The 57,671-nt window shown below is 57.8% G+C and carries 46 protein-coding genes and 5 pseudogenes (1 of these 51 running past the window's edge); 28 read left to right on the top strand and 23 right to left on the bottom strand.

Annotation, left to right across the window (positions count from 1 at the left end; genetic code table 11):
- Window positions 1-369, bottom strand: a 369-nt coding sequence (locus IB279_RS16865) for a ferrochelatase (protein WP_375292948.1), incomplete at its 3' end; no start/stop codon positions are given.
- 222 nt (window positions 370-591) lie between these two features.
- Between IB279_RS16865 and IB279_RS16870 the strand changes: the two genes are divergently transcribed.
- From IB279_RS16870 to IB279_RS16890, 5 genes are all read left to right on the top strand, one after another.
- Window positions 592-1,815 carry a putative DNA modification/repair radical SAM protein gene (locus IB279_RS16870; RefSeq protein ID WP_192339384.1) on the top strand — a complete coding sequence of 408 codons (1,224 nt, stop codon included), beginning with the start codon at window positions 592-594 and terminating at the stop codon, window positions 1,813-1,815.
- The gene (locus tag IB279_RS16875; protein WP_192339385.1) at window positions 1,812-3,323 is read left to right on the top strand and encodes a UdgX family uracil-DNA binding protein; all 1,512 of its coding nucleotides are present in this window, start codon (window positions 1,812-1,814) and stop codon (window positions 3,321-3,323) included. Before IB279_RS16870 ends, IB279_RS16875 begins: the two co-directional genes overlap by 4 nt.
- 191 nt (window positions 3,324-3,514) lie before the next feature.
- Window positions 3,515-5,050 carry a sensor histidine kinase gene (locus IB279_RS16880; RefSeq protein WP_192339386.1) on the top strand — a complete coding sequence of 512 codons (1,536 nt, stop codon included), beginning with the start codon at window positions 3,515-3,517 and terminating at the stop codon, window positions 5,048-5,050.
- 155 nt (window positions 5,051-5,205) lie between these two features.
- A complete protein-coding gene (locus IB279_RS16885) occupies window positions 5,206-6,312 on the top strand; it encodes a PAS domain-containing protein (protein WP_034799995.1) in 1,107 nt (368 codons plus the stop codon).
- Window positions 6,313-6,325: 13 nt separating this feature from the next.
- Window positions 6,326-6,724 (top strand): response regulator, encoded by a 399-nt coding sequence (locus IB279_RS16890; protein ID WP_192339387.1) that lies wholly within the window; start codon window positions 6,326-6,328, stop codon window positions 6,722-6,724.
- 1,442 nt (window positions 6,725-8,166) lie between these two features.
- Here IB279_RS16890 and IB279_RS16895 read toward each other — a convergent pair.
- The 4 genes and pseudogenes from IB279_RS16895 to IB279_RS16910 form a co-directional block, all read right to left on the bottom strand.
- Window positions 8,167-8,469 (bottom strand): DUF982 domain-containing protein, encoded by a 303-nt coding sequence (locus IB279_RS16895; protein ID WP_034800027.1) that lies wholly within the window; start codon window positions 8,467-8,469, stop codon window positions 8,167-8,169.
- A 100-nt stretch (window positions 8,470-8,569) separates the two neighbouring features.
- Window positions 8,570-8,818, bottom strand: a pseudogene (locus IB279_RS16900) (DUF982 domain-containing protein); the annotation flags it as partial.
- A gap of 65 nt (window positions 8,819-8,883) precedes the next feature.
- Window positions 8,884-9,360, bottom strand: a complete 477-nt coding sequence (locus tag IB279_RS16905; RefSeq protein ID WP_060645038.1) for an Hsp20 family protein — start codon at window positions 9,358-9,360, stop codon at window positions 8,884-8,886.
- A 204-nt stretch (window positions 9,361-9,564) separates the two neighbouring features.
- Window positions 9,565-9,837 (bottom strand): usg protein, encoded by a 273-nt coding sequence (locus IB279_RS16910; protein ID WP_034799997.1) that lies wholly within the window; start codon window positions 9,835-9,837, stop codon window positions 9,565-9,567.
- A 278-nt stretch (window positions 9,838-10,115) separates the two neighbouring features.
- Here IB279_RS16910 and IB279_RS16915 point away from each other — a divergent pair, with 278 nt between their 5' ends.
- From IB279_RS16915 to IB279_RS16925, 3 genes are all read left to right on the top strand, one after another.
- Window positions 10,116-10,430: a co-chaperone GroES gene (locus IB279_RS16915; RefSeq protein WP_034799999.1), complete on the top strand. Its 315-nt coding sequence runs from the start codon at window positions 10,116-10,118 to the stop codon at window positions 10,428-10,430.
- A 56-nt stretch (window positions 10,431-10,486) separates the two neighbouring features.
- Window positions 10,487-12,115 (top strand): chaperonin GroEL, encoded by a 1,629-nt coding sequence (gene groL / locus IB279_RS16920; protein ID WP_034800000.1) that lies wholly within the window; start codon window positions 10,487-10,489, stop codon window positions 12,113-12,115.
- A 109-nt stretch (window positions 12,116-12,224) separates the two neighbouring features.
- A complete protein-coding gene (locus IB279_RS16925; RefSeq protein ID WP_034800001.1) occupies window positions 12,225-12,527 on the top strand; it encodes a DUF982 domain-containing protein in 303 nt (100 codons plus the stop codon).
- A gap of 201 nt (window positions 12,528-12,728) precedes the next feature.
- Here the strand turns inward: IB279_RS16925 and catE are convergent, their stop codons facing one another.
- Together catE and IB279_RS16935 are read right to left on the bottom strand one after the other, a co-directional pair.
- Entirely contained in the window at window positions 12,729-14,876 is a 2,148-nt protein-coding gene (gene catE, locus IB279_RS16930) for a catalase C (protein ID WP_060529764.1), read from the bottom strand.
- A 117-nt stretch (window positions 14,877-14,993) separates the two neighbouring features.
- Window positions 14,994-15,503: a ferritin-like domain-containing protein gene (locus IB279_RS16935; protein WP_060529765.1), complete on the bottom strand. Its 510-nt coding sequence runs from the start codon at window positions 15,501-15,503 to the stop codon at window positions 14,994-14,996.
- Window positions 15,504-15,982: 479 nt separating this feature from the next.
- Here IB279_RS16935 and IB279_RS16940 point away from each other — a divergent pair, with 479 nt between their 5' ends.
- From IB279_RS16940 to IB279_RS16960, 5 genes and pseudogenes are all read left to right on the top strand, one after another.
- Window positions 15,983-17,146 (top strand): glycosyltransferase, encoded by a 1,164-nt coding sequence (locus tag IB279_RS16940; RefSeq protein ID WP_167550738.1) that lies wholly within the window; start codon window positions 15,983-15,985, stop codon window positions 17,144-17,146.
- A 39-nt stretch (window positions 17,147-17,185) separates the two neighbouring features.
- Window positions 17,186-19,528 carry a UDP-galactopyranose mutase gene (glf, locus tag IB279_RS16945; RefSeq protein WP_113189570.1) on the top strand — a complete coding sequence of 781 codons (2,343 nt, stop codon included), beginning with the start codon at window positions 17,186-17,188 and terminating at the stop codon, window positions 19,526-19,528.
- Window positions 19,529-19,536: 8 nt separating this feature from the next.
- Window positions 19,537-22,715 (top strand): annotated as a pseudogene (locus IB279_RS16950) (glycosyltransferase).
- Window positions 22,712-25,027: a glycosyltransferase family 4 protein gene (locus tag IB279_RS16955; RefSeq protein WP_192339388.1), complete on the top strand. Its 2,316-nt coding sequence runs from the start codon at window positions 22,712-22,714 to the stop codon at window positions 25,025-25,027. The pseudogene IB279_RS16950 and the gene IB279_RS16955 overlap by 4 nt, the downstream one beginning before the upstream one ends.
- A gap of 86 nt (window positions 25,028-25,113) precedes the next feature.
- Window positions 25,114-26,007: a DUF72 domain-containing protein gene (locus tag IB279_RS16960; protein ID WP_090428909.1), complete on the top strand. Its 894-nt coding sequence runs from the start codon at window positions 25,114-25,116 to the stop codon at window positions 26,005-26,007.
- Window positions 26,008-26,802: 795 nt separating this feature from the next.
- Here the strand turns inward: IB279_RS16960 and IB279_RS16965 are convergent.
- Both IB279_RS16965 and IB279_RS16970 read right to left on the bottom strand, forming a co-directional pair.
- Window positions 26,803-27,801 (bottom strand): YihY/virulence factor BrkB family protein, encoded by a 999-nt coding sequence (locus tag IB279_RS16965; protein WP_089046235.1) that lies wholly within the window; start codon window positions 27,799-27,801, stop codon window positions 26,803-26,805.
- A 47-nt stretch (window positions 27,802-27,848) separates the two neighbouring features.
- Window positions 27,849-28,139, bottom strand: coding sequence for a hypothetical protein (locus tag IB279_RS16970; protein ID WP_034800005.1), 291 nt, complete (start codon window positions 28,137-28,139; stop codon window positions 27,849-27,851).
- 609 nt (window positions 28,140-28,748) lie between these two features.
- On the opposite strand from IB279_RS16970, the gene IB279_RS16975 reads away from it, so the two are divergent.
- Both IB279_RS16975 and IB279_RS37130 read left to right on the top strand, forming a co-directional pair.
- Window positions 28,749-29,615, top strand: a complete 867-nt coding sequence (locus IB279_RS16975) for an alpha/beta fold hydrolase (RefSeq protein ID WP_113189563.1) — start codon at window positions 28,749-28,751, stop codon at window positions 29,613-29,615.
- Window positions 29,616-29,709: 94 nt separating this feature from the next.
- Window positions 29,710-29,937 (top strand): annotated as a pseudogene (locus IB279_RS37130) (CsbD family protein).
- A 321-nt stretch (window positions 29,938-30,258) separates the two neighbouring features.
- Here the strand turns inward: IB279_RS37130 and IB279_RS37135 are convergent.
- The 5 genes from IB279_RS37135 to IB279_RS17005 all read right to left on the bottom strand — a co-directional run bounded on the left by IB279_RS37135 (window position 30,259) and on the right by IB279_RS17005 (window position 39,252).
- Window positions 30,259-30,699, bottom strand: coding sequence for a hypothetical protein (locus IB279_RS37135; protein WP_246801983.1), 441 nt, complete (start codon window positions 30,697-30,699; stop codon window positions 30,259-30,261).
- Window positions 30,700-30,954: 255 nt separating this feature from the next.
- A complete protein-coding gene (locus IB279_RS16990; RefSeq protein WP_060520799.1) occupies window positions 30,955-32,628 on the bottom strand; it encodes a response regulator in 1,674 nt (557 codons plus the stop codon).
- A 10-nt stretch (window positions 32,629-32,638) separates the two neighbouring features.
- Window positions 32,639-38,068 (bottom strand): HAMP domain-containing protein, encoded by a 5,430-nt coding sequence (locus tag IB279_RS16995; RefSeq protein ID WP_375292953.1) that lies wholly within the window; start codon window positions 38,066-38,068, stop codon window positions 32,639-32,641.
- 333 nt (window positions 38,069-38,401) lie between these two features.
- The gene (locus IB279_RS17000; RefSeq protein ID WP_192339389.1) at window positions 38,402-38,848 is read right to left on the bottom strand and encodes a hypothetical protein; all 447 of its coding nucleotides are present in this window, start codon (window positions 38,846-38,848) and stop codon (window positions 38,402-38,404) included.
- A gap of 44 nt (window positions 38,849-38,892) precedes the next feature.
- Window positions 38,893-39,252 (bottom strand): hypothetical protein, encoded by a 360-nt coding sequence (locus IB279_RS17005; RefSeq protein WP_192339390.1) that lies wholly within the window; start codon window positions 39,250-39,252, stop codon window positions 38,893-38,895.
- A 462-nt stretch (window positions 39,253-39,714) separates the two neighbouring features.
- Between IB279_RS17005 and IB279_RS36960 the strand changes: the two genes are divergently transcribed.
- From IB279_RS36960 to IB279_RS17035, 6 genes are all read left to right on the top strand, one after another.
- Complete coding sequence (locus IB279_RS36960; RefSeq protein ID WP_210338673.1) at window positions 39,715-40,182, top strand: hypothetical protein; 468 nt, start codon at window positions 39,715-39,717, stop codon at window positions 40,180-40,182.
- 389 nt (window positions 40,183-40,571) lie between these two features.
- Window positions 40,572-40,877, top strand: coding sequence for a hypothetical protein (locus IB279_RS17015; protein ID WP_089046304.1), 306 nt, complete (start codon window positions 40,572-40,574; stop codon window positions 40,875-40,877).
- 1,399 nt (window positions 40,878-42,276) lie between these two features.
- On the top strand, window positions 42,277-42,717 hold the full coding sequence (locus IB279_RS17020) for a hypothetical protein (RefSeq protein WP_192339391.1): 441 nt from the start codon (window positions 42,277-42,279) through the stop codon (window positions 42,715-42,717).
- A gap of 868 nt (window positions 42,718-43,585) precedes the next feature.
- Window positions 43,586-44,017 (top strand): hypothetical protein, encoded by a 432-nt coding sequence (locus IB279_RS17025; protein WP_192339392.1) that lies wholly within the window; start codon window positions 43,586-43,588, stop codon window positions 44,015-44,017.
- Between the two features lie 112 nt (window positions 44,018-44,129).
- On the top strand, window positions 44,130-44,348 hold the full coding sequence (locus tag IB279_RS17030; RefSeq protein WP_060609062.1) for a hypothetical protein: 219 nt from the start codon (window positions 44,130-44,132) through the stop codon (window positions 44,346-44,348).
- A gap of 204 nt (window positions 44,349-44,552) precedes the next feature.
- Window positions 44,553-44,735: a hypothetical protein gene (locus tag IB279_RS17035; protein WP_113188992.1), complete on the top strand. Its 183-nt coding sequence runs from the start codon at window positions 44,553-44,555 to the stop codon at window positions 44,733-44,735.
- 268 nt (window positions 44,736-45,003) lie between these two features.
- On the opposite strand, the gene IB279_RS17040 is transcribed toward IB279_RS17035, so the two are convergent.
- The 5 genes from IB279_RS17040 to IB279_RS17060 all read right to left on the bottom strand — a co-directional run bounded on the left by IB279_RS17040 (window position 45,004) and on the right by IB279_RS17060 (window position 49,969).
- The gene (locus IB279_RS17040; protein ID WP_192339393.1) at window positions 45,004-46,179 is read right to left on the bottom strand and encodes a zinc-dependent alcohol dehydrogenase; all 1,176 of its coding nucleotides are present in this window, start codon (window positions 46,177-46,179) and stop codon (window positions 45,004-45,006) included.
- Between the two features lie 198 nt (window positions 46,180-46,377).
- A complete protein-coding gene (locus IB279_RS17045) occupies window positions 46,378-47,280 on the bottom strand; it encodes a hypothetical protein (protein ID WP_192339394.1) in 903 nt (300 codons plus the stop codon).
- A gap of 378 nt (window positions 47,281-47,658) precedes the next feature.
- On the bottom strand, window positions 47,659-48,162 hold the full coding sequence (locus tag IB279_RS17050; protein ID WP_029742835.1) for a ferritin-like domain-containing protein: 504 nt from the start codon (window positions 48,160-48,162) through the stop codon (window positions 47,659-47,661).
- Window positions 48,163-48,595: 433 nt separating this feature from the next.
- Window positions 48,596-48,883: a hypothetical protein gene (locus IB279_RS17055; protein ID WP_029742834.1), complete on the bottom strand. Its 288-nt coding sequence runs from the start codon at window positions 48,881-48,883 to the stop codon at window positions 48,596-48,598.
- Window positions 48,884-49,309: 426 nt separating this feature from the next.
- The gene (locus tag IB279_RS17060; RefSeq protein WP_029742833.1) at window positions 49,310-49,969 is read right to left on the bottom strand and encodes a DUF6766 family protein; all 660 of its coding nucleotides are present in this window, start codon (window positions 49,967-49,969) and stop codon (window positions 49,310-49,312) included.
- 514 nt (window positions 49,970-50,483) lie between these two features.
- On the opposite strand from IB279_RS17060, the gene IB279_RS17065 reads away from it, so the two are divergent.
- Together IB279_RS17065 and IB279_RS17070 are read left to right on the top strand one after the other, a co-directional pair.
- Window positions 50,484-50,735, top strand: coding sequence for a hypothetical protein (locus IB279_RS17065; protein ID WP_029742831.1), 252 nt, complete (start codon window positions 50,484-50,486; stop codon window positions 50,733-50,735).
- Between the two features lie 77 nt (window positions 50,736-50,812).
- Complete coding sequence (locus IB279_RS17070; protein WP_029742830.1) at window positions 50,813-51,073, top strand: DUF6894 family protein; 261 nt, start codon at window positions 50,813-50,815, stop codon at window positions 51,071-51,073.
- Window positions 51,074-51,098: 25 nt separating this feature from the next.
- Here the strand turns inward: IB279_RS17070 and IB279_RS17075 are convergent, their stop codons facing one another.
- Window positions 51,099-52,088 carry an NAD(P)/FAD-dependent oxidoreductase gene (locus tag IB279_RS17075; RefSeq protein ID WP_192339395.1) on the bottom strand — a complete coding sequence of 330 codons (990 nt, stop codon included), beginning with the start codon at window positions 52,086-52,088 and terminating at the stop codon, window positions 51,099-51,101.
- Window positions 52,089-52,663: 575 nt separating this feature from the next.
- Window positions 52,664-52,873: a cold-shock protein gene (locus IB279_RS17080; protein WP_029742828.1), complete on the bottom strand. Its 210-nt coding sequence runs from the start codon at window positions 52,871-52,873 to the stop codon at window positions 52,664-52,666.
- 521 nt (window positions 52,874-53,394) lie between these two features.
- Here IB279_RS17080 and IB279_RS17085 point away from each other — a divergent pair.
- From IB279_RS17085 to IB279_RS38120, 3 genes are all read left to right on the top strand, one after another.
- The gene (locus tag IB279_RS17085; protein WP_090300513.1) at window positions 53,395-53,565 is read left to right on the top strand and encodes a hypothetical protein; all 171 of its coding nucleotides are present in this window, start codon (window positions 53,395-53,397) and stop codon (window positions 53,563-53,565) included.
- A 35-nt stretch (window positions 53,566-53,600) separates the two neighbouring features.
- Window positions 53,601-53,807, top strand: coding sequence for a DUF982 domain-containing protein (locus IB279_RS37140; protein ID WP_309142286.1), 207 nt, complete (start codon window positions 53,601-53,603; stop codon window positions 53,805-53,807).
- A 368-nt stretch (window positions 53,808-54,175) separates the two neighbouring features.
- Window positions 54,176-54,433 (top strand): DUF982 domain-containing protein, encoded by a 258-nt coding sequence (locus IB279_RS38120; protein WP_371590183.1) that lies wholly within the window; start codon window positions 54,176-54,178, stop codon window positions 54,431-54,433.
- Window positions 54,434-54,686: 253 nt separating this feature from the next.
- Here IB279_RS38120 and serA read toward each other — a convergent pair whose 3' ends face one another.
- Window positions 54,687-55,925 carry a phosphoglycerate dehydrogenase gene (serA, locus tag IB279_RS17100; protein WP_113188988.1) on the bottom strand — a complete coding sequence of 413 codons (1,239 nt, stop codon included), beginning with the start codon at window positions 55,923-55,925 and terminating at the stop codon, window positions 54,687-54,689.
- A 118-nt stretch (window positions 55,926-56,043) separates the two neighbouring features.
- Here serA and IB279_RS38125 point away from each other — a divergent pair.
- Window positions 56,044-56,247: pseudogene (locus tag IB279_RS38125) on the top strand (integrase); the annotation flags it as partial.
- On the opposite strand, the pseudogene IB279_RS38130 reads toward IB279_RS38125, so the two are convergent.
- Window positions 56,201-56,590 (bottom strand): annotated as a pseudogene (locus IB279_RS38130) (hypothetical protein); the annotation flags it as partial. The pseudogenes IB279_RS38125 and IB279_RS38130 overlap by 47 nt on opposite strands.
- A gap of 932 nt (window positions 56,591-57,522) precedes the next feature.
- Here IB279_RS38130 and IB279_RS17110 point away from each other — a divergent pair.
- Window positions 57,523-57,671 carry the 5' portion of a SemiSWEET family sugar transporter gene (locus IB279_RS17110; protein ID WP_082566491.1) on the top strand. It continues 139 nt past the right edge of the window, so 149 of the gene's 288 nt are visible here — the first part of the coding sequence; the start codon lies at window positions 57,523-57,525; its stop codon lies beyond the right edge, outside the window.

Raw genomic sequence — 57,671 nt, forward strand, 5'->3', positions numbered from 1 at the left:
GGCGATCGACGGCTGGCCGTAGCGCATGCCCCAGTCGACGATGACGTTAGGCTGGTCGGCGAAGGACTTCGCCATCAGTTCGGACTGGTTGCGGGTGTAGGTCCGGAGGTAGCTTTCGTTCAAGTCCTTGTTCCAGATCATCTCATAGGCCTTGCCGACCTTGCCGGGGCGGGTGTTGAGCACGATGCCGAACAGGATCGGGTACCAGAACAGTCGCGACCACTCGATCACCCGGCGGTCGGTCAGAAACTCCTTCAGGTAGCGGCGCATCGAGGTGTAGTCGGTGCCATCAGGGGTGCCGAGATTGACCAGCAGCACTCCAATGCCGCCGTGTTTGATATTGGGGTGACTGGCAGGTTTTTTGAGCATCACATCCTTCTTCATTTATCAACCCAATCAAATACGCATGGAATGCGGGATGGATCAGCGGCGACTGAAAATTCTGAAGCGACCAGGGAAAGCGTTCTTGATTGAAAGCTCCGATACTGGAAGCGGAACACAGCGACCGTTCATCTTTCGACATTCGCCTGCGGCTCCCCGCGAAACCTTGACGAACATAACATGAACATCTAAAGTCGCGTCATGACACCTATGGCACTTGGAAAGAAGCTGGCGATCCTATCGGACGCAGCCAAGTACGACGCCTCATGCGCCTCGAGCGGTGGCGAGAAGCGAGATTCACGCAAAGGAGGAATAGGATCTTCTGGTGGGAGCGGTATTTGCCATGCCTACACGCCAGATGGGCGATGCATATCGCTATTAAAGATCCTGATGACGAACTTCTGCATCTTCGACTGTGCCTATTGCATCAATCGCGTCAGTTCCAATGTCGAGCGCGCGCGGTTTAGCGTCGAAGAAGTGGTATCATTGACGCTCGAGTTTTACCGACGCAACTACATTGAAGGCTTGTTTCTCTCCTCCGGTATCATCCGCTCGCCTGACCAGACCATGGCCGATATGGTCCGCATTGCCCGAACGCTGAGAGAAGTCCACGGTTTTAAAGGCTACATTCACCTCAAGACCATCCCCGACGCACAGGCTGAGCTCATTCGTGAGGCCGGCCTTTGGGCCGACCGGTTGTCAATAAATGTCGAACTGCCAGAGGATTCGAGCGTAAGGAAGTTCGCGCCGGAGAAGCGGCCGGAAACCATTCGTGCCGCCATGGCACAGGTTCGGCTGGAAGGTGAAGCCGCGCAAGACAAGACCCACACCGGCCGCAAGCCGCAACGCTTTGCCCCTGCCGGCCAGAGCACGCAGATGATTGTCGGCGCTGATGGCGCCGACGATACCGCCATCCTGTCCTGCGCAACCCGGCTTTATAGCGGCTACAAGCTGCGGCGCGTTTACTATTCGGCGTTCTCACCGATCCCGGACGCTTCCTCTGCGCTTCCCCTGGTTCAGCCACCGCTTGTTCGGGAGCACCGGCTCTATCAGGCCGACTGGCTTCTGCGATTTTATGGCTTTACGACCGACGAGATCGCGACCGGCACGCAAGGAGGCTTTCTGGATCTGGAGCTCGATCCGAAGACGGCATGGGCGCTGCAGAACCGGCAATTCTTTCCGGTCGACGTCAACCTCGCCTCCCGCGATACGCTTCTGCGCGTGCCGGGATTTGGGACGCGCGTGGTCGATCGCATCATCACCGCGCGACGCAACCGCCGCCTCCGTGTCGAGGATCTTGCTCGAATGGGAGCGCTGACACGCAAGGCCCGCCCCTTCGTTGCCCTGCCCGGCTGGAGCCCCGGCGGTTTGACGGACAGCGGCGATCTGCGCGCGCGCCTGGCGCCCCCGCCAAAGCAACTTCAGCTTCTATGACTTACGGGGTCTCACTTCCGGACAAGGGAACTTTTGATGCCTGGCGAAATGCCGCCAGGCGCGCTATCAGCCACCGGATCGCCCCCGACCAAATTGACTGGAATAGCGCGGGCGGCCTATTCGACAGGGCCTTTCTCCCGGAGACTACAGGCGAGCACGCAGCACGCGTTCCTCAAGCCTTCATGACTTTGGCGCAGTCCGTGATCTGGCATTCAGCACCAGAACGCTTGGCGCTCCTTTATCGCGCGCTTTGGCGCCTCGACAGGCGCGAGGGCGAGCCGCTCTCGCCCGCCGATCCGCTCGGTCGCAAACTGTCGCTTATGCAGAAATCCGTCGCACGGGACATTCACAAGATGCATGCATTCGTTCGCTTCCGCGAAATCTCAGCAGAGGGTCCGCGTCGACGCTTTGCCGCCTGGTTTGAGCCGACGCACAATACGCTGGAGCCGGGAAGCGCTTTCTTTGCCCGCCGGTTCGGCGACATGGATTGGATGATTGCGACGCCGCGCTTGACCGCCCTTTTTGTTGACGGCGCGTTGACCTTTGATCAGGGTGGCACGAAACCAGACCTGCCGGAGGATGCGGCCGAGAAACTTTGGGCAGCCTATTTCGTCAACATCTTCAATCCGGCCCGCATCAAGCTCGACGCCATGCAGTCGGAGATGCCGAAGAAATACTGGCACAACCTGCCGGAAACGCGCCTGATCCCCGAGATGCTCGCCGCAGCGGAAGCACGGGTGCAAAAGATGCGCGAGGCAGGCATCTCCGCGCCGCGAACGGGCGCAGCCGCGGTGTCCGAGCGCTATCGGGCTTCAATGCCGCAGCCGCCCGAGCAAATTGACACCCTGGAGGAGGCATCGAAGGCCGCGGCACAATGTCGGCGTTGCGACCTGTGCGAATCCGCGACGCAGACCGTCTGGGGTGAAGGTGCCGCTGACGCGCAGCTCATGATCGTCGGCGAACAGCCTGGCGACCGGGAAGATATCGAGGGCCGCCCGTTTACGGGGCCGGCCGGGCAGTTGCTTCGGGCATTGCTTTCCGACGCCGGTATAGACGCAAGGACGCTGTGGCTGACGAACGCCGTCAAGCATTTCAAGTTCAGCCCACGTGGCAAGCGGCGTCTGCACCGCAATCCGGACCGCGGCGAAATTGCTCATTGTCGCGGGTGGCTGGGACTGGAACTGACCCTTGTCAAACCGAAGTTGACGGTGGCGCTTGGCGCCTCCGCGGCCTTCGCCCTCACAGGCGACAACCGTCCAATTGCGGAGCGGCGGGGGGAGATTGAAACCGGTCTTCACGGCGGCCCCGTCCTCGTGACATGGCATCCTTCCTATATTCTGCGTGCAGGCGACCCAGCAGCCGCCACGATCGCCCGAGATGATTTGGCGCGTGACCTGGCCAAGGCCATAGCAGTTATCTATGAAAGAGGAGTGGAGCAACTCAACCAGAGATCGTACGGAGTTACCGAATATGCACCCTCCGGCCGTACGAGGGGATGGCGAGAGTGAAAGAGAGGCACGTACTGCTTGGCCGCTTGGCGCTTCCCAGCCTACCCTACTCTTGAGGATCTATCGGCCGGAGCTTCCATGATGCCCAGGTGCTTGGTGACCAGGACTGAAAGGCGTCCGATCGAGGGGTGGAGTTTCTTGCATTGGATTAGAAGCCTTCTAATATGTACTCAGGTTTTAGGGACTGGGGCATGGTGAGAAGTCTGACGGTTACGGTGTCCAGAGCCGCGACGTTTGTCATTGCGGCAATGTTTGCGGCGCTTGTCGTGCTACTGAGCCTGTGGTTATACGAGAGCTACCATGCCGCGATACGGCGGACCGAAGAGCGCGCAATTGCCGCCTCGAAAATCGTATCCACGAACGCCTCATGGATAAACGCGCTCTCGGCACAGACACTTCAACGAATTGATGACGCTCTTGGACCGACGCTGGGCATTGCCACGGATGACGTCAAGAACATCAACGAGGCGGTTTCTAATCTTCCGGGACAAGTTCAGGCCTACGTCGTCGACCGGAATGGCCGGACACTTCTGTCCACCGATCCCGATATTAAGCCCATCGACATAAGGGACCGCGAATACTTCGCCGCCGTCGAAAAGGGAGCGAAAACTTTCGTTTCCGGTCTTCTGGTCAGCAGACTCAACGATCAGCAGATATTCGTGTTCAGCCGGCGCCTGGAACGGAACGGCGTGTTCGTCGGCGCTGCAATGGTGTCGTTCCAAGGGAGCGACCTGCTGAAGGATGTTTGGGAGGCCGTCTCTCTCGGCACGAATTCGACTATCAGCATGATCCGCAAGGACGGAGAACTCGTCGCACGCTACCCCGCCCCCGACGGTCCGTTGAACATGAGCAAGTACGTATTGTTTACCGACTATCTTCCCTCCTCGCCCAACGGGACTTACGAGGCAATATCTCCAGCGGACGGCGAGCACCGTATGGTCGCCTATCGGGTTGTTGAGGGAACGGAAATCGTTGCGCTCGCGTCGGCTGACTACCGTGTCGGGCTGGTCCCCTTCCGCAATGACGTCTTCATCGCGATCGCCGTTATGGCACTTGCTGCCGCTTCATCGCTTGCCGCAGGAGGATGGGTCAGGCACCTCGTTAAGCGCGATGTGAAGAAATCCGCCGAACTTGAGGCCGCACTTGAGGACAATCGCCTTCTGCTGCGCGAAATCCATCATCGGGTCAAAAACAACTTTCAGGCTGTGCAGGGCGTCATCCGCATGCAGCTACTGCCGCCCGAGGCACAGAAGTCGCTCTTTGACCGGATCGGCGCCATGATCGCGGTCCATGAGCAAATTTATGATCGCGACCAGTTCAACGCCCTGTCCGCCCGTGATCTTATCCCGTCGATCGTGGACAAACTCGTCAGCGCCTATTCTGACAACGTATCCGTACGGTACGATATCGGTGCGTTTGACCTGACACCCGAACAGGCCACGGCCGTCGCGCTCCTGGTGAACGAGGTCGTGACAAACAGTCTTAAATACGCGTTTCCGGACGGCCGCCCAGGGAAGCTCGAAATAGCGTTCCACAAAGTGTCTTCGCGCCGCTCCCTGCTTACCATCTGCGACAACGGCGTGGGCTTCGACACATCGACTGTGCGCAAAGGCATGGGCAGCCGTATCATTCGCGGGGTCGTAAGTCAGTTGCGCGGTTCATTCGAATACAAGTCAACAGAAGGCACGCACTTTATCGCGCAAGTCGAGCTCGGTCTAACAGACTGAGGAGCACCCTCGTTAAGACTGTTTGCGTGACCTCATAAGATGCCGTGTGCGCCCCCATTTCGGAAAACCTTGAAAACACAAAACGCGCGGATAGATACCTATCATCTGCAATCCGTTGTTTGGGTGGCCCGCAACAGCCGACCTGGATGAGCAAAATGGCCGACGAAAACCACCTTCGTGACGCCCGTGATGCGGGCGACCGCCTCTTAGCTTCACACCCATCTGAAGATCCATTCGCGGCTGCGTTCAAGGCCACACGCATGCCGATGCTAATTACCGATCCAAGGCAGGACGATAATCCCATCATCTTCGCGAACCGAGCCTTCACCGAGTTGACGGGCTACAGTCAGAATGAGTTGGTCGGCCGGAACTGTCGCATTCTCCAAGGGCCGGACACGGACAAAGCGGCGATCGCTAAGATCAGGGATGCCATTTCAGAAGCGCGCGATGTCTCGGTCGACATCCTCAATTACCGTAAGGACGGTGGCAGCTTCTGGAACGCGCTGTTTGTCAGTCCCGTCCGCGATCAGGCCGGCGCAGTGATCTACTTCTTCGCGTCACAACTCGACTTCACGAGCACCAAAAGCAAAGAAGCCGAGCTGGCCAAGGCGCGCCAGCTTGCAGAAGAGGAAGTCTCAAGTCGCACTGCGGAGCTCATGGAAGCGCTGCGCGTGAAAACTGCCCTTGTCCACGAGGTCGATCACAGGGTTAAAAACAACCTTCTGACAATCGCCTCGATCATCAGATTGCAAATGCGGATGACCAGCAACGCTACGGTCGCACAGACACTTAAATCAATACTCGACCGCGTCGAGGCTCTGAGTGCCGCCCAAAGGAAGCTTCTCAATGATAACCGCGTTGGTCAGTTCGATGTGGCCGATTTCGGTCGAGACCTGATTACCGAAATCGTGGGTTCTCTGAAAAGGCCAGACATCATCTTAACTACGGACCTTCATTCTGTGACAGTCTCGGCGTCGAAAGCTTCGGCCCTCGCCCTTATCGTTAACGAACTCGTTGGTGATGCAGTCCGACGCGGCCTCAGTGATGGCGGGGGCGAAATACACCTCGAAATCCGAAGGCTCAACGGACACTTGCTCATACGAGTCCTGGACACGGTTACACCCGTCGAGGTCGACAAAGAACAAGAGTCCTTCAGCCGCGCCATGCTTGACGCCTCGATCAGGCAGCTAAGGGCAACCAGCGAGCGAGAGGTTTCCGGTCACCGCACGGAAGTTCGTGTAACGCTGCCGGTAGGAGATTAGGAAGGGCCGATATTTGCGAACCCTTATTGTCGAAGACGAAATGCTCCTGGCCCTGGAACTTGAACATGAGGTCGAGTCCAGCGGTTATAGGGTTATCGGCCTGGCAAGCGACGCAAGCGAAGCGATTGCGCTCGTCGAGCGAGAACAACCAGAGTTCGCTTTCGTCGATATCCACCTGCGCGATGGTCCGACTGGTATTGATATCGGTCGATACTTGGCCTCGAGGGGCATCCCCTTCGTTTTTGTCTCAGGCAACCTTAAACGAATTCCGGCGGACTTCGCGGGTGCACTCGGCGCTATCGAGAAACCTTACTCGGCCAGCGGCCTACAAAACGCTCTGTTGTATCTCCGGGCGGTGTTATCTGGAGAGGATCTGCCACCACCTCCCTCAAGCCTGACAATCTTTCAATAAAAGCATCTCCGGAGTAGCGCCGGCGCCGTCGATTATCTCACACCACTTGCTCTGATCGCATGCCTTTGCCCATCTCAAGTGCCGAGCAGCTGGTGTGTTTCGGCGACAGCGCCGCTCGCCCGCTCAGACCCTTACTGCACCGCCGGAACGTTCTGCCGGCCGAACTGGCTCTTATGCAGTCTTATCCGAGCCGCGGAACGCGGGCCTGCGCTTCGCTTGGACGCAGTCTGGTACGAGCCGCAAACGTCAGGCCAGCTTGAACGCGCCACTCGCCCCGCAGATGCTTACGGGGCGAGACATTCCTCGCATATGCCACAACCATCGACGTCCATACGTGAGGCTGGGAACTGCTTTTGACAACACTGACACGTCAAAGTGCTCCGCGCGTCCCGCTTTACGGGCGCAGGCGGGATGATTTCGATCACGCGATCGGTAGGGAGTTTTCGTGCCATCTGGTCCATCTCGAGGCTCCATGTCGAGGGTGGAATCTGAGATAGGAAGTGCTGAGGCTTGTACAAGATAATCCTCTCAAAGAGTCTTCGCTGACGCTTTCATCGGTCGTCCCTCGTTGAAAGGCCGATGGCTTCGACAACCAATTGCTTGTCTAACACCCGGCCGCTTCCGTTGCTCGGTCCGTCGAACCATCCATCGCGGCAGATTCAGCATGGTTCATTTCATCAAATGTCACGCGGTCAGATCAATTGAGAGAGTACATTTTGGACGGCCACACAGCTGGTCACGGAAGCGAGCCCGGGAGGTATACAGATCCGCTCTGGGGCGTGACGTCTTGTTCCCCATCGCAAGCACCACGTCCGGATGATTACCGTATTGCAGTTCAGCGACGAGGACCTTCTGATATGCCCACAACTCCCGCATCTCGTGGACGTCGGTCGACGTTCCGAGCCACTCGACGATCCAGCCAGTTTCATTTCGAACCGGCGCGGCTCGGGAACCAGCGGTACTCGTCGAACCGTGCACGACAGATGGGTGGCTCAAACTCAAGAGGTCCCTTGCTTGGGACTGACCTATCGATCAAGCAGAGCCGTCAATCGATGTGAGACGGGTGCAGCCACCCACTCTCGCCGGCCCTCTCTGCTCGAACGACCTGTCGCTTGCTGAGGGCTGGAACCAGTTATTCCCCAACGCGGTTTGACAAGCGGCGACGGATACAGCTCCGCGCTGCAACCGAAGTCGCCCCGTCCAGCTGCTGTAGGGGCGAGGTAAGGAATCGTGCAGAGGTGCCCAAAAGCCACTCCGCTCGTACGAGGGTTCTGACTGGTTTCTACGGAGGTTGATTTCTCGTCTCCTACCCGGTCGCGTCGGCGACCGGGTCGATGACCCTCGTCTCTCACATGCCACTCCTGCGGCTAAAGCAGTCTGGCGCACGAGCGGCCTCGAGAAGTGGGGAGTCGGGCGCTTCGGGTTGCCCGGATTATCACATTCTAAATTGGGGAATGGTGGCCACCAGCATCGGGTTTGGCGCCGAACGGCCGCTCGGCATCTGTCGACATTCCAGCGTCTCGGCAGGCCTCAACGAACGCTTCGCGGGCGATGGCAACCGGCGTCATTCGGTTAAGCGCCCGACGACATGTCTGAACCGCCCTATTGTGCTTGCGGCCTCTATAAATAGTCCATTCGCCTTCCAGGAAATCGAGAACGTCGTTGACAGACGCAAATACCTGCCGCGTGCCGTCCTTCATCTGAACCGAGATGGGTGCCATGAGCAGTAGTTCGGGATTAAGCATGGTGATCTCCCTTCGCCTTGATGCCATACAAAGACTTTTCAACGGCCGTGCCAGGCACGGTGCCGATCTCAAAAGCCGGCGGCGCAGATGGGATGCTCGCATCCATCGCTGGCGCTAGAAGATGGTGCCTTTCGGCGAAGGCGACGAAAAGGCCGCGCACAGTCTCTGCTTCAACCTCTCCCCGTAATGCAGCCAGACAGGCCTTGATCGCCACCGAATGCACCGCATCCCCCGACGGGGCTGGCCAATCGACGAGGAGACGATAAGCGTCCATCACGGAGCGGATTTCGCCGGGGAAACCAAGGCCAACAAGGATGCTAACCGGCCGCTCGAACATATCGGGTTTCATCGTGCTCTCCTTTCCAACCCGGAATGCCGATGGGCGCCTTGAAACCGGCGCCCAATTTACGTCAGCTACGCGGCATTCGATGCTTCGATTTGCATCTGAGCTTTTGACTGCTCAACCGCCGCAGCTGTTTCGATCGCGATTTTGCGTGGCTTCATCTCCTCCGGGATTTCCCGCACGAGATCGATCTCTAGAAGGCCGTTGTTCAGATCCGCGCCCATCACTCGGACGTGGTCGGCAAGCTCGAACCGATGCTCGAACGGTCGGCCGGCGATCCCGCGATGCAGATAGGCTTCGGAAGAGGTCTCCTGCTTCTTGCCGACGACCGTCAAAAGATTGGTTTGAAACGTGATATCGAGATCGTCGCGAGCAAAGCCGGCCACCGCAATCGAGATCCGGTAGCTATCGTCACCGGTCTTGGCAATGTCGTAGGGAGGCCAATCACTGATCGAACGAGCGCGCTGCGCGTTTTCGAGCAAATGGAAGAGCCGGTCGAACCCGACAGTCGAACGGAACAGTGGTGCGTAGTCGTAAGTTGTTGCCATAACCATATCCTCCTTGAGCAACATGGGTACGGAAGCGCCGAAAGACGACGCTTCCAGCAAGGCCAGCCCTACACGAGCGGCTGGCGGCAAGCGATTTGGTTAGGATGGACCGCAGTTTCAAGGGCCCATAACAAAAAAAATCGCGTGCGCATTTCGACGTTTTTAAACGACTGCATCTGCAGACTCAAAACCCCAACAGAGGGCTCAGTTCAGTCGGAACTCGCCATCCACGCGTCGCCATTCATTCGGGCCGATCAGATGGTGATGCGTATAGCGAACGGAATGCAGCGGACCGTCAAGATTGGCTTGCCAGAAATCGAGGAATTTCTGCATCTCAGGAAACTCGGGAGCAAGATCATAATCCTGCCAGATATAGGTCTGCAGAACGGATTCGAAATCGGGAATGCGGTAAAGGATATGCGCGGTGGTCAGTCCGTAGCCGTTTATTTGACGCTCGAAATCCGATGAATATCGCATGTTTCATCTCCGTTGCCTCAACAAGCGCCAAGGTGGCGCAATTGTTCGCGGTCATCAACGAAATTCTAAACGGCAAGGAGGCTTTGTTGTTCCTTTACAGCATGTTAGCAGCCGCACGATGCGAGTGCTGATTTTTTTGATTTCACCCCTTGAATTCGAAAAATTGTGAAACCAGATGATTTGCGCAAGACGCTCATTCGAGGTTTTGCACCCGTCCGGACTGTCCGGTCCGGTGATGGGGGAACAACGTCAATAGTGTTTGTCCATTGGAGGAAAACATGTCTTTCCGACCGCTGCATGATCGCATTCTCGTCCGCCGGGTTGACTCAGAAGAGAAAACCAGGGGCGGCATCATCATTCCTGATACGGCAAAGGAAAAACCCCAGGAGGGAGAAGTCGTTTCCGTCGGACCTGGCGCACGCAATGAAGCGGGCCAAGTCCAGGCGCTCGACGTCAAAGCAGGCGACCGTATTCTGTTCGGCAAGTGGTCAGGAACCGAGATCAAGATCAATGGGGAAGACCTGCTGATCATGAAAGAAAGCGACGTCCTGGGTGTCCTCGAGGCCCAAGTCGAGCGCAAGCAGGCAGCTTGAGCCAACCACACCATAAATCCATCAGTCAAATAGCTGCCTATTGAGGAGTTAAGGAAATGGCTGCGAAAGAAGTCAAGTTTCATACCGATGCCCGTGAACGCATGCTGCGTGGGGTCGATGTTCTTGCCAATGCCGTCAAGGTGACGCTCGGCCCAAAGGGGCGCAATGTCGTTATCGACAAGTCTTTTGGCGCCCCTCGCATCACCAAGGACGGTGTCTCGGTCGCCAAGGAAATCGAGCTGGAAGACAAGTTCGAGAATATGGGCGCGCAGATGCTGCGCGAAGTCGCCTCCAAAACCAACGATCTCGCCGGTGACGGGACGACTACGGCCACTGTGCTTGCGCAAGCGATCGTCAAGGAAGGCGCGAAGGCCGTTGCTTCGGGCATGAATCCTATGGATCTGAAGCGGGGCATCGACCTTGCGGTTGACGCGATAGTGAGGGAACTCAAGACAAACGCCCGCAAGATCTCCAATAATTCGGAGATCGCCCAGGTCGGCACCATCTCGGCCAACGGCGACGAGGAGATCGGCCGCTACCTGGCTGAGGCGATGCAGAAGGTGGGCAATGAAGGTGTCATCACCGTCGAGGAGGCCAAGACTGCAGAGACTGAACTCGAAGTCGTTGAGGGCATGCAGTTCGACCGCGGCTATCTCAGCCCGTATTTCGTAACCAATGCGGACAAGATGCGGACCGAGTTTGACGATCCCTACATCCTGATCCACGAAAAGAAGCTTTCCAACCTTCAGGCCATGCTGCCCGTTCTCGAAGCGGTGGTGCAATCCAGCAAGCCGCTGCTCATCATCGCTGAAGATGTGGAGGGCGAAGCGCTAGCGACGCTGGTCGTCAACAAGTTGCGCGGCGGCTTGAAGATTGCAGCGGTCAAAGCTCCGGGCTTCGGCGATCGCCGCAAAGCCATGCTTGAAGATATCGCCGTTCTCACCGGCGGCACGGTTGTCTCCGACGACGTCGGTATCAAGCTTGAGAACGTCACCCTCGACATGCTCGGTCGGGCAAAGAAAGTTGCGATCGAGAAGGAGAACACAACGATCATCGACGGCGTTGGCGCCAAAGCTGATATCGACGGCCGTGTCGCACAGATCCGCGCCCAGATCGAAGAAACCACGTCCGACTACGATCGCGAGAAGCTCCAGGAGCGTCTGGCCAAACTCGCCGGCGGTGTTGCTGTCATTCGAGTGGGCGGGTCGACTGAGGTAGAGGTGAAGGAAAAGAAAGACCGCGTCGACGATGCGCTGCATGCCACCCGAGCGGCCGTTGAGGAAGGTATTCTTCCGGGCGGCGGTGTCGCGCTGCTGAGGGCCGTCAAGGCGCTCGACGATCTGCCTTCGGCCAATCGAGACCAAAAGGTTGGGATCGAGATCGTTCGACGTGCGGTCGAGGCCCCGGTTCGCCAGATCGCTGAGAATGCTGGCGCAGAAGGCTCAATCATCGTCGGCAAGCTGCGCGAGAAGACGGACTTCTCCTACGGCTGGAACGCCCAGACCGGAGAATACGGTGATCTTTACACCCAGGGCGTGATCGACCCGGCGAAGGTCGTGCGCACAGCGCTCCAGGATGCTGCCTCGGTCGCTGGCCTCCTGGTAACTACCGAGGCGATGATTGCAGAAAAGCCGAAGAAGGACGCCGCGCCAGCACTACCGGCCGGCCCTGGCATGGACTTCTAAAGCGATGGTTCAGGCCCGTTCTCACGGGAGCGGGCCTGACGACTCCACCGATCGGCCCCGCCGGCTGGTCCACAGGTTGGTGGTGCCGCAGCTATTAAGTGAGGTAGAAATGCAAATGAAGATGTTTGACCGGCCACTTTACCTGCGTGAAAGGAAGGATCTGATCCTCGAAATCACAAACCTAGACGATGCGATCGATTTCCTTGAGGAGTGGTCCAAAGGAGACCGTGACATCATTCACGACGCAACCCTGAAGACGTGCTACCTCGCCCACGACGGACATAAGCCCCTTCAGGTGGCGCGAGACGCACTGCGCGCCTTCGCGAAGAAGAAGGGTATACTCGTGAAAACTCCCGCGGTTGCGCCGTGGATGATCAAAGCAAAGTCCGGCGGCGGGCGACTCTCGCCTTAAACCAACCTTCCCGCGAGAGGCTGCGAGGCCCGCTGGCGTCTAGCACGGACGCTTTTTCCCGAATTAAGGATATGGCCGTCGGACGGTTCGCTGTCCGGCGGCGGAGGAAGCGTCAGGCTGAACGGGTAACCTGCAGGCTTCGGGGTGGAGAGCAGATGGTTTGCCCGGGTCCCTTGTTTGGCGCGCGGGATCTCAGCGAGCCTAGTCTAGAGGCGACGACGCTTTACCCAGCTTCACCGACGGTTCTCGGGCCCAGACGCGCAGCTTGCCGAGCGTCGAGACGAAATCGGATATTCCCTTTTCGCCTGGAAGCTCGATTGTACCCTCATCGAGGCCATCGGCGATCCCGGCTTTTTCGATCAACGGCATCGCCGAGGGGTCGTAGCCGATGAACTTGCAATGCTGGAAGGCGTCCGCCACGAAATCGCGGGCGGTGGCTTCCTTTACGAGGTCGTCGATGGCGTCAGCCGAAGTCAGCAGGACGACGGCGTCGAACAGCACGGAGGGACCGCCATCGATCATGTGATGTGCTTCTATCCAGGTCCCGTCCGAGGCCGTAGCGCCCCCGACCTTCGGAGCGACAAGTTCGCAGGCCCCCTTTTCCTTGGCGACCGCCGCCGTCAGGCCGTTTAACAACGCTGCATCCAGACCGTCGGTGATCAGGATGCCGAGCTTGCGGCCCTCGAAGCGTTTCGGTCCGCGTTCCACGATGCTGAGCGCTGGGGACGGTTCAAGATCCTGCCGTGTTGGCATGGCCGCATCAGCCGGGCTTGGCATCGAATGGAAGCCGAGCTTCTGGGCAACGGCGGTTGCTAGCGTTTCGTCGATATTGAGGAGATGGGACACCATCCGTTCGCGGATAGCCGGCGTTTCGACCTTGCTCAGCTCGAATGTCAGCGCGGCCGCTATGTGGCGTTGCTCGGGAGCGGTCTGGCTGATGTAGAATTGGCGAGCCTGGCTGTAGTGGTCGGCAAAGCTCTCCGGCCGTAGCCGCGCCTTCGTCCCTGTCTCTTCGGCGGGGAAATGCCGGTAGCCGCTCATCGGCGATTCCCGTGGCCCCTCCGCAAAGGAGTTCGGCTGGTAGTTCACTCTACCGATCGGATTGCGCATAGCCATGTGGCCATCCTGCTGGAAATGCGCGAAGGGACACTTCGGCGCATTAATCGGAAGATGGGTAAAATTGGGACTGCCGAGACGTTTCAGCTGCGTATCGAGATAGGAGAAGTTACGCCCCTGTAGGAGAGGATCGTTACTGAAATCGATGCCAGGCGGAACGTTCTGCGTCATGAATGCTACCTGCTCGGTCTCGGCAAAGAAGTTGTCCGGCATGCGATCAAGGACGAGCCGTCCAATCGGCTGGGGCGCCAGGACCTCCTCGGGAATGATTTTCGTCGGATCAAGCACGTCGAAATCAAAGCTGTCTGCAAATTCCTGATCGAAAAGCTGAACCTGCAATTCCCATTCCGGGAAATTGCCCGACTGTATTGCCTGCCAAAGATCGCGGCGGTGAAAATCCGGGTCGGCGCCATTGATCTTCACCGCCTCGTTCCAGGCTACCGACTGGAGGCCCAGCTTCGGCTTCCAGTGAAACTTAACGAAGGTCGACTCGTCCTTTGCATTGACGAGGCGGAAGGTGTGAACGCCAAACCCTTCCATGAACCGGAACGAGCGGGGGATCGCGCGATCCGACATCACCCACATGATCATGTGCATGCTTTCCGGCGTGAGGCTGATGAAGTCCCAGAATGTATCGTGGGCAGATTGCGCCTGGGGAAAGGCGCGGTCCGGCTCCGGCTTCACCGCGTGAATAATATCGGGAAACTTGATTGCATCCTGGATGAAGAAGACAGGAATGTTATTGCCTACCAGGTCCCAGTTGCCCTCCTTGGTGTAGATTTTTACCGCGAAACCGCGGACGTCGCGGGCAAGATCAAACGACCCCTTGCTGCCGGCAACTGTGGAAAAGCGGACGAACGCCGGTGTCTTCTCACCTGCTCGTTGAAAAACATCAGCCCGGGTATAGGCGGCGAGCGACTCGTAGGTTTCGAAATAGCCGTGCGCTCCATAGCCTCGAGCGTGGACTACCCGCTCGGGGATGCGCTCATGGTCAAAGTGGAAAATCTTTTCACGGAAATGAAAGTCGTCAATCACAAGCGGACCGCGTGGCCCAACGCGCAGGGAGTTTTGGTCGTCGGCAACGGGGCCGCCCTGAGCGGTGGTCAGGACGGGCGTATCGTCTTCCGCGATCTGGTGAAGCTCGCCTCCTTCCCCGCGGCGCACCTTTTGATCATGGATCGTCACAGTTTCCCGCTGCTTCAAGGTCGACTTTTCTTGAGATTTCTTGGCCATGGGGCGAACTCCGTTGTTTCGAATTGATTGGCCGGGGGACTACGCGGAGAGTGCGCACTTGCCTGTGCCGGAATGAAAAAGCCGCCGTTCACGGCGGCTTCTCCATGTCGAGTTGGACTACTCGGCGGCCTGCTTGGAAGCCTTTAAGTTTGCCGCAGCTTCGCCCAGTGCCGTCAGCTTTTGATCGGTGGCGATCTCCTCCTGGAGATTGGCGTCGAGCAGTGGAACGGCTTTATCGAGACCAAGCTGGGCGGCCCACGATTTGAGCGTCCCATAGCGGGCAATTTCATAGTGTTCGACCGCCTGGGCCGACGAGATGAGGCCGGCATCGAGGGCGGGACTGTCACGGTACTCTTCCATGATTTCTTCGCCTTCGGCGAGGATGCCTTGGATGGCTTCACATGTCTTACCCCGCAGAGGTTTTCCGATAATCTCAAAAACCTGCCCCAGCCGCTCGATTTGACCTTCGGTCTCGTCCCGGTGCTTGAGGAAGCCAGCTTTGCCTTCTTCAGACCGCGCAGCCCGTGCCATCTTTGGGAGCGCCTTGAGGATTTGCTTTTCCGCGAAATAGATGTCCATGAGGGTATCGTGGAAGAGATCGCTCAGGACTTTCGTCTTGGTAGCCATTTGGTGGCCTTTCTCTCATTTCGAGTTGAACTACATCAGTTCACTCTTTGAACAGTTCACAGGTGAGGGTCACCAAGTCATCAATCCGCATGACCTCAGACCACACCAAACGTTGTGGCGCCGGCTATGTTCCGGTTTCTGTGAAAAGGAGCGTCGAAAACTCGCAGTGCCAAAGATCGGCGACGCAGTGAACTCATTCTTTCTTTCTGCAGGATGCCTTTTTCCTTCTGACGATCCCGTGTTCAGGGACGTTTGAAGTTCGGCTTTCGTGAGCAGAATCGGCGCCACCAATGGGAACTCGATTGACACCGGTGGTCCTGAATAGATGGGTTGGGAAATTTAAGTTGGCCAAAACTGGAACAAACAGTGTGCTCGGCGGTTCCAAGCCGAGACTATTAGATTCCTGACAAATACAACTCCGTTTCCCCAAACGCGGTGGTCGTCAAGACGTTCGCGACTGTAGATGTGCGAAGTGAGTAATGCGAAAGATTGTCGTCATCAGTGATTTCCAGGACGGCTGGCCACCGGTTTCAACAGTCCCGACTAAGTCAGAGCGCTTGGCGGCCTGGGCATCGACTTTCGCGGATGATTTGGCTGCTCGGCCAACCGCAGAAGACAATGTCGAGGTAAAGGGTAGCTATCTCGAACGAATGCCAATTGCCTGCGTAGCCGATGGCCTAGTCGATCGGGCGGAGATCTGGAGCCATTGGCTGGCCAGCGGCCCCCCACCAACGGTAAGAGAAAGTTCCTTCCTGACACGGCGCTCGTTCCACCTCGACGGTAACACCCCTCCGTTTTCGTCGGACGACATGCTTGCTCATATCGAGATCTATGGCGCTCCGGATATTCTCTGTGTCTGGGGCCTAGGGGTCGATGAGGAAATCCTGCAGGCTTGTCGAAACAGCTTCAAAATCTATAACTCGATCGACGCGCCGGCGTTGCGGGTCCCTTTCGCCACGAGCCGCCACTTCGATCTGATCCTGACCGGATCAGAAGAGCAGAGCCGCGAGGTCGAGGCGTGTCACCCGGGCAAACGCACCGCGGTCCTTCCGATCGGTCCGGAATTTGCAGCACCGTCGATGTTCTACCCAATCGAGGGGGCCAAGCCTTACGACATAATTTATGTAGCCGCCGCGCAAGCCTATAAGCGTCACGATGTCCTGTTTCACGCGCTCGCCAAGATGCCGAAGTCCGTGCGCGCGCTTTGCGTTTTCGGCTACGGCGATCGATCGGATCAGTTGCGTCAACACGCGGCGGAATTGCAGATTGATGTCGACTTTGTCGGACCTCCAGGCGTCTCCTTCGCGGAGGTCAACAGGTTGATGAATCTCGCTCGCATGGGCGTGGTGTGCGGGGTCGATGACGGGGCCCCGGCGGTCCTCACCGAATACATGCTCGCAGGTTTGCCTGTACTTGCCAACGCCGAACTGCGATGCGGCCAGCAATACATAACCCCGCAGACCGGCGCGACCGCAACGTCGGACGAGTTTCATATTGCTATTGCCCAGATGTTGTCGCGGCTTACCGACTTTAGTCCGCGCGACGCAGTCCTCCGATCTTGGACTTGGCCACACTCCATCAAGAAACTTCGCCAGCTCATTCGAGCCGAACAGTCAGCAAACAAGGAGGCGCGCGTCAATTGAAGTTGTTCGGGCCTACGAACATCTCAGCGCGGAATGAGTATGGATGTTCTAACCGCAGATCTGAAGAAAAAAGAGAGTTCTTCTAATGCTCGCGCGCCGGTGATTTGTTTTTCACACCTGCGGTGGGATTATGTCGTGCAGCGGCCACAACACCTCATGAAGCGGTTTGCTCGCGACCGACACGTCTACTTCTTTGAAGAGTTTATTCCGACAGACCACCATCTGGCCTATCTGGAAATCCATCCTTTCGCGGGCACGACCGTAAAATCCGTTAGGCCCCGAATTCCCAGGGAATGGACCGAGGCACAACGAAACACGGGTTTGGCCGGATTGCTCGACGAGCTTCTGGACCTTGTTGGTCATCCCAAGCCAGTCCTGTGGTTCTACACACCAATGATGTTTCCATTTGCCCGGCATGTCGATGCGGCCGCAATTGTTTATGATTGCATGGACGAACTTGCCAACTTCAGATTCGCGCCGGCAAATATGGTGAAACTGGAGCGTGAGCTGATGCATCGGGCTGATGTGGTCTTCACAGGTGGCCATAGCCTCTACGACGCCAAGCGCCTCCTGCATGACAACATTCATCCCTTTCCCTCCAGCGTGGATGTGGGGCACTTTCGGTCGGCACGAACGGTGCCGATCAGCCCACCGGACCAAGCGGATCTTGCTGGCCCTGTCCTCGGTTTTTGCGGAGTCATCGATGAGCGTCTTGATCTGGAACTGATAAGCGTCTTGGCGGCACGACGGCCGTCCTGGTCAATCGTTCTCATTGGTCCGGTGGCCAAGATCAGGGAGGAGGATCTTCCTCGCGCACCCAACATCCACTACCTCGGCCAGAAGGACTACAAGGTCCTGCCTGCCTATTTCTCTGGGTGGAACGTGGCTCTAATGCCGTTTGCCATGAATGAGGCCACCCAGTTTATCAGCCCGACAAAGACCCCGGAATACCTGGCAGCCGGGCTTGCCGTGGTCACTACGCCGGTTGTCGACGTCGTGCGTCAATACAAAGACATCAGCGGGGTCTTCTTTGCATCCGATGCGAGCGAATTCGTTGAGGCATGCGAAGCCGCAATGAAATTAAAGCCCCGGTCAGGAAAATGGCTGAAAGGCGTCGATGAATTTCTGTCGACGGTCTCATGGGATGAGACTCACCGGAAAATGGACGGATTGGTGCAGGAAGCGGCTGAAACAAATCTGCGCTCGATATCGCCCATTTCGCGAAAACCGGCAAAAATGAGATCTAGGCGCCGTGCTTATGATTTTTTGATTGTCGGCGCCGGTTTTGCTGGGGCAGTCCTTGCCGAGAGGCTGGCAAACAAAGGCAAGCACAATGTGCTCGTCTGCGATCGGCGATCCCACATCGCAGGCAATGCGTACGATTTCTACAACGAACATGGCGTTCTTGTTCACAAATATGGCCCGCACATCTTCCACACCAACAGCGAAATGATCTTCGACTATCTTTCGCGCTTTACCGCGTGGAGGCCATACGAACATCGCGTGCTTGCTGATGTAGAGGGCAAGCTCTTGCCGATACCGATCAATCGCACAACCCTCAATGGGCTGTACGGACTTGATTTGAAGGACGACGACGCGGCTGCCCAGTACCTCGCCTCCAAGGCGGAGCCGATGGACCGGGTGCGCACTTCGAAGGACGTCGTTATCGCGCAGGTCGGATTGGATTTGTACCGGACATTTTTCGAGGGCTATACGCGCAAGCAATGGGGACTGGATCCTTCTCAACTCGACAAGGCAGTTACCGCCCGCATTCCTACTCGCACGAACACCGACGATCGCTACTTCCAGGACACCTTCCAGGCGATGCCAAAGGAGGGCTACACGAAGATGTTTGAGAATATGCTGGATAGCGATCGCATCGATATTCGGCTCAACACCGACTTTAGAGATGTCCGGGATGAGTTCCCCGGCACGCATATCATCTTCACCGGACCGATCGACGAGTTCTTCAACTATCAGTATGGTCGGCTTCCTTACCGGTGCCTGCGGTTCGAACACACGACCTACGACCAGCGGCGAATTTTGCCCGTCGGGGTCGTAAATTTTCCCTCTGAAGAGATTCCTTACACGAGAGTGACCGAATTCAAGCACATCACCGGGCAAGTCCATCCCAAGACGAGTGTGTGTCACGAGTACCCGTGTTCAGCCGGAGACCCTTACTATCCGATCCCAAGGCCCGAAAATCAGGAGCTCTACAACCAGTACGCGCTTCTTGCTCGCTCGCGCAGCGATGTGACCTTCGTCGGACGACTGGCGAGCTACCGCTACTACAACATGGACCAAGTTGTGGGTCAGGCACTTTCGACTTTCAAGCGATTTGCGGCCAGGGACACGGCGGACCATAGCTTGGGTGTTCGATGAGCCCTCTCATGAAGCCAAAACAAAAGCTCGTCCTTGCGACCGATAGCTGCGATGCATCGGGCATGGGTGCCCACATGCTTATTCTCGGCGAGGGGTTGAGCGAACGCTTTGAAGTTACGATGGTGTTGCCGCGAGGATGCGAGGGCAACCTTGCTTCGAAAGCCTTCGCACTCGGCTTGGCGGTCAAAGAGTTCGACGACATCGTCGAGTGCGGCTTGTGGCTGAAATCGGTCGATGCCGATCTTATTCATGTTCACGCAGGCATCGGCTGGGAAGGCCATGGGCTCGCACACGCCGGAAAAGTCGCAGGTGTTCCGGTTATCAGAACGGAGCATTTGCCGTTTCTCCTCACCGAAGGAGAACAGAAGGCGGCGTTCTTCGAGGGCCTTGGCTTCGTCGAGCGACTGGTTGTCGTCTCCCCCGCGGCGCGGTCGACTTTCCCGAGTGAGAGCGTCGATCCAAACAAGATCAAGGTTGTCCGAAACGGAATTCCACCGCTTCGCGATGGCATCGAGGTGCGGTCTGAGTGGGGTTCCCAACGATCAAACACCCTTATATCGGTTGCGCGCTTCACACCGCAGAAGGACCACCTGACCTTGGTCAGAGCGATGCCTCGCGTCCTGCAACAATTCCCCAATGCTGTGCTGCTACTGGTCGGTACCGGTCCTGAAGTCGGCAATGTGAAGGATTTGGTCGCAGAGCTCGGACTTGAACGCGCTGTGTTGTTTGCAGGGCAGCGCAACGACATAGCCTCGCTGCTGGCATCGGCGGACGTTTTCGTTCTCTCATCGCTGTTCGAAGGGCTGCCGCTGGCGGTTCTTGAGGCGATGTCGGTGGGGGTCCCTGTCGTTGCGACTGCGATCGGAGGCACGATTGACGCTCTTGGAGACGAGCATCCCTTCCTTGTCGAGCCCAGCAATCCGGAAGGGCTTGCTGAGGGGATTATCTCCGTCCTAGCCGATCCGGCAGGGGCAGCTCGCACGGGAGAGGCGCAGCGACGAAGGTTCAAGCAACAATTCACCGCAGCCCGGATGGTCGAGGAGACCGCAGAAATCTACCGATCCGTTCTCCATTCAGCGGTCGCCAACGAAAGAGAGCATCGAACCATGAAACGCACGCGCATCGGTTTTATTGGAGTGGGCGGGATCGCGTCCCGCCATCTCGATATTTTGGCGGAATTCGACGACGTGCAACTCGTAGGCTTTGCCGATCCCGCCATCGAACGGGCCCAGCATGCGGCAGGCCGATTTGGCGCCAGAGCCTTTACTTCCTCTGCCCAGATGCTGGGCGAACTGGAACTGGATGCCGCCTATATCTGTGTCCCCCCATTTGCGCATGGCGATGTCGAGCGAGAGCTCCTTTCGGCTCGGATTCCATTTTTTGTCGAGAAGCCAATCAGCCTGCATCTCGATCTTGCCAGGGAGCTCGCCGCGGGCATTGCTGCGGCCGGCCTGATTACCGCGGTGGGCTATCACTGGCGATACCTCGACAGCGTCGAGGAAGCGCGCCGATGCCTGGCTGAGAACCCTGCGCAACTTGTTTCGGGCTACTGGCTCGATCAGACTCCACCCCCGAAGTGGTGGTGGAAAAAGGAGACATCAGGCGGGCAAACCGTCGAACAGACGACCCATATCGTCGATCTCGCCCGTTATCTTGTCGGCGATATCGTCCGGGTATTCGGCCAGACGACGCATAGAAAAAGGGATGACTTTCCTGATCTCGATGTTGCCACTTCGAGCACGGCCAGCTTTTTATTCGCAACAGGTGCAATCGGAAACATTGCGTCCACGTGTGCCTTGAAGTGGGGGCATCACATGGGATTGAACCTCTTTGCCGATGGCTTGGCGATTGAACTGACAGACCATGACATCATGGTGGATGTCGGGGCGGGGAGGCCGGTGCGCCGGGCCGACGGAGACCCGGTACGGCTGGAGGATCGCGACTTCGTCGATGCGGTGCGGGGCCGCGAAAATCGCATTCGTTGCCCTTACCATGAGGCGCTCGCGACCCACCGCATTGCTTTAGCTCTGAGCAAGTCTGCCGAAACCGGTCAGCCGATCGACCTCCACAACTTTTAGGAATTGTGCCGATGTTCAGCCGCACCATAAGATCCCTCGGCGTCGAGCGCCCTGGCAAAATGTACTTCCTGGAATATGAGGAAGAGGCGCCAGCCGACGGTCACGTACAGCTCGACACACTCTTTACCGGGTTTTCGGCCGGGACCGAGTTAACGTTCCTCAAAAACACCAACCCCTACTTTCACTCGCGCTTCGACCGCGAGCGGGGGGTTTTCATAGAGAACGAACCTGACCTGTTATATCCCGTTCCCTTTCTAGGCTACATGGAGGTGGCACGGGTCGCAGACACAAACGCCGCCGGCTACGCAACAAACGATATCGTCGCTGCAACCTACGCCCACAAGACCGGCCATGTAGCCGACCCGTTTTGCGACCTTCTCGTCCCACTTCCCACCACGATCGATCCGTTGCTTGGCATCTTCGTCGCACAAATGGGCCCGATAGCTGCCAATGGCATTCTCCATGCCGATGCCGATGCGTTCGGAACGGCACTGCCCTTCCTGGGGTGCGGTGTCATCGGTCGACGCGTATTGGTTATCGGAGCTGGGACCGTAGGCTTGCTCACAGCGCTCTTTGCCAAGACCCTTGGCGCTTGCCAGGTCCTCGTCGCGGATCCGTCACAGTTCCGCCGAGAAAAGGCAGAGGCGATGGGCATTCAGGCAATGTCAGAGGAACACGCCTGGCAACACGCGAAGACGCACTGGCACGACGGCGCTGTAAGCCGCGGAGCCGATATCGTGTTTCAGACCCGGGCCCATTCGGAAAGCCTTAACGTCGCACTCAAGGCCGTACGACCCCAGGGGAGCGTGATTGACCTGGCATTTTATCAGGGTGGAGCTGACAGGCTGAGATTGGGTGAGGAGTTTCACCACAATGGCCTTAACATACGCTGCGCGCAGATCAATCGTGTTCCACGCGGTCTTTCATCGCATTGGAGCCAACGCCGGCTTGCGGGCGAAACAATCGACCTGTTGGCCCGTGAGGGCGAACTGATCAAACAGCACATGATCACCCATGTGATCCCCTTCGAGGATGCTCCGGAGTTTCTTTCGGATCTGCTGCAGCGGAGGTTTGAGTTCTTGCAGATCGTCTTCAAGGTGGGGCCATGACGGGATCATGCCGCCCCAAGACCGTCCTCTTCGTCTTCGGCTGGTTGGTGGTGGGAGGAGAGGAAACCGAGGTTCGTCTTCTTGCGGCCAATATCGACCGTTCGCGCTACAAAATCGATGTGGTCGCATGTTTGCACAAGGACGGCATGCCCGCGCAGACGCATCAGCAGCTGCGGGCTTTGGGCATCGAAGTGGACACTGCGCCCTATTCCATGTCGCTCGAAGAGACCGTTGCCTATCTCGCCGACAAAATTCCTTCTTATGACGTGGTGGTTTCATGTCAGAATGTTGCAGACATTTACCCGGCACTTGAACGGCTGCACATTCGCCCGCCGTTGATCGAGCATGGTGGCCTGGTCCTGGAAGCTTTGAGCGGACCGAAACATTTGACCAGTCGCTATGTGGGTGTCTGTCGATCCATTCGCGACGCCGCCGCGTCTCGAATGCCTGGGCGGGAATGTGATGCCCGAGAGATCCCATCTATGGTCGATCTCAAGGAGTTCGAGCCGAGCCGGCGGTCTGCAACGCGCCGGCAACTCGGCATCTACGACGACACGATCCTGGTCGGCTGGGTCGGGCGTCTTGATGCAAAAAAGAATGTCGAGACCTTCATCGAGGCGGCCGCGATTATTCACGCACAAGATCACACCATGCGCTTTGTGATCGTGGGAGGACCAGATGCATTCATGCCCGAATATGCGCAGCATCTGAAGGCTCTGTGTAGCAAGCTTGGATTGGATGCCGTCTTGAGCTTCCTGGGTGACCGGGTCGACGTCGCGGACTTGCTTGCAGCGTTCGACGTGTTCGTCTGGCTTTCGCGGGACGAGGGCATGCCCCATGTCATTTCTGAGGCTGGGGCCGCCTGCCTTCCGGTCATTGCAACGGCCGACAACGGTTCACGACAACAGATCAAACATGGCCTTTCTGGCTATTTTGTCGGACATGACGATCCACTAGCAGTGGCAGAGGCCGTCACAATGCTTGCCGGATCGCCGGAGTTGCGCGCCAGCTTCGGTCTACAGTTGCGTTTGCATGTAGAGAAGACTTACAGCGTCGAAGCGGTGGTTCCGCAGTGGCAGGCGCTTTTTGATGAAGTCCTTGAGGAAAGGACGCCGTGCGCTCCGACCGGACTGTTCCAGTCTTTCTTCCAAGGAGGCTTTGAATGTTCCACCCACCGCGTCCGACCAAGGGATGGGGTGGGCCGGGGTCGGCGCCTGGATATGATAGCCTCGATAAAACACGAACAATATGCGGAAAATGATTACCGTCAGCTGGCGAGCCATCATATCCGCAGCGTACGGGATGGTTTTCGCTGGCATTTGGTCGAGCAACTGCCCGGAACCTATGACTGGAGCAGTGTTTTACCGTTAATACGCGCAGCGCGCACCACCGGAACGCAGGTCATCTGGGATCTTATGCACTACGGCTGGCCCGATGATATCGATATATGGTCATCTGAATTTGTGAGACGGTTTGCGCGTTTTGCGGGGGCTGCCGCAAAACTCCTGCGAAGCGAAATCGCCGCCCCGCCGTTCTTCGTGCCTGTCAACGAAATCTCTTTCTTTTCATGGGCGGGTGGAGATGCTGCTTACCTCAACCCTTGGGCAGGGCGCAGGGGCTTTGAGCTCAAGGTGCAGCTTGCGCGCGCCTCGATCGCGGCGATGGATGCTATTCTTGAGGTCGAGCCTCGGGCCCGATTTGTCCACTGCGAGCCGGCCATCAATGTTTTGGCCGATCCCGAGCGACCAGGCGATCGACTTGCTGCTGAAGGCCATCGATTGGCACAATACCAAGCCTGGGACATGATTTCGGGACGCTTGTGGCCCCAGTTGGGAGGCGCGGAAAAGTATCTCGATATCATCGGCGTCAACTACTACCATAACAACCAGTGGATCCACGGCGGCCCGACGATCGACTTCGAACACCCTCTCTACAAACCATTGCGCAAAATTCTTGTCGAAACCTACGCTCGATATGGCAGGCCAATGCTGATCGCAGAGACGGGTACTGAAGGCGATCGCCGGTCCGATTGGCTGGCATATGTCGGCGAAGAAGTCAGGGCTGCCATGATGTGGGGAGTGCCTATAGAGGCAGTATGTCTTTATCCTATTGCCAATCATGCGGGCTGGGATGACGGTCGCCCTTGCGACAATGGCCTTTTGTCAGCTGAACCAACGCCACCTCTTCGCAATGTTTACAGGCCGTTGGCGGATCAGTTGTTCCATCAGGTCAAAACGATCGAGGCATTTCTTCAAGAAATTGCAAACAAACATGATGCTCCGCCCCGCAGTTCGCGTGCTTCACGGATGTAATGGCGCAAAGATGGATAGGTGTTTGGAAAGCAGGGACCAAATCCCGTCTCGAGACTTTCTGACCAGGGAAAACGGCGGATTGTCAGATGGTGGAGCGCTCTTCGGAAGAACTTGCAGAACGTCGCGCCCGTCGCGCGCAGCGCCGACAGAGGCAGCGGCTTGCGAATATAGGCCGGGCCGAAAAGATGCATGCGTTGAGATTGGCGCTGGGGACGAATGGAGGCGCGCTCACCATTCCGCGGGACCTGTTACACGGCCTCCATATCGGCTGTTCGGGTTGGTACTATTGGCACTGGAAAGGACAGCTTTATCCGGCAGATATTCCTTCGAGCAAGTGGTTTCCCATCTATGCCCAGCAGTTCCAAACGGTGGAGCTCAATGCGCCCTTTTATTCATGGCCGACGATCGCCGCGGTGAGGAATTGGCTGCGACAAGCAGGACCGAATTTTGTTTACACGGTCAAAGTCTGTGAGCTCATTACCCACGTCAGGCGCTTCGACGACACCAGCACCTTGGTCAAGGACTTTGGCTACATAGCCGACGTTCTCGGCCCCCAGATGGGCTGCTTTCTGTTTCAATTGCCTCCAAGCGTCCGTTACTCCGCCGAGATGTTGCACACCATACTGGCTCAGCTTGACCCTTCCCGTCGAAACGTTGTGGAGTTCCGCCACAAGAGTTGGTGGAATGACGACGTCTTCGACGCTTTTGAGAAAAATGGAACTATTTTCTGCTCCTGCAGTGGCCCTCGGCTGCCCGACGCCCTCGTGAAGACTTGCGATGACATCTATGTGCGGTTTCACGGGCCATATCAATGGTATAGGCACGATTACAGTGACGCCGAACTGAGGATATGGGCGGAACGCATCCGCCGAAGCGGAGCGAAAACGGTCTGGGCTTACTTCAACAATGATCGTGATGGTCATGCGATCAAGAATGCCAAGCGCCTGTCGGAGCTGCTGCTCGAGTGGGCTCCCCTTTGATCAGATTTTGCCTATAGCCCTATCTGGCTCGCCATCTCTATCGGAAACATTGAAGGGCCGCCGTGCGACCCCCCTTCACGATCTGGGACTATATGGCCTGTATTTTGGGGTCGAGCGGTGAGCTCCACCAGGACCTCCCGCCCGGGGCCTCCGACAATTGCCGTTCGTAGCAATGAGGCAGTTGACCGCCCCTGCGGGCATTCACTCAGCGCCTGAGATCGGCGCCGGGAAGGAGCTTGATCGAATTGGCACGACGGAAAAGGCCGACAAAAGAGCGAGGTTCGCAGATGCGCCAGGATCTACTGAGCAGGCGCGCCGCGGCGGCTTGCGTTTGCCGGGTATGCGCTAGTGCATCGGCCTCACGAAGCAGGAGTTTGCGAACTCTCGGACTTGCTCGCAGACCGGCCGCGGAAATCGAAGGGCACAGCTAACCCGACGTTGGGCTGAACCGGCCATTCGGCTTCGTGTCGGAGCAACGGCAGGATCCCTAACCACGGTTCACCCTGGACTTGTGCACGCGCTTCCCGGAGGGCGGATGACCTGGGAGATCGCGCATGGAATTCATAGCGATGAGCGAACGCGATGTGCCGCGGCTTGAGGTTTCGTCGAAGTGCGAACGCCGAGCGCACTGGTGTCGGTGTCACTATAACGGAGCTGAGCACGCGCCACAACGTCGGTCGTTGGAGCGTTTATTGCTGACGGTGCGCACACCCGACCTTCAGAGTGATCGGCTCATTCGGGTCTGCAGATCCCCGCCTCGGAGAGCGGTGCGCGAACCGACGTGGCTTTACGCGCCTAGTCGGCAGCTTTGCCGAGTGTGTCAGCAACGTAGGCGCCGCGTTCACCCATCGGGAGCGGTATACCGGTGGTGGAGTCGACGACTGTCTGGTGTTCGAGCTCCGCGTTAATCAGAGCACCTATGATGAGGATAACCGTCGAAATCCATACCCACATCATGAAACCCACTAGCGCGCCGAGAGCGCCGTAAGTCGCGTTGTAGTTCGCGAAATTCTGCAAATAGAAGGAAAAGAGCCATGAGGCGGCGAGCCACATAAACGTGCTGAATATGACACCCCAATTGAGCCACCGTAGCTTCGCCCGCTCGCGGCTCGGCCCATACCGGTAGATCGAGGCCGTGCCGATAGCGACGAGGAAGAGGATCATTGGCCACCGCACCGTCCTCGTCAGGATTTCAGTCCACCGATCGAGCCACAGATACGCCAGCAAGGCGGGAATGACGCCGATTGCCACGATCAGGACCACCGCAAAAAGCAACCCGGCGAACGTGAATGCGAGACAAAGCAGCGTCCGGGTGACGAATGTCCTCTTCTCAGTTTCGCCATAGGCGACGTTCATGGCATCAAAAAGCGCCGAAATGCCATTGGCAGAACTCCAGAGCGAGATGAACAGGCCGCTGACGAAACCGAAACTAAGCGTTGTCGTCTTCTGGGATGTCAAAGATTTCAACTGGTCCGAAATCAGAGCGTAAGACCCGGGTGGCAACAGATCGTCCAGCACGCTCATATGGGTTCCGATGTCGATGGGATCGGCGATGAAGCCGTAAAAGGACACGAGGGCAGCAAGAGCGGGAAAGAGTGCCAACAGAAGATAGAAACTCACCCCCGCCGCGATCAGGAAAACACGCTCCTCGAACATTTCTGAAACAACACGCCAAAAGACATCGCGAATGCCTTTCGGCGGTATCTCTTCAGGCGTTGAAGCATTTCGCCCCCTGCCCGGTTCCACGGCTTCCCTTGACTTCGTCACATCGACCTCTTGCCGCTTAAAAGTTATCGCCTCTGCGATTTCTTCGTCCGTCAATCTATGGATGCCAAGCCCCCTTAATCGTCATCGAAAAAATCAAATGTCTGCCTGCGTCGGGAGACAAGACGAAGAGAGCGATCCGGCTGAATGACATAGATCTCAGAAACGCGCCGACCGAATTGGTCTCGAAACTCGTGTGGCACGATGCTGCCTACAGGTGCTTTCGTCAGCTTGGTGCGCGGCTGGCCGCGATAGGTGATGCTACCGGGTATCGGTTCTAAGTTTGGCGAAAAGCCGTAAGTCGCGACGCCGGCGGTGCATCCGCCGAGCGAAACGCTGACAATGACCGCGGCAACTGAATTCCGCATCGTCTTTTTCCTTGATCTGGGCAGGCGGGCATCATCGCTCGACTGGCATTGGCCGCAAATCCGATAAGCGCGCTAAAAGACGGAAAGTTCCAATCGGCCCCGGACAAGTATCCCAAGCCTATGTGATGGAGTACCTCGCGCGCCGCTTTTTGATTCGTTGATTCCCATAACTGGCTCCTCTCTCAGGCCAAAACCGGCGAGAAGCTTGAACGTTCCGCAGGGCGCTCGTCGCTTTCGCCCCCAAGCGGACGCTTCCGCGCTTGTTGAGCGTAACTGCTGGAAGGGTTTCATGCCGCCGCTATCCCTCCGTGTGGCTTTCTTCGACCATTGACGGGCGAGAATTCGCCAAAAGCGCCGAAGTAAAATTCCCACGTTGCGCCGACGGGAGACACAAATGGACGAAGTCCTGCGGACGTGATGATGGCCAGAATGGGCGGCGTGACAGGGCGTCGGACGTGTTCCGAATGCTAACCCGTGGGGCCCACGATTTGTTGGGGGAGGCAGACACTCGGTTGGAACTATCGGACTTTGCTAGAGGTTCTTCGGTTACTAACCGATCTGCGGCCCGGATATAATGCAAACCGGCCCCATGGCACTCATGGCACCACCATGTTCGAGGGCTTCAAACTTGAAACGATACCTGTAACAGCTGGCCAGCTGCGGGTGCGACATGGCGGAAGCGGTCCGCCTGTTCTATTGCTTCACGGCCACCCCCGGACCCACGTCACCTGGTGGAAGGTGGCGGAGCGGCTGGCAGACACCTTTCGGGTTATCTGTCCAGATCTGCCGGGATTTGGTCAATCCTATGTTCCGCAGGATACGCCTGACCACTCCGGCTCGTCGAAACGGGCCAAGGCTGCCGCATGCGTCGAGCTGATGGGGGCGCTTGGACATACTCAATTTGCCGTTGTCGGGCATGATCGTGGCGCCTACACCGCGTTTCGGCTCGCAATGGATCATCCCGACAGCGTCACGCACCTGGTCGTACTCGACGCTGTTCCAATCCTGGAAGCTCTCGAACGAACTGGTGAGCAGTTTGCGAGAAAATGGTGGCATTGGTTTTTCTTTGCCGTCCCTGATAAGCCGGAACGCGCAATCCTTGCCGATCCGGATGCGTGGTACGGCGGCGAAATGGAACCAATGGGTCAGGCTGCCTATGAGGACTTCCGAGCCGCCACCCGCAATCCTTCCGTTGTTCACGGTATGCTTGAAGACTACCGGGCTGGGCTGGGTGTCGATAGGCAACACGACCTCGCCGATCGGCGGGCCGGCCGGTTGATCGAGTGCCCGATGTTGTGTCTATGGTCCAGGTTGGACGACCTCGCGGATCTCTACGATGATGTTCTGGCGGTCTGGAGCCCCTGGGCAACGAAGGTCGAGGGCCACTCCATCAGTTCAGGCCATCATATGGCTGAGGAAGCACCCGAGGAATTGTCGAAGGCACTTGCTCGCTTCCTAAGCCAAATCGAAATCTAGTCCTCTTCTTCAGCCTCACACCCGCCAGCCATCCCGCGAAGCGAAGCAGCCATTAGGTCGATCACCCTCCTCAAACCCCAATCTGGACAAACCGGTGAACAAAGGAGCCGCCAGGCGTTTCGCCGCCGGATCGCATGAAGGTAACTGCAAGCAATTCAAGGGGAAAATCAAGGAAAGTGGGGCAAACTCACCGACGACGATCTTGATCAAGTAAGGGGAAAAACAAGATCAGCTAGAAGTGAAGATTCAGGAGCCTTACGGCCTCGAGAAGAATCGCGTCCGGCAAGACATCGACGACTGGTATGGCCGGCAAACCTGGTGACGATGTCTGCCCGCCTTGGCGGGGCGGACTATTTTGATTTAGGAGCGGCGGGAACCGTTTGGAGCGAAGCTTTCCGCGTCCGGCACCAAATCAGAGGTTGGGGCAGCTTAAAAGACCGCGTGGCACGAAGGCGACGTGGGCATTTTGAGACCCTCCGACTCCCTCGAGGGCCTCAAGGTTTTTTGGAGGTGGCTGCAGCGCTCGCGCCGCTGGAGTCGAGCGAAAGGAAGGGCAACCACTCCAATGCTCGATATATTGCATCAACACTCCGTCTGGCAACAGCGCCGGTTTGAAAAGGGAGCCTCCGAATCCGCTCACCCATCACATCGGGTCATTGCCTTTCATCGCATTCGACATGTGCGTTTTGCATTTGTCGCTGTCGTTTGATGCAAGCGCCTCCTTTGCCATGGCGAGTTCTTTGTTTGCGTAGTCCTTCTTCATCTCGTCTTTGATGCTCTTTACGTCCTTCTCGAGCTTCGACATGTTCGATTGGTCACACACGATATCCGATAGGGCAAATGCGGGAGGCGTCGCTGCAACAAACAGCGCAGCTGCCGTTAACATTGTTTTTAGCATCGTGAATCTCCTCTTGATCCAGTAGATGTTGGACCAACCATCGAGCCAAACTCCCGTTCCTTCGGCAAAGTACACATCGTCGTGATCGAGATGTGAGCTTGCAGCAAGCGCCTTTCTGAAGTGACGCCTGAGCTCAGTCTGCGCCCGCCGGGTTCCGCGTGAAAGATTTCGCAGCGATCGGCTCACCCCCCACGCCACCCGCAGCTTCTTTGATTATCGTCAGCTGGAAACGTTGAAGTGGCTTGGCACGCGCGAGCTATGGATAGAGGCTGTCGCCTAGCGGCGTTCGGAAACAGTCATCCAAGCCGATGCGGCGGACCAGACATCGGCTGTGTCCTTCCTGTCGGGCGGCGATTCCCTTTTGGCCGTCTACTACTTCAACAGCCGCGAGAATTCCGAACGCTTCATCATTGCTGCGATGTTCAGCACGTGACGAAGTTCTCAAGCGGCTGTGGCCCGGTGGGCCACCGCGCGTCCGATCGTTGTTTGTAGTTCTTCCTGCGTAAACGGCTTTGTCATTCTCAAGAGCGCCTGAAGTCCCTCATCGTCGGGCAACTCAGAATATCCCGAAGCAAGGATCACTGGGAGACCCGGATAGGACGAGAAAATCAAACGTGCCAGCTCCGCACCCGTCATGCCTGGCATCGCCTGGTCGCTGATAACGAGATCGAACGTATGTCCCGATCCAAGGATCTCGAGTGCGGTGGCTGCCGAAGATGCCTCCACAACGGTATGGCCGAGATCCTCCAGCATAGCGGCTGTCCCCATACTGACGAGAACATCGTCGTCGACTACAAGTACCCTCAAAGGACTTTGGACTTGCGAAACCTCGAGCGCGGTGGTTTCCAAGGGCGTGCTCGCCGGCACGGAATCTTCGGCGACGGGCAACCAAAGCGCGACGGTAGTGCCTTCGTCCTTTCTACTCGAAAGGCTCAAGGCACCGCCGGATTGAGCTGCAAGGCCGTGGACCATCGACAAGCCGAGCCCCGTCCCTTTTCCCTGCCCCTTGGTGGTAAAAAATGGCTCGGTCGCGCGCGCCACAGTGGCCTCGTCCATGCCTTCACCGCTGTCCGAAACCGTTATTCGCACGTAGCGACCCGGCTTGAGGTTAACGGGCATCGATGTTAAATCCTCCTCAGCCGACACGACAAGCGTGCCGCCACCTACCATCGCATCGCGAGCGTTCACGAACAGGTTGAGCAAGGCAAGCTCGAGCTGGTTGCGATCGACGAGCAACGGCGGAAGAGATGCGGGAATGTGTTTTCGCACGTCGATGCCGGGGCCAAGAGCGCGGACGAGTATGTCTTCAATGTTTTGAAAAAGATCGAGGAAATCGATCGGTTGAGGTTTCAGTTCCTGACGACGGGCGAACGCCAGCAAGCGTTGGGTCAATGCGGCACCACGCTCGGCCGCCTGGATCGAGTTTTCGACCAGCCGCTCGCTCTTACCTCCCTGAGGGAGCTGCTTCTTCAAAAGCTTCAAACTGCCGAGGATCGCCATCAGCAGGTTGTTGAAGTCATGAGCAACACCGCCAGTCAATTGACCCACGGTGTCGAGCTTTTGCGCTTCGAACAGTTGCGCAAGCGCTGCCTCTCGTTCGCGCGTCCTCTGTTCGATGCGCTGTTCGAGTTCCTCATTGAGCTGCCGGAGTTCGGTCGCAGACGCCTCCAGCTCGGCTGTGCGCTCGCGGACTCGGTTCTCGAGTTCCGCATTGAGACGTTCGAGCTCGCGGGTCTTGCGGTAGAGATCCGCAAAGACCCTAACCTTGGCACGTAGGACATCCGGTACGATCGGGACCGAGACATAATCGACAGCGCCAGCGGCGTAACCGCGCAATCGGTCGGGTTCCGCCATCATGACGGCCGACACGAAGATGATCGCCGTGTTTTGGTATCGCGGATGCTCGCGGATCATGCTGACGAGTTCGAACCCGTCCTGTTCCGGCATGCACACATCGACCAGGATTACGGCGATGTCACTTCGAAGAAGATGCTCCAGAGCTTCCCGTCCGGATTGCGCCTTCAGGAGATTTTCACCCAGATCCTGGAGGACCACTTCGTAGCTCAGCAATTTCGTCGGTTGATCATCGACAAGAAGAATGTTGACAGGATTCATGCCCAAACCCTCAACGATGAAGCCACATACGAAGAGCTGCCAGCAGTTGCTCAGTATTGACCGGCTTTGCAAGGTAATCCGAAGCGCCTGCCTCCAGGCATTTCTCGCGATCTCCCTTCATCGCCTTGGCCGTGAGCGCAAGGATGGGAAGCCTGCGGAATTTCGAATCCGATCGAATGACCTGCATGGTTTCATAGCCGTCCATCCCGGGCATCATGATATCCATGAGAACGATGGCAACGCCTGGTTCGTTTTGAAGGACCTCGATGGCTTCGCTGCCGGTCGTCGCTGTCAGCACCCGCATACCCCGCCGTTCCAGCACGCTGCTTAGCGCAAAAATATTACGCGCATCGTCATCGACGAGCAACACGGCCTCCCCGAGCAGATCCTCATCCGAACTGTGCAGCTCTTCGAGCATGGTTTGCTTCGCCGCGGGCATGTCAGCTACCACCCGATGGAGGAACAACGCGGTTTCGTCGAGGAGTCTTTCCGGCGATTCCACTCCCTTCACGACGACGCTGCGTGCCATGGAGTGTAGTCGTGCGTCTTCCTCCGGAGAGAGTTCTCGCCCCGTGAATACGACAACCGGCACTTCAACGATGTCATCGTCGTCCCGAATCTTCTCCAGAACCTCAAAGCCGGTCATGTCGGGGAGCGTCAGGTCTAGAACCACACAGTCGATGGGATCGTTACGGAGGGCGACCAGAGCCTCCGCACCGGACCCCACGCTCGCAATGTCGATGTCATGGTCACCAAGGAGTGCGGTGACGCTCATGCGCTCGGCCTCGTTGTCTTCGACGAGAAGGAGGCGTTTGCGACGGGGCTCGGCGTAGTTTCTTAATCGCGAAAAAGCCTTGCCCACGCTATGTGCGGTGGTGGGCTTGGTCATGAACGCGTAGGCACCTCGCGCGAGGCCGTGCTGCCGGTCTTCATCGAGACTGATGATCTGGACCGGGATGTGTCGTGTTGCCGCGCTCTGCTTCAAATGGCTCAGTACGGTCCATCCGAGCATGTCCGGCAAGAAGATGTCGAGCGATATCGCGGCGGGTTTGAACTCATGGGCGAGATCCAATGCGTCGCTACCGCGGCTGGCGACCAGGACCTTGAAGCCGTTGTCACGGGCAAGGTCGACAAGAACCCGCGCATAGTGAGCGTCGTCTTCGATGATCAGAAGAACAACGTCGCCGGGTTCAATCACGCCGCGATCATCATCCATCTGTTCAGCCAATTTCTCGCCGCGCCATGCGGCTGCAGCCTCCGCCAGTTGCACCACATTGGTTGGAGCAGGAACAGATTTGAGCGCCGTCGACGCACCCACATATGTCAGCGGTAGAAAGAGCGTGAAGGTGCTGCCGATCCCGGGGGTGCTGCGCAACTGAATTTCTCCGCCAAGGAGGTTTGCTAGTTCTCGACTAATGGCGAGACCGAGCCCGGTGCCGCCGTATTTGCGGCTGGTCGAAGCGTCAGCCTGCTGAAATGCCTCGAAGATAATGCGTTGCTTCTCCGGCAAAATGCCGATCCCGGTGTCAGACACTTCGAACGCGATCACTGAGGGAGCGTGTTGGAGCGAGGGGTGATCCGAAGACCAGCCCTCCGTTGCCGCGGTCACCCGTAGCGTCACGCCGCCCTCTGCGGTGAACTTGAACGCGTTCGACAGCAGGTTCTTGAGGATCTGCTGCAATCGCTTGGAGTCTGTGATGACGCTTCTGGGAACGTCGTCGCCGATCTCCACCAAATAGCTGAGGTTGCGGTTTTCGGCCTCGTGGCGGAATGGCCTCGACATCATCTCCAGCAGGTTGTTGATGAATATCTCCTCAGCATCGACAGAAACGGTCCCGGACTCGATCTTCGAAAGGTCCAAGATATCGCTGATGAGGTTGAGGAGATCGGTGCCGGCTCCGTGAATTGTCTTGGCGAACTCCACCTGCTTACCCGACAGATTTCCGTCGGGATTGTCGCTTAGTTGCTGACCCAGAATGAGGATCGAGTTTAGCGGCGTCCGCAGCTCGTGGGACATGTTGGCAAGGAACTCGGATTTGTATTTCGATGTCAGTGCAAGTTCGGTCGCTTTTTCTTCCAGAGCCCGGCGGGCTTGCTCGATTTCCTGGTTCTTGCCTTCGACCTCGACGTTTCGCTCTTCGAGCTGCTGTGCTTTTTGTTCAAGTTGCTCGTTGGTCTGCTGCAACTCTCTCTGTTGGGTTTGAAGTTCCGTTGCCAGCTGCTGCGATTGCTTCAACAGTCCCTCTGTCTGCATGTTCGCTTCAATCGAGTTGAGCACAATCCCGATCGATGTCGTCAGCTGGTCCAGGAACGACAACTGCAGGTCTGTAAAATCGCCAGCCGAGGCTAGTTCGATGACTGCCTTGACCTGACCCTCGAATTGAACGGGCAGCACAATCGCGCTCTTGGGAAGTGCGGAAAACACGCCTGAACTGATCGGAACGACGTTGTCCGGCAGATTGGTAATGAGAATACGGCGTGCATCGCTCGCGCATTGTCCGATCAACCCCTGACCAAAATCCAGACGCGCCGGGTGGGTAGCATCGATCCCGTGGGCATAAGTCGACAAAAGCGAAAGTGTCGACCGGCGCTCGTCGCTATCAACCTTATAGATGACGCCCTGGTGTGCGCCGACCAGCGCTGCGAGCTCGGACAGCAGCATCCGCCCGACCAATGTCAGGTCGCGCTGCCCCTGCAACATATTGGTAAACCGGGCCAGGTTCGTCTTAAGCCAGTCTTGCTCGGTGTTGCGCTCCGTCGTGAGCCTTAGGTTGCCGATCATCGTGTTGATGTTGTCTTTCAACTCGGCCACCTCGCCGCGGGCCTCGACCTGGATTGAACGCGTCAGGTCACCTTTCGTCACAGCCGTCGCCACCTCAGCGATCGCTCTGACCTGCGTCGTCAGGTTTGCCGCGAGCAAGTTGACGTTGCCTGTGAGGTCTTTCCAGGTCCCGGCGGCGCCAGGAACGTTTGCCTGCCCGCCGAGCCGGCCCTCGACACCCACTTCGCGCGCCACGCTCGTGACCTGGTCGGCGAAGGTTGCAAGCGTACCCGTCATGTTGTTGATCGTCTCGGCAAGAGCGGCAACTTCGCCTTTGGAGGCAACCGTCAGGTTCTGCTTGAGGTCCCCGTTTGCAACAGCAGTCACCACCTTCACGATACCACGAACTTGCTCAGTCAGATTGGCAGCCATGACGTTTACCGTGTCGGTCAAGTCCTTCCAGGTTCCAGCGACACCCGGCACCTGCGCCTGTCCGCCGAGCTTTCCCTCGGTCCCCACTTCGCGGGCCACACGCGTCACTTCGCCTGCAAAGGCGTTGAGCTGATCGACCATCGTGTTGATGGTGTTTTTGAGTTCGAGGATTTCCCCTTTGACGTCGACCGTGATCTTTCGGGAGAGATCACCGCGCGCGACAGCCGTGGTGACTTCGGCGATGTTGCGCACCTGGGTCGTCAGGTTGGCCGCAAGCAGATTGACGTTGTCGGTCAGATCTTTCCATGTGCCGGCGACACCGGGAACAACAGCCTGGCCACCCAGTCGGCCATCGGTACCGACCTCGCGCGCCACACGGGTCACCTCCCCCGCGAACGAGCGCAGCTGATCGACCATGGTGTTGAGCGTGTCCTTCAGGAGCAAGATTTCGCCGCGGACATCGACGGTGATCTTGCGCGACAAATCGCCGTTGGCAATCGCGGTCGCGACCTCGGCGATGTTGCGGACCTGGTCCGTCAGGTTGCCGGCCATCGAGTTGACGCTATCGGTCAAGTCCTTCCAGGTGCCCGCGACACCGGAGACCTGCGCCTGCCCCCCAAGCTTGCCCTCCGTCCCGACCTCGCGCGCCACGCGTGTAACCTCGCCGGCAAAGGCATTGAGCTGATCGACCATCGTATTGATGGTATTCTTGAGCTCTAGGATTTCGCCTTTGACGTCGACGGTGATCTTGCGCGAAAGATCGCCCCTTGCCACGGCCGTCGTGACTTCGGCAATGTTTCGCACCTGGCCCGTCAGGTTCGATGCCATGAAGTTCACATTTTCAGTGAGATCCTTCCAGGTGCCAGCAACGCCTGGAACCTGTGCTTGACCGCCAAGCTTGCCCTCGGTACCGACTTCGCGGGCAACGCGAGTAACTTCGGAAGCGAAACGGTTCAACTGGTCCACCATGGTGTTGAGCGTTTCTTTCAGTTGAAGGATCTCGCCTTTCACGTCGACGGTAATCTTGCGTGAAAGGTCGCCGTTGGCGATGGCGGTCGACACCTCGGCGATGTTTCGAACCTGAGCCGTGAGGTTACCAGCCATGGAATTCACACTGTCGGTCAAGTCCTTCCACGTGCCGGCAACGCCTGGGACTTGTGCTTGCCCGCCCAGACGCCCCTCGGTACCAACCTCACGGGCGACGCGCGTTACCTCCCCTGCAAAGCCATTCAGCTGGTCGACCATCGTATTGATGGTTTCCTTGAGCTCGAGGATTTCTCCCGACACGTCGACAGTGATCTTGCGCGAGAGATCTCCTCGGGCAACCGCGGTCGTGACCTGTGCAATGTTTCGAACCTGGGCCGTTAGATTGCCGCACATGGCGTTGACGGAGTCCGTCAAGTCCTTCCAGGTCCCGGCAACGCCTGGCACGAGCGCTTGGCCGCCGAGCTTTCCTTCCGTTCCCACTTCGCGTGCAACACGCGTTACCTCCGAGGCGAAAGAGCGAAGCTGATCCACCATGGTGTTTATCGCCTCTTTCAACTGCAAGATTTCGCCGCGGACATCGACGGTGATCTTTTTCGACAGATCGCCGTTGGCAACCGCGATCGTAACCTCGGCGATATTGCGCACCTGTGCCGTCAGGTTTGACGCCATCGAGTTGACGCTTTCGGTGAGGTCCTTCCAGACGCCGGTGACTTCAGGGACCTGCGCCTGGCCGCCGAGCTTGCCATCAGTGCCGACTTCACGGGCGACGCGCGTGACTTCCGAGGTGAATACGCTGAGCTGTTTGATCATCGTATTGACGATATTCGCGGATCTTAAAAACTCCCCCTTGAGGAGGCGGCCATCGACGTCGAGCGGAACGGTCTGCAAAAGATCGCCTTTGGCGACTGCGGCAATCGTCCGGGTTACGGCAGCCGTGGGCCATACGAGATCATCGATCAGCGTATTGATGGAGTCTTCCATATCGGACCAGGACCCGTCGGAAAGCCCGAAGCGGACTCGGGTGCTTGTGCGTCCGTCGCGCCCCACCACTTGACCAACGTTCGCTAGCTGCTGAGCCATCTTCTGGTTGGCGGCGACCAGGTCGTTGAAGGTATCGGCTATCTTTCCTGTGATACCATCCAGGTCAAGCCTCATCCTGACCGAGAAGTCTCCTCGCTTCATCGCGAGCAGTGCTTCGAACAAGGCGCGTGCGTCTTCGCCCGCCATGATTGCCGGGTCCAGAGGATCGACTGAGCCCATATTGTCACGCCGGACATCGCCGCTTTGTCTTCCCACCTTGGTGTTCTCCATTGAGGCAAGATAGATCTAGCGCTCGACCCACAAATTGCCATGGGCACGGCGCGGCTTGTTGGAACGCTCTGGTCCAATGGGACGCGATGCCTTCGACGAAGAAAAGCCAAGTTGCACAAAGCAGGAGAGGCGGGGGACATCCCGGTCAATGCCGGGCCACTTGTCTCGGTCCCCTTCTCAACATCAATGGGTGGAATGCAGACAGTACAAGGCGGTGGAAATTGTCTCCCCCGACCCAAGGTTGGTCGTAAGATGTTGGCGACGGTAACGGATTACATGATTCTACTCCTGAGTCGGCCGGATGTTGCCGACCGAGATCGCACCCGAAAGTACGCCCCTCCTGAGATCCGATCTTCCTTTTTCAATCTCGACCACGCTGTAAAGTTTTTCGGATCGAAACGCACTTGCCTGCAGCGTCGTTACGTCCTCCGCAGGAGCCGCGTCGACCTCCATGAAATCCAGCTCGCCGCCGGCCGCCACAACCCGGGCATCCCCGGCAGTGCGCGCAGCCACCACAACCACGCCGTGCGATGGAGCGTTTGCCCAGCGGGGATCATTTGCCTCCGCAATGGGAACAAGCCGGTAGACGTTGAGGGTTTCGACCGCTTCACCAGTCGCAACAACTCGCGCGTCCGCCATTTGCGCCTGGCTTTCGAGCGAGCGTCCGAACGTGGTTCCAGGTGCTGTTGGCTGGCTATTTCTGTCATCCGTTCCATTGTCGTTCGACATAGGATCCTCCCGATGTATTCACCGTGGCCTTTTGCCTGTAGGGATCAGATTCTGCCGTCACGTCGAGCCGTAAGCAACGGTACGATCGCTGCACCCGGTGCTCCGGGACGAAAGTGTTGAACCACGCGGGCAAGTACGAGCGTTGTCGCCGCCGCTATGACGATCCTCAACCACAGATGGACGTCCCGGCGCGATGGAACGTCCAACCCCTCTGTTTTCGCGTGAATTGGCACCAGCCGCGCCTCCAATTGAGCGAGCTCTCGGCGCAATTCTGCGATCTGCTCCTGTGGGGAAGGGGAGGCTTCCGGCACCTGCTCGTCTGCAGGGCTTTCTTCCTCGAGCTCAGCCAGGTGTTCTTGCAACTGCGCGAGGTTTTCAAACCCCTTTGCTTTGATATTTACCATTGCAACTTCTCCATCGGAAGGAACTTGGCTGCCGGCCATCAGTGAAACCCGCATGAGAGACGGTGGTTCCGTCCAAATGTGAAAAGACACCTGCGCTCGTTCAAGGGTTGATAGAGTTCATCGCGCCAGACGCCGGGAGGAGTTCAGGTGGCGAATTGCTTGCAAGCCTGGGCAAGGCAGTTCATAGGCGATGAGCCTGTGGTTAGAGGGCCCCCCGCGAGAGGATTGTTACGTAACCTGGGTGAAGCGCGTGCAACGACGTCGGCTGCACGAATCTTCAGGAGTTTCCGATCGTGCGGCAACGGCTCCATGTCACGCCTTTTTGCCTGGCCGACGACGTACCCTCCGTTTGAAATTCCCAGGAACATTTTGAAAGGCCGAAGGTTTGCGCGCCAGTGATAGCGAATGCAGGTCCTTGCACTTCGCTGCCTGATCGCTCCGTCAGATACGAGGTCCGAGATCATGACATACATTGCATCCCCAAGAACTGCGAAGGGCACGTTGGAGAGGTCGGCCGACTGTTACCAGTGCTTCTCGTCCATTCTTTCAGCTCATGAAGGGCGGGACAGTTGGCAAGACTTCGAAACCGAATTGGTCGCCGCGGCCGTCGAGGCCGGATGGGAAGAAGATGAGGTTCGCGCAGCTTTGAAGAGATTTCGCTCGGCCGATGAGGCCGCGAGCGCGAGTTCCGCAGTGCCCGACGCCGAACAAAAGTCGTCCTCCGAGGCGCTCTCGGCTCAAAGGCGGACGGATGAACAAACCGAGGGCAACGAGTCTGCGCGAGGGCTTCAAGAGAGTGCCCAACGAGAGGAGCGCCGGATTGAACTCCAAAAAGGAAGCCCCCTGGCAAAAGGGGAGGAACGTTTCGAGGAGCGTTCGCGATGCTCCGACGGCAAAAGCGCGGGAGAGAAACAAGACCCTAAGGCCTAAGGCATGAGGTGTCGCGATACGGGCGGGATCGAAGGGTTTGCAAATCCCATGTTGGCTCACCCTTACCTGTTCAATGTGGAAGCCTGCAAGCACGGACGCATGTCGAGCGGTATGAAAAGACTTACCAGGACAAGCATCGCTGCGGCCAAGCAGGAGGCGATTGAAGCCGCGGAAGTAGCAGCCGATACTGTTTCCGCAGGCGCATTTCTCGGTCCTGGTGGTTCAACGCGGTGCTTTGCAGGGTGGGTTGGCGGCGTCTAACGAAACACGGTAATGACTTTACGCGACGAGGGGCACAGGTCATTGACGATGACTGTGGCTTTTTATCTCGCTGGAAGAAACCACCTGGCAATTAGAGGATTGGACTGCTCGAAATCAAGGAACCGGACATGCATCTTATCCAGATCTTACTGCCTCTCAAACGACAAGATGGGCAACCGTTCGGTTCCCAAATGTTCGATACCGTTCGGCATCAACTTGCGGAGGCCTTCGGCGGCATAACGTTTTACAGGAATGCTCCCGCGGAAGGAAATTGGGTATCCGGAGCTGAAATGGAGCGTGATCAGATCGTTGTGGCGGAAGTAATGACAGAAAACCTCGACCAGCTATGGTGGCGGGTTTATCGCCATGAATTGGAGTGCGCGTTTGGCCAGCAAGAGATTGTCATTCGAGCGTTGCCGATCAAGCGGCTTTAACTTCTTTCGCCGTCGCTGGAAGCATTGTTGGTCAGGTTCACAAAGCAAGGATCGGGCTGCCAAGGCAGGCCTGTATCGAGCTGAAACTCGCCCCTGCCCGCAGTGACAAAACTTGAACACGATGGGAGAATGAAGGTGGCGTAATTGCACACTCACCTTTTGAGCACTCCTTTTGAGGCTTCGTCGAAGCCCGATATGGCGCGCACTCCGCTCCTTTTATGCGAGGTGTCAGTGCGCATTCGGCCCAAACTCGCAATCCAAGATCTTGGCTTCCAAGATCTTGCCTTCACACGAAGGGTCTTCGAAACGGCTTGCGCCAAAAAACGCAACATTCCACGTACCAGCAGGCCCGCTGACCTACTTGCAAACTTCATCGCGATGAGTATCGGTTTGGGAATACGCATGGAACCTCCCTACCAGAACGCTATCTGGTTCGGTACCGCCGGGTTCCGCCTGCTGCTGAGGGCAGCTCACCCAAGTTGCGGCAAACGCGACAGGGTAAAGGTCGGGCGGGCCTGCGCAAACCTGGCGTTTTCAAAAGCGAAGCGAGACAGGCTCTCGATTCCGCCATCGGGCTTCAGTCCCATATGGCCGCGTAAAAGTCTCAGGCTGGTGGTCCTCCGCCGCCGAGGGAACATTCCGCATCGGCAACCGTTCTCGAATACCGATGATCGAATTCCCGCAACGGATCAAAGGCAGGGCTTCCATCGATAGTTTTAAGAATGGAGTCCTATTGTGTAGCACGGTTCGTATACCACGCGCGCTCAAAGACCCCGTCCAAAGGGACGGGGTCATTTCTTTTGGCGCGCAGGTACTATTTCAAGATGCGAGCGGTCTCACTTTGTCTTGATACCGTTTCCCCGATAGAGGGTTAGGCGCAGGGCCCCCACAAATGTCCCCAGTGAAGTCTCTCGACAAGATCCCCTAGCCTCGTCGCGCCCCGACGGGGCCATTCCTTTTCATGTCCCCAAGATTTCGCGGAAGCAGTTTGCTTCGTTTAGACACGACGGTCGCAGCATCTCGTTGTTCAACCGGAGGAAATAAAGCTCGCCCCTAAACGGCGCCCAAAACACTCAGGATAGTACCCTAGCCCTGCAGGCAAGTTTTTAAGCCGAGTCGTCCGACGGAACCTTTCCCCTCACCAAAGATTACATAACATATAGCTAAATTAGTGAGGTCGAAATGAACACGATACATAGACTTCTGATAAGCACCGGTCTGACCGTGGTGTCGGCAGGTTTCTTATCCATAGCCGTCCCGGCGCAAGGGCAAATCGCCGAGCGCTCCATTTTCCCGGGTCAGTGTGGCCCGATTGGAGACGCAAACAAGATCAATGGAGCCGGAGGAGCACAATGTGAGCGATTGCCGGCGACAAACGCAATCGCCCCGACAACAACGAATGGCAAAACGGATCGGACCGGCACCAGTCCGGGCGGTAACACCAACCCGGGTACTCCTGTCAGCGGCGGTGATCCCGGCACCGGCAGTGGCGGAGATCCCGGCACCGGCAGCGGCGGCGATCCTGGCACCGGCGGCGGCGGTAATCCTGGCACCGGCAGCGGCGGTGATCCCGGCACCGGCAGCGGCGGTGATCCCGGCACCGGCAGCGGCGGCGATCCTGGCACCGGCAGCGGCGGTGATCCTGGCACCGGCAGCGGCGGTGATCCTGGCACCGGGAGTGGCGGCGATCCTGGCACCGGCAGTGGCGGCGATCCCGGCACCGGCAGTGGCGGCGATCCTGGCACCGGCAGTGGCGGCGATCCTGGCACCGGCAGTGGCGGCGATCCTGGCACCGGCAGCGGCGGTGATCCCGGCACTGGTTCAACGGGTGATTGAATAACAATCAAAACCCCGCCCCCCCGCGGGCCACACTTGCCCGCCCTCTGGAGGCGCTGCCTTTTACCGTTGCCTACCACTCCAAAAACTACGCGCCTGATGGCCTTAGCGAAACTGAGGCCCAGCGCCATCGCCGCAACAGAGACAGGAACCGATCAAGGTCGGGAAGGGCCCAGCGTTTTTCCAACCTCCTGGCCCAACAAAGCACACTGTCCTCGGCCCCGTCGTTGACTTCAGGACCGTTTCTTATTGGGGCCAGGAACCTTCTCATAACGAAAGCGTTTCTCAATTGTCCTGATCCCGTTTCCCCGATCGAGATCAGGCCCGAGCTTCACGATCGTCCCCAAGTGAAGTCTCTTCGATAAGCGCCTCTGGCCTCGTCGTCCCGCGACGGGGCCATTCCTTTTTGTGATCGCTCGGTCGCTTCCAGGCTCCGTTTCTCCGTGCCAGCCCCTAGCAATAGACTATTCGCGCAGCGATTTTATTACTCCGCCCTGGACTGACAACGACACCAGAACAGCCTTTCCGTCCCTGCGGTTCGCTGTCAGACGCGGGGCCAAGATCCTCCACATGGGACCTTGGTCCCACAGGCGCTGACAAAGGTCCCATGCCAGGCGTCGGACGGAACCATTTCCCTCACTCAAGTTTATTTTGCATGAAGCTAATTTAGTGAGGCGAAAATGAACGCGATACGTGAACTTCTGATAAGCACCGGTCTGGCCCTGGTGTCGGCCGGGTTTTTATCGACAGCCACCCCAGCACAAGGACAGATGATTGAGCGCTCCGTTTTCCCCGGGCAGTGCAGTCCCCGTGGGCCGGCAAACCGGATGGTCGAGGCTGCAGAAGAACAATGCGAGCCGCTGTCGGCCGCGGTGACAAGTGCAATCGTCCCGACAATATCGAAAGGCAATCCGGGTAAGACCGACACCAAAACGGGTGCTGGCAGAAACCCAGGCACCCCATCTACCGGTGGCGGCGGCCCCGGCGCTGGCGATCCGGGCCACGGCAATGTTGGCGACCCCGGCACGGGCGATGGTGATGCGGGCCACGGCGGTGGTGGCGACCCCGGCACGGGCGGGGGTGATCCGGACCACGGCGGTGGCGGCGACCCCGGCACGGGCGGGGGTGATCCGGACCACGGCGGTGGCGGCGACCCCGGCACGGGCGGGGGTGATCCGGACCACGGCGGTGGCGGCGACCCCGGCACGGGCGGGAATGATCCGGGCCACGGCGGTGGCGGTGACCCCGGCACTGGTGACGGTCCCGCTCACGGTAGTGGCGATCCCGGTCACGCAGGTGAATGACCAGATTAATCGTGTCCAGCGGGTTACGCGTGAGCTTCGCTCCTATCGATGGGGCGGCCGCTCAGTTCCCCGCCCTCAGAGTAAGGCCAAGCATGACTGAAGGCGACGTCAGATGGACGCCAGCGAAATCCCGTTCTTCGTCTCTGACCTCATCGAAGCAGCATGCGACGTCCCTGCTGTCGGCCACGACAGCTATGTGATTGGCGAAGTTCAGGAGCACTCTTCAACGCAGGAATTGCTGAACCAAACGGAGATCGCGCCACCTGAGGTGGGAGTTGGTGGCCGATCGGCCTATAGAGCTAGTCAGCATTCGCGCCCATCGTGTACTTGACGAGGCAGAATTGAAGGTGAGAAGCCACCTTTTTCGTCGGCCGAGGTTACAAGGTCTGCTTCTGATCCCTCGTTGACACCGGAGCCTTGTGGGCTCGTCAGTCGCCTTTCGGGGCCAGCTTTTTCGCGATCAAATGACATGGAAACCCTCCGTATGCGGAACCCGCCCCTATCCAGGGCCGTTGTACTGGGAAGGAGTATCGCTATGGCAACCAAAGACACGAATGCAAAGCCTGAGCAGGCGAAGCCGGAAGACGTCCATCACCCCGCCGATCGCAAAAAGCACCGCGACGAGGAATCGATCGCGCCGCCAACCGTTCAACCTGCTGACGCCAAGGATACGAGTGAAAAACCGGAAGTGAACCCTGTCACTGGTGTAGCGACCTAAGCTCAGGCCTCTTCTACTTGTCTCGCGCGACCGTTCTGGCATCTTTGTCGTTGCTGTTACGCCGACGACCGCCCTCGGCCCCTTAACGGCTCGACGCCCCTGTTTCCTAGCGCACGCCGTGACCCGTCAAGAATGACGATGGCTTTGCGAGAGCATTTTGTCGCAAATGCCGACAATGTTGATGCTCGGGGTCGTTCTCGTTGCCTGCATTGGTGCGGGCACGGTCGTCTGTGTCCTTTTCCGTTCTCAACGCGTCCGCCGTCATTCGTCAGGCGGTCAGCACAACCTTGATGCAACCATCCCTCTTATCGCGGAAGGTCTCGTAGAGACCGGGACCATCCTCAAGCGTCGCACGGTGCGTGATGATAAAGCCGGGGTCGATTTCGCCCTCTTCGATCCGGCGAAGCAGCTCGAGCGAATAGCGATTGACGTGCGTCTGCCCCGTCCGGATGGTCAGCCCCTTGTTCATGGCCGCGCCGAACGGAATTTTGTCGAGAACGCCCCCGTAGACGCCAGGCACGGAGACGATTCCGCCCGGCCGACACGCCATAATCGCCGCGCGCAGCACGTGGGGTCGGTCGGTTCCCATCAGTGTCGCTGCTTTAACTTTGTCAACGATGGCGTCGAACGAGGCGGTGGCATGAGACTCGGCGCCAACTGCGTCGATGCACTTCTCCGCGCCATGCCCGCCAGTCATTTCCTTGATATAATCGGGAATCGTGCAGTCGATTTCATCGAAATTGATGATTTCGGCGCCAGCCGACTGCGCCAGAGCGAGCCGCTCCGATACATTATCGATGGCAATGACGCGGGCGGCGCCCTGCATGAATGCGCTTTTAATGCAAAACTGGCCGACCGGGCCACATCCCCACACCGCGACAATGTCGCTGGCTTCGATCTCGCAATTCGCAGCTGCCATCCAACCGGTTGGAAAGATGTCGCCGAGAAAGAGAGCCTGCTCATCGGTCATTCCGCCCGGAATGATGATAGGCGAAACATCGGCATAGGAGACGCGGACGTACTCGGCCTGACCGCCGGCGTAAGCGCCGGTTAGATGAGAATAGCCGAACAGACCCGCTGTCGGATAGCCGAATGCCTTCGCCGCGTTCTCGGGGGTGCGATTGCTGCGCTCGCATAGAGACCAGTTGCCTTTGAGACATTGCGGACATTCGCCACAGCAAATCGTAAAGGGCACGACGACCCGATCACCAACTTTGAGCTTCTTGTTGGCGCTCCCGACTTCGACGACCTCGCCCATGAACTCGTGACCCAAGATGTCGCCCTTTTCCATGAATGGGATGTATCCGTCCATAAGATGAAGGTCCGAGCCGCAGATTGCGCAGGCCGTCATCTTGATGATCGCATCGCGGGTGTCCTCGATCTGCGGGTCGGGGACGCTGTCACACCGGATGTCGTTCTTACCATGCCAGCAAAGGGCTTTCATCGTGATCTCCTTTGGATCAGTTGGGTCAGACCTGCCAAGCACCTTGGTCTTCGTCGTGACGACGAGCAGTAGAGCAAGCAGAGCGATAGTGAAATCGCGGCGCCGCCTACACGTCGATCAGCGATGCCGAGGCAACCATTGCCCCGGCAAAAAGGACGTCGAGGAAGAGGTAGAATGCAAAGCTTAGCTAAAGGACCCTCAGGAAAGCGTTTCGAGGTCATCCCGTTGTCGTCCACCAAGGGCGGCTGCGGCACTCGCTATGAATGCTCCGATGATGAGAGATAAGGCGCCGACAAGGGCAAATGTCGCACCCGCCTTTCGGGCAGCGTCAGCAGCTTTCTGAGCGGCGACCTTGGCCTCTTCGATCCGCGCAAGTACCGTATCGACCCGGGTTGTCGCATCGGCCTGCGATAACCCGGTACGTGCCGCGACCAACTGGACCAGATACGTCTTGTCCTCCGGCGACATTTCGCCAGCCGCAGCGCTCGCGACCAGAATTCGGGAAGCTTGCGCTGCTGCGGCTCCATCGCCCTCGGCGCCCGGCGCCGTCAGGCGAGCGGGATCGGTTGGACGGAAAAGGGAGTCGACAAAATAAGACGGCATCCCGTTCGAATCGCCCACCTCAGGACCGCTCGTTGCGCCCGCTGACGCCCCAAGGGCCGCGCCTGACGCGACTGAGGAAACTGCCTTCACCCCCGTTCCGACTGCAGCGGAGGTTGCGGAGCCGAGGACGAACACGACAAGCATCGTTGCTAGCGCCCAGGCCAGAAAGCCATGCGCTGTATCACGGAAAAAGGTCTCGTCGGTATGAAGCCCGACCCATTTGGTGCGCAAGCGCCCGGTCAGATAGCCGCCCAGGCCCGACGAGAGCCATTGGACGATCACCAGCCAGATGGCGCTTGAGACCGCGAAAGTGGTGGCGCTGGCGGATTCCCCAGACCACGGTGATATCAATGTAAGGCCAAGGCCGGAGCCAACGAGCATGAGAATGAGCGTCAATGTAGAGGCCGCGAAGGCACCTGCAATGATCGGCGCCCAGCTGACGGCTGGAACGGATGATTCGGCCGGCGTTGAAACATCGGCAAGCACTGACGGTGCCATGGCAGCCTCCTATCGCATGAAAAGCATCAACAGAATAATGATCGGTATCGGGACACCAAGTAGCCAGAGTAGAATACCGCGACCCATCGACGTACCTCCTTAAGCTAAACGCGGCCCAACCGCTGCTAACCATGAAACCAGATCGTGATTGTTCTGGAGCGGTTACGGTTGAAGAGCGCCATCACCCAAACATTGCCGCATGAAAAGGTTCCATGCCCGTCGGCAAAAAGGGTGATGAGATGCCTCGGTTGCGTGCAGTCTGCAACGGTAGGGGCGTTGTGGTCGTCCGGTCGTGTGCCGTCGCAATGCGCCACCGACCATCCGACGCCGATGCGAAATGAAAAACCAACTATGTGCGCGGCTTTTCGTTGAGGTGGTCTACTCGGCCGCCCGCTTGGACGCCTTCGGGTTTGCCGCAACCTCACCAAGTGCCGTCAACTTCTGATCGGTGGCGATCTCCTCCTGGAGATTAGCGTCGAGGAGCGGGACGGCCGCATCGAGGCCAAGCTGGGCGGCCCACGATTTGAGCGTCCCATAGCGGGCAATTTCATAGTGTTCGACGGCTTGGGCCGACGAAATGAGGCCGGCATCCAGTGCGGCCGTGCCCTTGTATTCTTCCATGATTTCTTCGCCTTCGGCGATGAGCCCTTGGATGGCTTCGCAGGTCTTGCCGCGGGCAGATTTGCCAATCAGTTCGAACACCTGCTCGAGACGCTCGATCTGTCCTTCAGTCTCATCACGATGCTGCAGGAAACCAGCTTTGCCCTCTTCCGACTGGGCGGCGCGGGCCATTTTAGGAAGGGCCTTCACGATTTGCTTTTCGGCAAAGTAGATATCTTTCAGCGTGTCAAGGAAGAGGTCGTTCAATGTCTTCTCAGGCATTTTAGGGTCCGATCATTTTATTGAGAGAGACCTGCCCAACCATCGAGCAGGAAGCACGTTCCGTGGGTCACGAAATAATCACGGGCTGTTGACACTGCCGGCAACGGCACCTCTGTTGCCGCTAGCGCGCGCCACGGTCCGCTCCTAGCCGTCGCTCAACGAGCCATCCCGCATTCCCCCCAGATGCCGTCAACGTTGACGATTTGCTCGTCTCTGGATCATCGCGGCTAACGCAGCGAGTCGACTTTGCGGCAGCTTGACAATGAAAGTATCAATGTCGCGTCCGAAGTTCGACTATGCTTTGTCGCCGTCGAATACCCTTATCGATCACGCCGGCCTCTTCGAGTTCGGAGCGCTCCATGTTTATGCGTGCAAGGGAAATCTGCAGCAGGTCCGGGCCAGTGCTCATCGCCCCCTCCCTGCTGTCGAAGGTTCATCGTTCCCTGAGTAGATTGCCGCGCTGCGTTGTCCGGTTCCGCGGCTTCTTCTTCATCGATGACCCTTTGATAACAATCCTCGATATCCTGGGCGATGCCGTGGGACCATCTGTGCCGCCGTCAGTTTCAATGATCTCAGCCAGTGAGTTCATTACAACACGACCAAGGTGTTGCAGGGCGTCGCGATGATGATCGGCGCCTCCGCCCGCGAACGCCTGGCGCGCATCGTCGATCGCCTGACGCACGGCTTGAAATGATCCGTCAGTATGCAGCTTCGTGTTCACAGCACCGCCTCCTTACGCCCGGCTTGGTGCAACACATGAATCTTTCGCCCGAGCCCAGGAGGTCGGGCGGACGTCTTCCACGACCAAGGTCCTTTCCCCCCACGGAATCGGTCAGAAATTCTGCGCGGGCTGGGCTACCGCGGAATTGCGAGCCCGCGCAGGGGATCGGAACACCGTTATCAGGGCTACCAGGGCGGGTGCGCCGCATGGTTCGGCACACCGCGAGCGCGGCGGCGAGTGAGCGTAGCGCTGCCACTCCACTTGTCGATGAACGACGCGGAAACATTCGACCTGAAAACAGCCAGAGTAGCTGCCATCGCGATGGTCGGCGCAGCAGCGGAACCTGGTTTTTCTCGAGCGCTATCGTGAACGGATTGTCAGCGCTAGGACATCCAAAAGTAAGTTTCCGCCGGCCCTTTTACCGGTCTATGCTCCTGTCTTGGAATGAGGGTCGGAGACCGTCTTCGACTCAGGGGACCCACGAAACCGCAGAAAAATCGATAGGACGACGAGAACTGCAGTCGATAAGAACTCCGATTGCCAATTTTGGAAAGACTCAAACCACAACCTCGCACTGAAGAATTGTTCGCCAATCGAAGGTGCTTGCTGCCCATGCAGCATGGCCTCAACCGCCTGCGCAGAAGCGCTCTCCCTCACGTGCATTAGAAAGCTGAGTACGAAGAGGAGAAACAATGTCCAACCGAGGGAATAGGAGTAGAGCGAACTTGCCATGCCGCCCATTCTTACGGGCAGCGGTGCTTCGGCGTTGTCTTGGTCGTCCGCAGGGTTGCTATTCTGGGATGACGGCTCGTCGGGATCTTTTGACTCTGCTGAGCCGCGTTGGAACAGGAACGCCGTAAGCACCACATAGGCACTCATCTGCAAAAACTCGGACTCCCAATTCTCGAACAAGGCGGAAAGGAAATGACCGCTTATAAGGTAAGCTGGCAGCGTTACCATTTGCCCCCCGTGTTCGGCCAATTCGTCGTTATAGACGTGGAGTCCGGTAAAGAGCATGCCCACCACCGTGCCCAACGAGGCCAGCAGCAATACGATCGTCAGGCCGTTGTCGCGCAGTATTTTCATTCAGATCTCCACAATTAGCTAGGGATCAGACCATGCCCCCAGTCACGCCTGCCGGTGGGTTTCTCCTTTCGTGCCATTAACGAAGGCCGCTCACACATGGCTGGACGTGCGCCTCGTTGTGAGCCAAGGCCTCAGGTTGGAAACTCTTGGAAGAGGAGTACCCCTGCCACCTCGATCTTAACGCTGCGGCCCCCCTTGCTGGCCACCCTGGTCGTTGCCTTGGTCACCCTGGCGACTCTGCTGGCCGCCGCCCTGCGGAGCAGCTTGGTTGCGTTGATCCTGCCATTGGATACTCCTTTGTAGGTGTGGCCTTCCAAACCCGGGCACCTCCAATCGGTTCCTCAAACACAAGGTTATTTTCCAGAGAGCGTCGACAGAGAAGACAGCAAGCGCCTAGCCCTACAAGCGCGGCAACGTCGCCCTTCGGGGCCTCAACACCCCGTCCGCACGTGGCATGAGGAACTTTTCTCGCCGTTCGCGACTGGATGCCCAAAACAAATTAGGAGGCACGTCGTTGGATTTCGAAGCAATAGGGCGCTCGCGCTTACTGATACAATTGCCCACGTATCGTCCCCAGATCGAGCTTTTGCGCGTTCCCGAGCTGAAAGATCTCCTGCGCGCGTACGGATTTGCGGCTCATCAGCGCGACCAGGTGCGGGCAGTTGAAGGCCGGAATTCCAGTCATGTGGCCGAACTCGACTCCGATTGCGCGCGGATCGAGGTCGATGTCACCCGATTGCTTAAGAACGTGGTCACGACACGCTAGGCGCCATCCCTCCGGTTCTGAGGTTGAAGCGACTGCGCGGCAGCCCGTGTATCGATATGACAGTAGGAGAACATCACATGCCAAATTTCTACTTCAGGACAACTGATCAGGAAGGGTTCAGCGCCGAAGATCGGGCGTTCGAATTCGCAGATGAACAGGCGGCGATCAAAGAGGCAAAGGTCACCCTGGCGGAGATGGCGGCTGACGGCCTTCCGCAGGACCCAATTTCTATGATCAGCATCCAGGTTCTCGATCAGCATCATGCCCTGCTGGTGGAGCTGAGATTGGTTCTCGAAGTCATTCCGAACACAACTAAGGTGACTGCTGCAGATCGATAGATCGCCTCAAGCGTATGCAGTGGAACTATCGAAGCAACAAATGATACGCCGGGCGGCCCAACTGCATCTGAGACCGTCCGGCCTCTTTTACCGCCCGCAACACTTGCTCGCACAGATCGTTTCGGATGGCAGTGGCGGCAACCCCCGCTTGCCCCATTGCGCGACTGATTTGGTCCAACCCCTGTACAACGTCGCCCGCCGCGTACAAGCCGCTCACCGTCGTCCTTTGATGGGCATCGACGGACACGCATCCTTCACGTGATAGCCGAGCGCCCAGTCGCGATGCCAAATCCGACCGCACGTCCGAGCCCAACGCTGGATAGACCGAAGCGAAGAAGAGACGATGGTCTGGTGTGTTTATGACGAGAAGATCGCCCGCGATTTCGATGGAACTCACGGGACCGCGCTCCAGCTTGACGCCGGTCTCCTGAAGTTCAGAAATCTGCGTCTCATTCAAATGAGGCTTATCCTCGCACGAGATAATGGTGAGGTGGCGCGTATAGCTTCTCAAGAAAATCGCCTCTTGGAACGCTCTCGTCCCAACCCCTATAACGCCTACGGTTTTATCCGTAACCTCGAACCCATCGCAAACCGGACAGTACCGCAGAAGCCCCCGGGCTAGCGCGTCATCATGAACGGCCGCCGGCATCTGCGGTCGCCGATTGATGACCCCGGTCGCCAGAAGCACCGTCTTCGCCCTCCAATGACCAATCGCGGACATCGCCTCGATCAGCGAACCTCTCTTGCGCAGCTCCGTAATCTGACAATACCTCACATAGGCCCCGTATCGCTCCGCTTGCGTTCGCATACGAGCCAACAACTCTTCGCCACTCACACCGTTTGGGAAGCCCGCATGATTGTGGGACACGGGAATACTGGCGGCGCGGCTTGCTTGATCGTCGAACACCAAAACGGAGAGGTGGTAGCGTGCCAAATATATAGCAGCGGTAAGGCCCGCTGGCCCACCGCCAACGACGATGCAGTCATAGATTCGTCCATTCGAGGACTGGTTCATGGGCAGATCCCAGCAGGAATTGCGGCCTAATAGGGTTCAACTGTCTAAGAGAGCAACGGTTCCCTCTGAGCGCCAATGCACCCTCTATGGCTTGGTGCGCGATCCTCTTTTCCGGCGGGGCCTTGCTGATTTATGGGTGAAACGCACGCGTCACGTAATGATGCGCGTCCCCGAAGCTAGCAAGCTACCCAGCTGCCCTCTTCCGACGAAAACGCTGAATTTCTACTGAAAGTTTGATCGCTAATACGCGCCGAACGGCGTGAGAACGGGGCATGTACAAAAGTGGATTTCTAATCCGTGCGGATTAATGAACATTCGAGGCTCTTTTTCGTTGCAATCTCGCATCGGTTGCGAGCCAGGCATCCAGCACTTCTTACGCGGAGAACAGTTCGAGAACATCGCTCATATAGACGAGCCCCATTTTCCCCCCAGTTTCTAGGGTCAGCCGAAAACGCGGAACGGGGCAACAAACAGACCACGTTGCCAATAAAAAAGGCCGGGCAAAACCCGACCTTCTACACACGCCTCAGCGGCACTGCCAGTACATCCGTGGTCAGTGGCCAGAAGCGAATTTTTTAGGCAGCTGCGAGGTTGTCGGCTGCGTTCTTGCCAGAGCGTGCGTCCCGAACGATGTCAAAGGTGACCTTTTGGCCCTCGACAAGCGAACGGAGACCGGCTCGTTCGACAGCAGATGCGTGAACGAATACGTCCGTCCCGCCGTTCTCGAGTTCGATAAAGCCGAAGCCCTTAGCGCTATTGAAAAACTTTACGGTTCCAGTGTTCATGACAATTCCTTTCAAAATCATAATTGAAGACCCCGACCGACCGTGTGACAGCCAAGGCAGATAGATCGATTTTGAGAGGGAAGGTCGGCTTGAACGCGAAAGGCGAGAAAACAAAGCTCAACAAGCAAATATCGATACCTGTGTATTTATAGACCGAATGTGTCGCTAGCAAGTCGATGGGGACTTTATCTTCGCATTGCGCACAGGCAGTCGCTTATTCGAGCGGCGCACGGACCACCCCCCATCGGATGCCGCGGTCTGGCATTTGCTGCATGATGCGCTCGGCAGATCGCTAGCGGAAGAAGTTCCTGCCGAGTGTCAGCCTCGACTTGGATGAAGAAACCAGCGTCAGTGCGCCATTTCGTGTAGGTCGGCGACAGCCGGCGCTTCGCGCCCCAGCCGTCGTATAGGCCCCAGACCGACAGGTATGGGAGGTGAAGCTTGATCATGCTGGCACCTTGACCGAAAGATCGGAACAATCCCAACGCGAGATAAGTTGCCCTCCTAAACAGGAGTCCATCATGATGCCTACCGAACCGATCCCGAGGCCGCCCCAACCTGATTTCCCGCCGCACATGCCCCCGGACGTGCCACAGCCACCGATCGAGGAACCGGAGCCCGACATCCTTCCTGACGAAGTTCCCAACCCGAACCCGGATGAGAACGATACGCCACCGAAGCTCAACGCCTGACGGCGGGGGAGCAAGCACAAAGAAAAGGAACAGCCGTGGTTGAGAGCTGCGCGCAGATAGTCTGGACACCGAACAAGGCCACGGTCCTGCTTGGTGAAAACTGGCCTGCCGCCTCGGGCGTCGCTTACTTCGACGCCGTTGATAAATGCAGCGACGCGATGGTTGGTACCTACCCATGGGAACAAGCCCGAGTAGCGTTCATCGCGGCGATCGCCGAGGCCAAGGTTACAAGATTGCGCTGAATTGACTCTCGTCATGCTGCACACCCGCTTTTCGAGGGAGTCCAGAGACCGATTGCACCGGTCACAGGCGAGGGATCACCGCCAGCTTTTGCAGCTCCACGCCATTATCGGCCCTGGTCATGCTGTTCTTGCTGCGGAAGATCTGAGTTCGCGCTCGGCGAGTTCGTCCGTGAGGAGTGCGATCTCGTTCACGCGGTCCGCCTCTTAAAATTTCATCGAAAAAACACGGAACCACCTGCGCACAATTTGCATTCATAGCCCCGGTGAGACAGGAATTCGAAATGCTTGCTGCGACCTGGGATAGCACCCTTGTAATTTTGCTTCCGGGAATGTCCCGTGCGATAGAGATCAAAGACGCTCGAAACGCCATGTTCGTCCTGGCCGAGAGATGGCCGGTGACCTACGGCCCGGCCTTTCAGCGCGCCCTCGCCTTCTGCGCTCGCGCAACCGAAGGAAAATGCTCTCCAACGCGGGCTAGACTGGCTCTCCTTGCCGCAGCTCGTGAGGCCAAAGTGGCTGTTGTTGAACAAAACGATCATTTCGGGGGAGTCGGTCATCGGCGCGTCCTCCAGACTTCCTGCGGGGCGGTGCCTTCCGCTGCCATCTGCTCAAACGCAGCGGCCTGACGTGCCTCATGCTCTGCCAATCCACTCTTCCGTCAAACCATCAATGGGTGCGTATTTTTGGGCGAATGCTCGCGAGCCCGGCCAGCATACGTTGGCCATGTGCGCGTTAGCTCGACCCTCCCTTGTCGCATTCGGTAGTCTGCCCAGGCAAAAACGCTCGGGCCCTTGGAATCGAGCATTCTAAGCATTGGACGTCTTCACTTGTACGCGAAAACACCCTTATTGCCCCGCAACAGATCGGCCCTAACAGCTGTCAGTAGACTAATCGCGTTCGTATCGTTCCAGGAATTTCGCGTAGCGCCTGAAGAATTTCGTCGGCATTTTCGGAAATTCCATCGGCCTCGACCACCACATAGCCCGTGTCGCCAAGCGTCTGAAGGAACTCAGCGACGATGTTCAGCCCGCGCGATGAGAAGATCTCGTTGAGCTGGATGAGCATGCCGGGGCGGTTTTCATGCACGTGAATGAAACGCGTGCCGTTCGGGCGCTCGGGCAGTTGCACTTGCGGAAAGTTGACGGCACCCATTGTTGAGCCGATGTCGGAATACTCGACCAGCTTCCTTGAAACTTCTCCGCCGATGCGTTCTTGGGCTTCCTCAGTGGAGCCGCCGATATGCGGCGTCAGAATGACGTTGCTCAAACCTTGCAACGGCGTCTCAAAACTCTCCTTGTTCGATGCCGGCTCCTTAGGGAACACGTCCACCGCGGCACCCGCCAGATGCCCGTCGTTAAGGACTTTCGCAAGCGCATCGAGATCGACCACCGTCCCGCGAGAATTGTTAATGAAGATGGCGCCCTTCTTCATGCGGCGCAATTCGGTTTCAGTGATCATGTTATGCGTCGAGGGTGTTTCGGGAACGTGCATTGTCACATAATCAGAGATCTCGAGAAGGTCGCCGAGCGAGGCCATCGACTCCGAATTGCCCCGGCGCAGCCGATCTGAAAGATCGAAGTAGCGCACGACCATGCCCATGCTTTCGGCAAGCGCGCTGAGTTGCGATCCGATATTGCCGTAGCCGACAATTCCAAGCGTTTTGCCGCGGACCTCCCGGCTGCCGACAGCGGACTTCTCCCACCCACCTTGATGCGCCGAAGCCGAGCGCGGAAAGATCTGCCGTGTCAGCATAATAATTTCGCCGATCACAAGCTCGGCCACCGATCGCGTGTTTGAATAAGGTGCATTGAACACCGGAATGCCGCGCCGCCGCGCAGCATCCAGATCGACTTGGTTCGTACCGACGGAAAAACAGCCGACGGCGATCAATTTCTTGGCGGATTCGAAAATCTCGTCCGTCAACTGCGTGCGGGAACGAATGCCGATGATATGAGCGTCGGCGATGTGGCGCTTAAGATCCTGGTCGTCGAGCGCCTTCGGTAAATGAACGAGGTTGGTGTAGCCGGACGAAGAAAAGTAGTCCACAGCGGTCTGGCTAATACCTTCTAGGAGAAGCACGGAAATTCGCTCGCGTGGGAGAGAAAGTTGGCGGGTCATAAATGTTGCTCCGATGTCCGGAAGGTCGAAGTGGCTTCAGCGTCTTTGAAGATTTAAGCGGCCGGACAGGCAAATATCAACACACTGATACGGCAAAAAAACTCAAGGTACTGCGGCGCTTGCTAAGGCCTGCACCGGTGAAGGACCGGGGTTCCGTAGCATCGACCGACGGGCGCTCACGCCCCGGTCGGTCCATCTAATCCCGAAATGCCGGTGCAAGCAGGCCTGCCCCCGACCCAACGTGGTTCTCGGCTCACGGATTGAGATCGGGTATATTACTGAGGCTGCCCGCCCCGGCATGCCCCTCCCCGAAGCGATCCGGCCCATTGCGAGCAATTGCAGGCACTGTGTCTCTCGTCGCGAGAGTTTGCGAATACGGCTGAGCCTTCGAAAACCGACCGCCTCAAACACAGTTTCATGGAGATGGCTTGCAAGGACCTACATTTCGTGAATGAAAGAAGTTCGCAATGTGTCCATTGCTGTCTGGGAAGGCGCCAAGTCACGGAAAAAGGCTGCGTTCGCCATTTGGCCCACGGATGGGAATGGTCAAGCCATAAGAACCTATGCCATGGGTGCGGACGGATCTGACCGGTGCTCGAAAAAGACCAGTCCACGGGCAGGAGCCCCCACCGGATAATGTCGAGGACCGGATCTACGTCAAAGTAGCCCGGTTCGAGATAGGTCGTAACCCAGGCCTCTGGATAGGTGGTGCAATAATACGGGTACGAATGAGAAGCTCCTCCGGCTCAGACAAGAAGCGTCATGTGAGACACGCCGTATCGCCCGCAAAGCTTACTCAAAGCGGGCGAGAGGTGTCCTGATACTTCGCAGCCCCTAGCGTCCTCAACGACAGGGACAGTATGCGATGGTCGACCCTCAGACGAGCGCTTCGAAATTCGGACACGACGTCCCCCGCCTTGGCACCGGGGTTAGATCCTAACGGCAGAATATCGCAGCTCGAATTGTAGGAATCGACAGTGTGCGACGCGCGAAACACCGTTCGCGGGGTTGGGCGCAACACAGCAATAGGGAACTTCCTTCGGGCAATGGGAATTTCGAGAAGCCTATGTGCCCTTTTTATCCAAAGTCTCGGCCGACAGGGACCAACCGTTCCGGTAGCAGTACCCCGCTCCGTCAGGGGATGACACAATTAATCGGCTATCGCGAAGGCCTCACCGATCGCGGGATCCGTAGGGGACTGAAATTATTCGCGTATTCTCAAACCATAAAAACGCATTAGCAAACAACCTGTTAATGGCATAACGCGGATTACGAAACTGCAACATTTGCTGGGTGTGCGACACCCTGGCTGGCTTCCCCGTCGCAGACTAACCGCATGCCGCGCTCGATGGCCTCTCGAAGAAAGTGCAGAGGATCTTGAAGTCGGTGCGAGCAGTGCATTCTGGCTGCGGCAGGAAACAATATCGATCGGCGGACATGGCACGCGAAGTATTTCCAGCCTTTCGCTAGCTCACCGCGACCAAGGCCGGTCCTATGCGAGGAACATTTCGCAAGGCTCTCTGTTCGGTCTGCTCACAGTCACAGCGGCTGCGGCGGTGCCCGGCTAGAATCCTGGTCGCACGTTTATGGAGAACACTTGGAAGCAACGCTGCTCATCGGCTATCTCGCCTCAATTTGCTCAGTGGGTAGCTTCGTTCCGCAGGCATGGAAGGTCGTAAAAACAGGCGATACCTCGGCGCTCTCTGCCCGGATGTACGTTCTCACCGTTACCGGTTTTGCCCTGTG

Origin of the sequence: Ensifer sp. ENS06 (assembly GCF_014852205.1) — a bacterium.
Taxonomy (GTDB): Bacteria; Pseudomonadota; Alphaproteobacteria; order Rhizobiales; family Rhizobiaceae; genus Ensifer; species Ensifer adhaerens.

Excerpts from the sequence above, each read along its gene's own strand:
- IB279_RS16870 (WP_192339384.1), top strand. The coding sequence starts at position 592 with ATGGCACTTGGAAAGAAGCTGGCGATCCTATCGGACGCAGCCAAGTAC.
- IB279_RS16875 (WP_192339385.1), top strand. The coding sequence starts at position 1,812 with ATGACTTACGGGGTCTCACTTCCGGACAAGGGAACTTTTGATGCCTGG.
- IB279_RS16880 (WP_192339386.1), top strand. The coding sequence starts at position 3,515 with ATGGTGAGAAGTCTGACGGTTACGGTGTCCAGAGCCGCGACGTTTGTC.
- IB279_RS16885 (WP_034799995.1), top strand. The coding sequence starts at position 5,206 with ATGGCCGACGAAAACCACCTTCGTGACGCCCGTGATGCGGGCGACCGC.
- IB279_RS16895 (WP_034800027.1), bottom strand. The coding sequence starts at position 8,469 with ATGCTTAATCCCGAACTACTGCTCATGGCACCCATCTCGGTTCAGATG.
- IB279_RS16905 (WP_060645038.1), bottom strand. The coding sequence starts at position 9,360 with ATGGCAACAACTTACGACTACGCACCACTGTTCCGTTCGACTGTCGGG.
- IB279_RS16910 (WP_034799997.1), bottom strand. The coding sequence starts at position 9,837 with ATGCGATATTCATCGGATTTCGAGCGTCAAATAAACGGCTACGGACTG.
- IB279_RS16915 (WP_034799999.1), top strand. The coding sequence starts at position 10,116 with ATGTCTTTCCGACCGCTGCATGATCGCATTCTCGTCCGCCGGGTTGAC.
- groL (WP_034800000.1), top strand. The coding sequence starts at position 10,487 with ATGGCTGCGAAAGAAGTCAAGTTTCATACCGATGCCCGTGAACGCATG.
- IB279_RS16925 (WP_034800001.1), top strand. The coding sequence starts at position 12,225 with ATGCAAATGAAGATGTTTGACCGGCCACTTTACCTGCGTGAAAGGAAG.
- catE (WP_060529764.1), bottom strand. The coding sequence starts at position 14,876 with ATGGCCAAGAAATCTCAAGAAAAGTCGACCTTGAAGCAGCGGGAAACT.
- IB279_RS16935 (WP_060529765.1), bottom strand. The coding sequence starts at position 15,503 with ATGGCTACCAAGACGAAAGTCCTGAGCGATCTCTTCCACGATACCCTC.
- IB279_RS16940 (WP_167550738.1), top strand. The coding sequence starts at position 15,983 with ATGCGAAAGATTGTCGTCATCAGTGATTTCCAGGACGGCTGGCCACCG.
- glf (WP_113189570.1), top strand. The coding sequence starts at position 17,186 with ATGGATGTTCTAACCGCAGATCTGAAGAAAAAAGAGAGTTCTTCTAAT.
- IB279_RS16955 (WP_192339388.1), top strand. The coding sequence starts at position 22,712 with ATGACGGGATCATGCCGCCCCAAGACCGTCCTCTTCGTCTTCGGCTGG.
- IB279_RS16960 (WP_090428909.1), top strand. The coding sequence starts at position 25,114 with ATGGTGGAGCGCTCTTCGGAAGAACTTGCAGAACGTCGCGCCCGTCGC.
- IB279_RS16970 (WP_034800005.1), bottom strand. The coding sequence starts at position 28,139 with ATGCGGAATTCAGTTGCCGCGGTCATTGTCAGCGTTTCGCTCGGCGGA.
- IB279_RS16975 (WP_113189563.1), top strand. The coding sequence starts at position 28,749 with ATGTTCGAGGGCTTCAAACTTGAAACGATACCTGTAACAGCTGGCCAG.
- IB279_RS16990 (WP_060520799.1), bottom strand. The coding sequence starts at position 32,628 with ATGAATCCTGTCAACATTCTTCTTGTCGATGATCAACCGACGAAATTG.
- IB279_RS16995 (WP_375292953.1), bottom strand. The coding sequence starts at position 38,068 with ATGGGCTCAGTCGATCCTCTGGACCCGGCAATCATGGCGGGCGAAGAC.
- IB279_RS17000 (WP_192339389.1), bottom strand. The coding sequence starts at position 38,848 with ATGTCGAACGACAATGGAACGGATGACAGAAATAGCCAGCCAACAGCA.
- IB279_RS17005 (WP_192339390.1), bottom strand. The coding sequence starts at position 39,252 with ATGGTAAATATCAAAGCAAAGGGGTTTGAAAACCTCGCGCAGTTGCAA.
- IB279_RS36960 (WP_210338673.1), top strand. The coding sequence starts at position 39,715 with ATGACATACATTGCATCCCCAAGAACTGCGAAGGGCACGTTGGAGAGG.
- IB279_RS17015 (WP_089046304.1), top strand. The coding sequence starts at position 40,572 with ATGCATCTTATCCAGATCTTACTGCCTCTCAAACGACAAGATGGGCAA.
- IB279_RS17020 (WP_192339391.1), top strand. The coding sequence starts at position 42,277 with ATGGCAAAACGGATCGGACCGGCACCAGTCCGGGCGGTAACACCAACC.
- IB279_RS17030 (WP_060609062.1), top strand. The coding sequence starts at position 44,130 with ATGGACGCCAGCGAAATCCCGTTCTTCGTCTCTGACCTCATCGAAGCA.
- IB279_RS17035 (WP_113188992.1), top strand. The coding sequence starts at position 44,553 with ATGGCAACCAAAGACACGAATGCAAAGCCTGAGCAGGCGAAGCCGGAA.
- IB279_RS17040 (WP_192339393.1), bottom strand. The coding sequence starts at position 46,179 with ATGAAAGCCCTTTGCTGGCATGGTAAGAACGACATCCGGTGTGACAGC.
- IB279_RS17045 (WP_192339394.1), bottom strand. The coding sequence starts at position 47,280 with ATGGCACCGTCAGTGCTTGCCGATGTTTCAACGCCGGCCGAATCATCC.
- IB279_RS17050 (WP_029742835.1), bottom strand. The coding sequence starts at position 48,162 with ATGCCTGAGAAGACATTGAACGACCTCTTCCTTGACACGCTGAAAGAT.
- IB279_RS17060 (WP_029742833.1), bottom strand. The coding sequence starts at position 49,969 with ATGAAAATACTGCGCGACAACGGCCTGACGATCGTATTGCTGCTGGCC.
- IB279_RS17070 (WP_029742830.1), top strand. The coding sequence starts at position 50,813 with ATGCCAAATTTCTACTTCAGGACAACTGATCAGGAAGGGTTCAGCGCC.
- IB279_RS17075 (WP_192339395.1), bottom strand. The coding sequence starts at position 52,088 with ATGAACCAGTCCTCGAATGGACGAATCTATGACTGCATCGTCGTTGGC.
- IB279_RS17080 (WP_029742828.1), bottom strand. The coding sequence starts at position 52,873 with ATGAACACTGGAACCGTAAAGTTTTTCAATAGCGCTAAGGGCTTCGGC.
- IB279_RS17085 (WP_090300513.1), top strand. The coding sequence starts at position 53,395 with ATGATGCCTACCGAACCGATCCCGAGGCCGCCCCAACCTGATTTCCCG.
- IB279_RS38120 (WP_371590183.1), top strand. The coding sequence starts at position 54,176 with ATGTTCGTCCTGGCCGAGAGATGGCCGGTGACCTACGGCCCGGCCTTT.
- serA (WP_113188988.1), bottom strand. The coding sequence starts at position 55,925 with ATGACCCGCCAACTTTCTCTCCCACGCGAGCGAATTTCCGTGCTTCTC.